Origin of the sequence: Virgibacillus aidingensis (genome assembly GCF_010994035.1) — a bacterium.
In the GTDB taxonomy this organism is placed as follows: domain Bacteria; phylum Bacillota; class Bacilli; order Bacillales; family Amphibacillaceae; genus Virgibacillus_N.
The window spans coordinates 287374-344684 of the sequence record NZ_WIXN01000001.1 but is presented as its reverse complement, the minus strand read 5'-3'; the positions used below and the strand labels follow the sequence as shown (position 1 = coordinate 344684).

The 57311-nt window shown below is 40.7% G+C and carries 64 protein-coding genes and 1 pseudogene (2 of these 65 only partly in view); 15 read left to right on the top strand and 50 right to left on the bottom strand.

The annotated features are described in order from the left end of the window. The 10 genes from GHD25_RS01880 to GHD25_RS01835 form a co-directional block, all read right to left on the bottom strand. Nucleotides 1-579, bottom strand: the 5' portion of a protein-coding gene (locus tag GHD25_RS01880) for a protein phosphatase 2C domain-containing protein (protein WP_164214665.1). The gene continues 6 nt to the left of window position 1, outside the view; only the first 579 of its 585 coding nucleotides appear in the window; it begins with the start codon at nucleotides 577-579; its stop codon lies off the left edge, out of view. A 5-nt stretch (nucleotides 580-584) separates the two neighbouring features. Next, nucleotides 585-1376, bottom strand: a complete 792-nt coding sequence (gene sigB, locus GHD25_RS01875) for an RNA polymerase sigma factor SigB (protein ID WP_164214637.1) — start codon at nucleotides 1374-1376, stop codon at nucleotides 585-587. Further along, nucleotides 1348-1824 carry an anti-sigma B factor RsbW gene (gene rsbW / locus GHD25_RS01870; RefSeq protein WP_164214636.1) on the bottom strand — a complete coding sequence of 159 codons (477 nt, stop codon included), beginning with the start codon at nucleotides 1822-1824 and terminating at the stop codon, nucleotides 1348-1350. The genes sigB and rsbW overlap by 29 nt, the downstream gene beginning before the upstream one ends. A 2-nt stretch (nucleotides 1825-1826) precedes the next feature. Further along, on the bottom strand, nucleotides 1827-2156 hold the full coding sequence (locus GHD25_RS01865; protein ID WP_164214635.1) for an STAS domain-containing protein: 330 nt from the start codon (nucleotides 2154-2156) through the stop codon (nucleotides 1827-1829). Between the two features lie 82 nt (nucleotides 2157-2238). Next, a complete protein-coding gene (locus GHD25_RS01860) occupies nucleotides 2239-3252 on the bottom strand; it encodes a PP2C family protein-serine/threonine phosphatase (protein WP_164214634.1) in 1014 nt (337 codons plus the stop codon). Nucleotides 3253-3390: 138 nt separating this feature from the next. Then, a complete protein-coding gene (locus GHD25_RS01855; protein WP_164214633.1) occupies nucleotides 3391-3792 on the bottom strand; it encodes an anti-sigma regulatory factor in 402 nt (133 codons plus the stop codon). Between the two features lie 2 nt (nucleotides 3793-3794). Continuing rightward, a complete protein-coding gene (locus GHD25_RS01850) occupies nucleotides 3795-4151 on the bottom strand; it encodes an STAS domain-containing protein (protein ID WP_164214632.1) in 357 nt (118 codons plus the stop codon). Nucleotides 4152-4156: 5 nt separating this feature from the next. Then, entirely contained in the window at nucleotides 4157-5050 is an 894-nt protein-coding gene (locus tag GHD25_RS01845) for an RsbT co-antagonist protein RsbRA (RefSeq protein WP_164214631.1), read from the bottom strand. A 556-nt stretch (nucleotides 5051-5606) separates the two neighbouring features. Continuing rightward, a complete protein-coding gene (locus GHD25_RS01840) occupies nucleotides 5607-5966 on the bottom strand; it encodes a type II toxin-antitoxin system PemK/MazF family toxin (RefSeq protein WP_164214630.1) in 360 nt (119 codons plus the stop codon). A 4-nt stretch (nucleotides 5967-5970) separates the two neighbouring features. Continuing rightward, complete coding sequence (locus tag GHD25_RS01835) at nucleotides 5971-6255, bottom strand: CopG family ribbon-helix-helix protein (RefSeq protein WP_164214629.1); 285 nt, start codon at nucleotides 6253-6255, stop codon at nucleotides 5971-5973. Nucleotides 6256-7226: 971 nt separating this feature from the next. On the opposite strand from GHD25_RS01835, the gene GHD25_RS01830 reads away from it, so the two are divergent. Next, nucleotides 7227-7451 (top strand): hypothetical protein, encoded by a 225-nt coding sequence (locus GHD25_RS01830; RefSeq protein ID WP_164214628.1) that lies wholly within the window; start codon nucleotides 7227-7229, stop codon nucleotides 7449-7451. 413 nt (nucleotides 7452-7864) lie between these two features. On the opposite strand, the gene GHD25_RS01825 is transcribed toward GHD25_RS01830, so the two are convergent. The 3 genes from GHD25_RS01825 to acpS all read right to left on the bottom strand — a co-directional run bounded on the left by GHD25_RS01825 (nucleotide 7865) and on the right by acpS (nucleotide 11561). Further along, entirely contained in the window at nucleotides 7865-8770 is a 906-nt protein-coding gene (locus GHD25_RS01825) for a nuclease-related domain-containing protein (RefSeq protein ID WP_164214627.1), read from the bottom strand. 465 nt (nucleotides 8771-9235) lie between these two features. Then, on the bottom strand, nucleotides 9236-10255 hold the full coding sequence (locus GHD25_RS01820) for a LolA family protein (protein ID WP_164214626.1): 1020 nt from the start codon (nucleotides 10253-10255) through the stop codon (nucleotides 9236-9238). 943 nt (nucleotides 10256-11198) lie between these two features. Next, on the bottom strand, nucleotides 11199-11561 hold the full coding sequence (gene acpS, locus GHD25_RS01815; protein WP_164214625.1) for a holo-ACP synthase: 363 nt from the start codon (nucleotides 11559-11561) through the stop codon (nucleotides 11199-11201). Between the two features lie 166 nt (nucleotides 11562-11727). Between acpS and GHD25_RS01810 the strand changes: the two genes are divergently transcribed. Beyond that, complete coding sequence (locus GHD25_RS01810; RefSeq protein ID WP_164214624.1) at nucleotides 11728-12498, top strand: rhomboid family intramembrane serine protease; 771 nt, start codon at nucleotides 11728-11730, stop codon at nucleotides 12496-12498. A 45-nt stretch (nucleotides 12499-12543) separates the two neighbouring features. Here the strand turns inward: GHD25_RS01810 and GHD25_RS01805 are convergent, their stop codons facing one another. From GHD25_RS01805 to GHD25_RS01795, 3 genes are all read right to left on the bottom strand, one after another. Continuing rightward, nucleotides 12544-14019, bottom strand: coding sequence for a PH domain-containing protein (locus tag GHD25_RS01805; protein ID WP_240452174.1), 1476 nt, complete (start codon nucleotides 14017-14019; stop codon nucleotides 12544-12546). Then, entirely contained in the window at nucleotides 14003-14482 is a 480-nt protein-coding gene (locus tag GHD25_RS01800; protein ID WP_164214623.1) for a PH domain-containing protein, read from the bottom strand. Before GHD25_RS01800 ends, GHD25_RS01805 begins: the two co-directional genes overlap by 17 nt. Nucleotides 14483-14890: 408 nt before the next feature. Next, nucleotides 14891-16354, bottom strand: a complete 1464-nt coding sequence (locus GHD25_RS01795; protein WP_164214622.1) for a DEAD/DEAH box helicase — start codon at nucleotides 16352-16354, stop codon at nucleotides 14891-14893. Nucleotides 16355-16810: 456 nt separating this feature from the next. On the opposite strand from GHD25_RS01795, the gene GHD25_RS01790 reads away from it, so the two are divergent. Beyond that, a complete protein-coding gene (locus tag GHD25_RS01790) occupies nucleotides 16811-17716 on the top strand; it encodes a DMT family transporter (protein ID WP_164214621.1) in 906 nt (301 codons plus the stop codon). A gap of 209 nt (nucleotides 17717-17925) precedes the next feature. Continuing rightward, nucleotides 17926-18780, top strand: a complete 855-nt coding sequence (locus tag GHD25_RS01785) for a DegV family protein (protein ID WP_164214620.1) — start codon at nucleotides 17926-17928, stop codon at nucleotides 18778-18780. Between the two features lie 42 nt (nucleotides 18781-18822). Here the strand turns inward: GHD25_RS01785 and GHD25_RS01780 are convergent, their stop codons facing one another. From GHD25_RS01780 to GHD25_RS01755, 6 genes are all read right to left on the bottom strand, one after another. Next, nucleotides 18823-19527 carry an alpha/beta hydrolase gene (locus GHD25_RS01780; RefSeq protein ID WP_164214619.1) on the bottom strand — a complete coding sequence of 235 codons (705 nt, stop codon included), beginning with the start codon at nucleotides 19525-19527 and terminating at the stop codon, nucleotides 18823-18825. Nucleotides 19528-19684: 157 nt separating this feature from the next. Continuing rightward, entirely contained in the window at nucleotides 19685-20080 is a 396-nt protein-coding gene (locus GHD25_RS01775; protein ID WP_164214618.1) for a YppG family protein, read from the bottom strand. 70 nt (nucleotides 20081-20150) lie between these two features. Continuing rightward, nucleotides 20151-20420: a thioredoxin domain-containing protein gene (locus tag GHD25_RS01770; RefSeq protein ID WP_164214617.1), complete on the bottom strand. Its 270-nt coding sequence runs from the start codon at nucleotides 20418-20420 to the stop codon at nucleotides 20151-20153. 293 nt (nucleotides 20421-20713) lie between these two features. Then, nucleotides 20714-22111, bottom strand: coding sequence for a hypothetical protein (locus GHD25_RS01765; protein WP_164214616.1), 1398 nt, complete (start codon nucleotides 22109-22111; stop codon nucleotides 20714-20716). Beyond that, on the bottom strand, nucleotides 22108-22803 hold the full coding sequence (locus GHD25_RS01760) for an ABC transporter ATP-binding protein (RefSeq protein ID WP_164214615.1): 696 nt from the start codon (nucleotides 22801-22803) through the stop codon (nucleotides 22108-22110). The genes GHD25_RS01765 and GHD25_RS01760 overlap by 4 nt, the downstream gene beginning before the upstream one ends. 433 nt (nucleotides 22804-23236) lie before the next feature. Then, nucleotides 23237-23509, bottom strand: coding sequence for a hypothetical protein (locus GHD25_RS01755; RefSeq protein WP_164214614.1), 273 nt, complete (start codon nucleotides 23507-23509; stop codon nucleotides 23237-23239). Nucleotides 23510-23697: 188 nt separating this feature from the next. On the opposite strand from GHD25_RS01755, the gene GHD25_RS01750 reads away from it, so the two are divergent. Beyond that, nucleotides 23698-24243, top strand: a complete 546-nt coding sequence (locus tag GHD25_RS01750) for an NADPH-dependent FMN reductase (RefSeq protein WP_164214613.1) — start codon at nucleotides 23698-23700, stop codon at nucleotides 24241-24243. 60 nt (nucleotides 24244-24303) lie between these two features. On the opposite strand, the gene GHD25_RS01745 is transcribed toward GHD25_RS01750, so the two are convergent. The 5 genes from GHD25_RS01745 to GHD25_RS01725 all read right to left on the bottom strand — a co-directional run bounded on the left by GHD25_RS01745 (nucleotide 24304) and on the right by GHD25_RS01725 (nucleotide 28697). Then, complete coding sequence (locus GHD25_RS01745; RefSeq protein ID WP_164214612.1) at nucleotides 24304-24600, bottom strand: CD3324 family protein; 297 nt, start codon at nucleotides 24598-24600, stop codon at nucleotides 24304-24306. Nucleotides 24601-25048: 448 nt separating this feature from the next. Further along, entirely contained in the window at nucleotides 25049-25672 is a 624-nt protein-coding gene (locus tag GHD25_RS01740; RefSeq protein ID WP_164214611.1) for a PepSY domain-containing protein, read from the bottom strand. Nucleotides 25673-25748: 76 nt separating this feature from the next. After that, nucleotides 25749-26549 carry a PepSY domain-containing protein gene (locus tag GHD25_RS01735; protein WP_164214610.1) on the bottom strand — a complete coding sequence of 267 codons (801 nt, stop codon included), beginning with the start codon at nucleotides 26547-26549 and terminating at the stop codon, nucleotides 25749-25751. Between the two features lie 91 nt (nucleotides 26550-26640). After that, nucleotides 26641-28011 (bottom strand): HAMP domain-containing sensor histidine kinase, encoded by a 1371-nt coding sequence (locus GHD25_RS01730; protein ID WP_164214609.1) that lies wholly within the window; start codon nucleotides 28009-28011, stop codon nucleotides 26641-26643. Then, nucleotides 28008-28697, bottom strand: a complete 690-nt coding sequence (locus tag GHD25_RS01725) for a response regulator transcription factor (RefSeq protein ID WP_462943485.1) — start codon at nucleotides 28695-28697, stop codon at nucleotides 28008-28010. The genes GHD25_RS01730 and GHD25_RS01725 overlap by 4 nt, the downstream gene beginning before the upstream one ends. Before the next feature lie 230 nt (nucleotides 28698-28927). Between GHD25_RS01725 and GHD25_RS01720 the strand changes: the two genes are divergently transcribed. Further along, complete coding sequence (locus tag GHD25_RS01720; RefSeq protein WP_164214607.1) at nucleotides 28928-29572, top strand: VOC family protein; 645 nt, start codon at nucleotides 28928-28930, stop codon at nucleotides 29570-29572. A gap of 351 nt (nucleotides 29573-29923) precedes the next feature. Here the strand turns inward: GHD25_RS01720 and GHD25_RS01715 are convergent, their stop codons facing one another. After that, complete coding sequence (locus GHD25_RS01715; protein ID WP_164214606.1) at nucleotides 29924-30406, bottom strand: barstar family protein; 483 nt, start codon at nucleotides 30404-30406, stop codon at nucleotides 29924-29926. Between the two features lie 38 nt (nucleotides 30407-30444). On the opposite strand from GHD25_RS01715, the pseudogene GHD25_RS01710 reads away from it, so the two are divergent. Then, nucleotides 30445-30737: pseudogene (locus GHD25_RS01710) on the top strand (transposase); the annotation flags it as partial. 379 nt (nucleotides 30738-31116) lie between these two features. Here GHD25_RS01710 and GHD25_RS20115 read toward each other — a convergent pair. Together GHD25_RS20115 and GHD25_RS01705 are read right to left on the bottom strand one after the other, a co-directional pair. Continuing rightward, on the bottom strand, nucleotides 31117-31323 hold the full coding sequence (locus tag GHD25_RS20115) for an FtsX-like permease family protein (RefSeq protein WP_346426762.1): 207 nt from the start codon (nucleotides 31321-31323) through the stop codon (nucleotides 31117-31119). Nucleotides 31324-31325: 2 nt separating this feature from the next. Beyond that, on the bottom strand, nucleotides 31326-31547 hold the full coding sequence (locus tag GHD25_RS01705) for a hypothetical protein (RefSeq protein ID WP_164214605.1): 222 nt from the start codon (nucleotides 31545-31547) through the stop codon (nucleotides 31326-31328). A gap of 135 nt (nucleotides 31548-31682) precedes the next feature. On the opposite strand from GHD25_RS01705, the gene GHD25_RS01700 reads away from it, so the two are divergent. Together GHD25_RS01700 and GHD25_RS01695 are read left to right on the top strand one after the other, a co-directional pair. Continuing rightward, nucleotides 31683-32048, top strand: a complete 366-nt coding sequence (locus GHD25_RS01700) for an ArsR/SmtB family transcription factor (RefSeq protein ID WP_164214604.1) — start codon at nucleotides 31683-31685, stop codon at nucleotides 32046-32048. Next, nucleotides 32041-34194: a heavy metal translocating P-type ATPase gene (locus GHD25_RS01695; protein WP_164214603.1), complete on the top strand. Its 2154-nt coding sequence runs from the start codon at nucleotides 32041-32043 to the stop codon at nucleotides 34192-34194. The genes GHD25_RS01700 and GHD25_RS01695 overlap by 8 nt, the downstream gene beginning before the upstream one ends. A gap of 53 nt (nucleotides 34195-34247) precedes the next feature. Here the strand turns inward: GHD25_RS01695 and GHD25_RS01690 are convergent, their stop codons facing one another. Then, nucleotides 34248-35228, bottom strand: coding sequence for a DMT family transporter (locus GHD25_RS01690; RefSeq protein ID WP_164214602.1), 981 nt, complete (start codon nucleotides 35226-35228; stop codon nucleotides 34248-34250). 130 nt (nucleotides 35229-35358) lie between these two features. Here GHD25_RS01690 and GHD25_RS01685 point away from each other — a divergent pair, with 130 nt between their 5' ends. Further along, complete coding sequence (locus tag GHD25_RS01685) at nucleotides 35359-36237, top strand: LysR family transcriptional regulator (RefSeq protein WP_164214601.1); 879 nt, start codon at nucleotides 35359-35361, stop codon at nucleotides 36235-36237. A gap of 205 nt (nucleotides 36238-36442) precedes the next feature. Here the strand turns inward: GHD25_RS01685 and GHD25_RS01680 are convergent, their stop codons facing one another. The 7 genes from GHD25_RS01680 to GHD25_RS01650 all read right to left on the bottom strand — a co-directional run bounded on the left by GHD25_RS01680 (nucleotide 36443) and on the right by GHD25_RS01650 (nucleotide 41908). Beyond that, the gene (locus tag GHD25_RS01680) at nucleotides 36443-36712 is read right to left on the bottom strand and encodes a barstar family protein (protein WP_164214600.1); all 270 of its coding nucleotides are present in this window, start codon (nucleotides 36710-36712) and stop codon (nucleotides 36443-36445) included. Nucleotide 36713: 1 nt separating this feature from the next. Next, complete coding sequence (locus GHD25_RS01675; protein ID WP_164214599.1) at nucleotides 36714-37190, bottom strand: ribonuclease domain-containing protein; 477 nt, start codon at nucleotides 37188-37190, stop codon at nucleotides 36714-36716. A gap of 165 nt (nucleotides 37191-37355) precedes the next feature. After that, nucleotides 37356-37676 (bottom strand): thioredoxin family protein, encoded by a 321-nt coding sequence (locus tag GHD25_RS01670; protein ID WP_164214663.1) that lies wholly within the window; start codon nucleotides 37674-37676, stop codon nucleotides 37356-37358. Nucleotides 37677-37738: 62 nt separating this feature from the next. Then, the gene (locus GHD25_RS01665; RefSeq protein WP_164214598.1) at nucleotides 37739-38554 is read right to left on the bottom strand and encodes a DUF368 domain-containing protein; all 816 of its coding nucleotides are present in this window, start codon (nucleotides 38552-38554) and stop codon (nucleotides 37739-37741) included. 236 nt (nucleotides 38555-38790) lie between these two features. Beyond that, nucleotides 38791-39942 (bottom strand): acyl-CoA dehydrogenase family protein, encoded by a 1152-nt coding sequence (locus tag GHD25_RS01660; RefSeq protein ID WP_164214597.1) that lies wholly within the window; start codon nucleotides 39940-39942, stop codon nucleotides 38791-38793. Between the two features lie 32 nt (nucleotides 39943-39974). Next, nucleotides 39975-40745: a 3-hydroxyacyl-CoA dehydrogenase gene (locus GHD25_RS01655; protein ID WP_164214596.1), complete on the bottom strand. Its 771-nt coding sequence runs from the start codon at nucleotides 40743-40745 to the stop codon at nucleotides 39975-39977. A gap of 14 nt (nucleotides 40746-40759) precedes the next feature. After that, a complete protein-coding gene (locus GHD25_RS01650) occupies nucleotides 40760-41908 on the bottom strand; it encodes a thiolase family protein (RefSeq protein WP_164214595.1) in 1149 nt (382 codons plus the stop codon). 227 nt (nucleotides 41909-42135) lie between these two features. Here GHD25_RS01650 and GHD25_RS01645 point away from each other — a divergent pair, with 227 nt between their 5' ends. Then, complete coding sequence (locus tag GHD25_RS01645; protein ID WP_164214594.1) at nucleotides 42136-42294, top strand: YfhE family protein; 159 nt, start codon at nucleotides 42136-42138, stop codon at nucleotides 42292-42294. 319 nt (nucleotides 42295-42613) lie between these two features. Then, a complete protein-coding gene (locus GHD25_RS01640; RefSeq protein WP_164214593.1) occupies nucleotides 42614-42793 on the top strand; it encodes a hypothetical protein in 180 nt (59 codons plus the stop codon). Between the two features lie 34 nt (nucleotides 42794-42827). Here the strand turns inward: GHD25_RS01640 and GHD25_RS01635 are convergent, their stop codons facing one another. Further along, nucleotides 42828-43598, bottom strand: a complete 771-nt coding sequence (locus GHD25_RS01635) for a YqcI/YcgG family protein (RefSeq protein WP_164214592.1) — start codon at nucleotides 43596-43598, stop codon at nucleotides 42828-42830. A gap of 132 nt (nucleotides 43599-43730) precedes the next feature. Between GHD25_RS01635 and GHD25_RS01630 the strand changes: the two genes are divergently transcribed. After that, complete coding sequence (locus tag GHD25_RS01630) at nucleotides 43731-44591, top strand: dimethylarginine dimethylaminohydrolase family protein (protein WP_164214591.1); 861 nt, start codon at nucleotides 43731-43733, stop codon at nucleotides 44589-44591. A 40-nt stretch (nucleotides 44592-44631) separates the two neighbouring features. On the opposite strand, the gene GHD25_RS01625 is transcribed toward GHD25_RS01630, so the two are convergent. The 4 genes from GHD25_RS01625 to GHD25_RS01610 form a co-directional block, all read right to left on the bottom strand. Further along, on the bottom strand, nucleotides 44632-44910 hold the full coding sequence (locus GHD25_RS01625) for a YkvA family protein (protein WP_205601310.1): 279 nt from the start codon (nucleotides 44908-44910) through the stop codon (nucleotides 44632-44634). Nucleotides 44911-45143: 233 nt separating this feature from the next. After that, the gene (gene typA / locus GHD25_RS01620) at nucleotides 45144-46973 is read right to left on the bottom strand and encodes a translational GTPase TypA (RefSeq protein ID WP_164214590.1); all 1830 of its coding nucleotides are present in this window, start codon (nucleotides 46971-46973) and stop codon (nucleotides 45144-45146) included. 226 nt (nucleotides 46974-47199) lie between these two features. After that, nucleotides 47200-48552 carry a sensor histidine kinase gene (locus GHD25_RS01615; RefSeq protein WP_164214589.1) on the bottom strand — a complete coding sequence of 451 codons (1353 nt, stop codon included), beginning with the start codon at nucleotides 48550-48552 and terminating at the stop codon, nucleotides 47200-47202. Next, nucleotides 48549-49241: a response regulator transcription factor gene (locus GHD25_RS01610; protein ID WP_164214588.1), complete on the bottom strand. Its 693-nt coding sequence runs from the start codon at nucleotides 49239-49241 to the stop codon at nucleotides 48549-48551. The genes GHD25_RS01615 and GHD25_RS01610 overlap by 4 nt, the downstream gene beginning before the upstream one ends. 279 nt (nucleotides 49242-49520) lie before the next feature. On the opposite strand from GHD25_RS01610, the gene GHD25_RS01605 reads away from it, so the two are divergent. Then, complete coding sequence (locus GHD25_RS01605; protein WP_240452172.1) at nucleotides 49521-50876, top strand: S1C family serine protease; 1356 nt, start codon at nucleotides 49521-49523, stop codon at nucleotides 50874-50876. A gap of 285 nt (nucleotides 50877-51161) precedes the next feature. Here the strand turns inward: GHD25_RS01605 and GHD25_RS01600 are convergent, their stop codons facing one another. Together GHD25_RS01600 and GHD25_RS01595 are read right to left on the bottom strand one after the other, a co-directional pair. Then, nucleotides 51162-51368, bottom strand: a complete 207-nt coding sequence (locus tag GHD25_RS01600) for a zinc ribbon domain-containing protein (protein ID WP_164214587.1) — start codon at nucleotides 51366-51368, stop codon at nucleotides 51162-51164. A 52-nt stretch (nucleotides 51369-51420) separates the two neighbouring features. Beyond that, the gene (locus tag GHD25_RS01595; protein ID WP_164214586.1) at nucleotides 51421-52101 is read right to left on the bottom strand and encodes a TraR/DksA C4-type zinc finger protein; all 681 of its coding nucleotides are present in this window, start codon (nucleotides 52099-52101) and stop codon (nucleotides 51421-51423) included. Between the two features lie 212 nt (nucleotides 52102-52313). On the opposite strand from GHD25_RS01595, the gene GHD25_RS01590 reads away from it, so the two are divergent. After that, nucleotides 52314-53198, top strand: coding sequence for an NAD(P)-dependent oxidoreductase (locus GHD25_RS01590; protein WP_164214585.1), 885 nt, complete (start codon nucleotides 52314-52316; stop codon nucleotides 53196-53198). Between the two features lie 127 nt (nucleotides 53199-53325). Here the strand turns inward: GHD25_RS01590 and GHD25_RS01585 are convergent, their stop codons facing one another. The 5 genes from GHD25_RS01585 to GHD25_RS01565 form a co-directional block, all read right to left on the bottom strand. Beyond that, on the bottom strand, nucleotides 53326-54741 hold the full coding sequence (locus GHD25_RS01585) for a dipeptidase (protein WP_164214584.1): 1416 nt from the start codon (nucleotides 54739-54741) through the stop codon (nucleotides 53326-53328). A 361-nt stretch (nucleotides 54742-55102) separates the two neighbouring features. Beyond that, nucleotides 55103-55417, bottom strand: coding sequence for a hypothetical protein (locus GHD25_RS01580; protein WP_164214583.1), 315 nt, complete (start codon nucleotides 55415-55417; stop codon nucleotides 55103-55105). Then, nucleotides 55414-56103: a class I SAM-dependent methyltransferase gene (locus GHD25_RS01575; protein ID WP_164214582.1), complete on the bottom strand. Its 690-nt coding sequence runs from the start codon at nucleotides 56101-56103 to the stop codon at nucleotides 55414-55416. The genes GHD25_RS01580 and GHD25_RS01575 overlap by 4 nt, the downstream gene beginning before the upstream one ends. A gap of 135 nt (nucleotides 56104-56238) precedes the next feature. Continuing rightward, nucleotides 56239-56436, bottom strand: a complete 198-nt coding sequence (locus tag GHD25_RS01570; protein ID WP_021288643.1) for a cold shock domain-containing protein — start codon at nucleotides 56434-56436, stop codon at nucleotides 56239-56241. A 184-nt stretch (nucleotides 56437-56620) separates the two neighbouring features. Further along, a protein-coding gene (locus GHD25_RS01565; protein WP_164214581.1) for a hypothetical protein crosses the window boundary here: on the bottom strand, nucleotides 56621-57311 show its 3' portion. It continues 425 nt past the right edge of the window; the window shows 691 of its 1116 coding nt (coding positions 426-1116); its start codon lies off the right edge, out of view; it ends in the stop codon at nucleotides 56621-56623.

Genomic DNA, 57311 nt, shown 5'->3' with positions numbered 1-57311 from the left:
GTAGCGCATGGCTATTAAGGTTGTGTCGTCGTCTCTTTCCGGCTTGCTTTTATATTGAAATGTTTTAATAATATTTTCTACATTGTTTCCAAATATATCCAAGTCCGATAAATCTTTATCATTTACCCCATCAGAAAACATGATAAAATTCATGTTTTTTTCAAGCCTTTCCTGAATAACTTTAAACTTACGGGGATAACCTGCCAGATATCCCGAACTTGGTATATTGCGCTTTTTCTTCTTGTTTCTATTTGCTGTCACTATTCCTATATTCCCAATGGATGAAAAGGAATATAGCATGGAATCAAAGTTTATCTTTAATATTCCCAGTACGACTCCTCTTTTTCCAAATAGCTGTTCATTGCAAATTTTAATGATGCTTTCAATAGATTCATTCATATTTTTTCTGATAATATCGATCACAATCTGCGAAGACTCACGGGCATATTCACCACTGCCTAAACCATCCGCAATTGCACAAAGAAATTCATTTTCGGTTTCCAAATAAAAATAGCTGTCTCCGCAGTAGTACTTACCTTTTTTCGGTTTTTGGAAAACAGCAACGTTTATTCTCTTCATGTCAGTCAATCAAATACCTCCGTGCTTTCGGCCTGAATGGCTTCCCTCAACTTGCGCAATGACCGACGTTGTAACCTGGAAACATGCATTTGCGAAATGCCCAATAACTCCCCTGTTTCTTTTTGGCTTTTATTTTCAAAATAGGTGTACTGTAATATAAGCTGTTCTCTTTCCGATAAAATAGGCAGGATTTTCTCCAGCATCATCTGCTGATCAATGTTATTATAGCCTGATTCATCATTTCCAATCAGATCCAGTATGGCCACAGTGCTCCCATCCGAATCCGCTTCTATTTTACGATCAACAGAAAGTGCTTTATAGCTTTTGCCCATTTCCATCGTTTCCAGCACTTCCTCTTCCGTCACATTAAGGTAATCTGCAATTTCTTTAATCGTTGGTGAGGTCTGATTGGCTGTTGTCAGCTCGTCCACTGCCTTTTTAATCTTTGGTCCAAGTTCTTTAATTCTTCTGGGAACATGAACACTCCAGGTTTTGTCACGGATAAATCGTTTTATCTCCCCAATAATGGTTGGAATCGCAAAAGACTCAAAGGATTTACCAAATGATTCATCATATCTGCGTACTGCAGCCAGCAGCCCAATCATGCCCACCTGTACCAAATCCTCATGAATAGAACTATTTTTGGAATACTTCCTTGCTATCGATTCCACAAGATCCTGATAGGTAAGGACAATCTTTTCCTGCAAAGCTTCATCTGAAGGGTTTTTCTGCAAATATTCTATCCACTGGTAAACCTCATCCCGCCCGTTATTGTCTGGTTGAGATTTGGTTGTCATCAAAGCCCACCTCTGTTTCTGCAAGATACTTTGTCATTAATACAATGACGCCGTATTCATTGTTGATTTGAACTTTATCCATTAACGCGTTAATGAGAAAAAGTCCAAACCCGCCCTCGCGCAGATTTTCCACATTCTCCGATTCCTCATATGGGCCTATATCACTTTTAATTTCCTTAATATTAAAGCTTCCGCCATGATCTGCCACCATAACTTCCAGACGGTCCTCATATATACCAAAACCAATGGTCACCTCTCCGCCGTCTTTTTCACGATAGGCATGGGTGACAGCGTTCGTAATTGCTTCGGACACGGCTACTTTTAAATCTTCAATATCTTCATAGGAATAACCCATTCTATTTGCAATCCCGGCAATACTTAGACGGACTACACCAACATATTCAGCTTTTGCCGGTATCTTCATTTCAATAAAATCCAATGCTTCCATGATTAACTTCCACCCCGAATCGCTGAGTTTATATCCAACACTTCATCCAAGCCGGTTATCTTAAACAAACGGGCTACTTTTTCCTGCGGATGTACCAGTTTTAAATGACTGCCATTTTCTTTCGATGCCTTTAAACCGCTGATAAAGACACCAAGTCCTGTACTGTCCATATAATTCACATTTTCCAGGTTGACCTCGACTACATGATCGGGATGCTTTGTCAGCGGCAGAAGTTTTTCTTTTAGGTCGGGTGCTGTATATGCATCAATTTCACCAGAAAGATGAACGATAGATTTTTTATCCTCGGTCAAAATATCAATTGTTAAATCCATTATTTTCCTCCTTATGTAGCATTTTTATGGATAACAGTTTTCTTTTATAGATACAAATTCCTATACCCGAACTTTAATATCGTTAAACTTCTTTTTTCAAAACAGCCAGTGTAAAGTCATCCCTTAATTCAAATCCCTGCAGGCGTTCAAAATACTTATATACTTGATCCACCATTTCCTGGGCAGGGAGGTGAATATGATTCCTCATTATATCCAACAGTTCCTCTGTTTCGATAAAGCGATCCCCTTCTTTTGCCTCGGTAACACCATCCGTAAAAAATATAATCATATCGCCGGCACGCATTTTCTGCTCAAATTCTTTATACTTCGTTTCCGGTGTCACACCAAGAACAAGTCCTTTCGTCTCCATTTCTACAAAGGTTTCCGTTTCCGCATTATAATAATACCCGGGTTCATGTCCTGCAGAGGCATATCTCACTTTCTCCTCCGAAGGGCAATATTGTGCATACAGCATCGTAATAAACATGCCGGGATCCACATTCTGTTCTACTACCCTATTTAAATTGTACAAGACATTACTTGGTGACTTCTGTTCTTCCGGGTAACTTTCCATGGAATATTTTATCATGGACATACAAAGTGCTGCCGGGACTCCTTTTCCTATAACATCTGCAATGGCCAATTCCAAGCGGCCATCTGCTGCTTTAGTAAAATGATGATAATCTCCATTCATATCATTCGCAGGCTCACTTCGGATACCAATATCAATGCCTTCAATTTCCGGAATGGGGCTGCCTAAAAGGGTGTTTTGCATATTGGCTGCCACAGCGATTTCCGATTTAAGCTCAACCTGTTTTTCCCTCAGCATTTGAAACTCCTGGTGAGCCAGGCCATAGGAAATCATCGCTTCAAGCAAAAAATTCAGTGAACGCCTGTAGTCTTCCGATAATTGAGGGTAAATATCTTCCATTGCCTGCATATGTACATTAACAATTTCCTCGGGTAAAATATTTTTCTGGATAAATGATTTACTTACTTGCTCTACTCCATATAGAGAAGTTTCATCCTGAGATTCAATATAACGTTTTAATAAGCCTTTATAACTTTCCACATTTATATTAATAACGTCATCCATCCTTCTATCCCCCAAATGCATGATTGTTATTTATTCTTAGTATGCTTTTTCTGTTCAGTACAGAAGGGAAAGTGTTATACTTTCCCTTCCATTCATATGCACTGATAAATTGGGTGCATATATTTCTTATATTTCTATTTATCTTAAGTATTTTATGGCTTTTACATTCGTCCCTTTGCCCCCGTCTGATTTCATATCAAACTCGTCCATCAGACGTTTCACTCCCGGAAGGCCAGCCCCCAGCCCTCCCGAAGTGGAATACCCATCTTCCATTACTCTACTGACATCGTCAATCCCTGGGCCTGTGTCAATAGCTATGATACAAATGCCTTTTTGGTCTATCCTATTTATTTTCTCGAAACAGACTTTTCCTTCGTCTGCATATAAATAGATATTGCGGGCTAATTCCGATATCGCGGTTGCTATTCGTGCCTGGTCCACTGTGCCGAACCCAATCTCTTTAGCAATGTCCCGGCCTAATTGTCTTGCACCTACGATATCCCATTCTCTTTGGATTGTAACACAGGTTTCAGGTTTCATTTCTATTCACCTAATTCCTGGTGTAATTTATTTAGACCTTGTTCCAGGTCTAAAGCAGTCGGCACATTTTGTAAATGAATCCCAAGATCGATTAATGTCATTGCCACTGCCGGCTGGATACCAGTCAGAACTACCTTCGCCCCCATTAGATCCGCCATTGTCACCACATCGCCAAGTACCTTTGCAATAAAAGAATCAATAATTTCTACGGATGTCAGATCAATTACAACACCGGAAGAACCGCTTTTATGAATCTTATTAAGCAAGTCCTCCTGGAACTGTATGGCTGTATTATCGTCTAGTTCTGTCTGGATGGATATGAGTAAATAGTTATGCAACTTTAATATAGGTATTCGCATTCTCCTCACTCTCCTTGCTTCATAGCATCAATCAGACTTTCTATACCATCGCTGTTTCCATCGTTCGTATTACTTTTTCCGTTTACATCAATTACTTTTCGATTTGTTATTTCCAGCGCACTCGTAAATCCTTTTCTCAATGAACTTTTTGTCGGAAATTTGCCCAGGTCAATGCCGAGATTTACGATAGTCTGGGCAATCTCAGGCCGGATCCCCACCAGAATACAAGTAGCACCAATTAACCGGACCGCTTCTGCAGCCTGTATGATGTGGTGAGCAACCATGGTATCTACCACAGGTACACCGGTTATATCAATTAGTACCACTTCTGCATTATGGGTAATTACACCTTCAAGCAAATTCTCCATTATTAATTTTGCACGCTCTGTATCAATCGTACCGATCAATGGCATTATCGTGATTCTGTCCATTACCGGGATAAGCGGGGCAGATAACTCCTGGAGTGCTACACGCTGCAGGGATACAATGTGTTCCCAGCTTCCGGAGTATTCATTCACAAGCTGCCGGATGAGCGGACCTACCCATCGGTCTACACTTTCCAGAACTTCCGAAAAATAATTGGAATCCACTTGATCAGAATTTTTCAGCAGGTAATCAATGGTTACTTTGCGAAATGCCTGCAGCCCGTCCGTAATGTAACTAAGCGGCCAGCCAAGATTAATAATTTTCTCGGAAAATTCCTCTACTACCTTTGTGGAACCATGATCTTTTACACTAGTAAATATAACATTCACGAATTCCCTGTTTGTACTCTCAAATAAATCATCCGAAATACTTGATGTATAGTTTTCAGTCTTTAAGGACTCTACTTCCTTCAGCCACATTTCAACTATCTGATCACTATTATCCAAAACCAATTGCTTAAACTTTTGGTCCATTTAGTTACCTCCATTATTCGAGCTATCATTCTATAGAATATTGTCACATGTTTATAAGAATTCTGCAATCAATAACGCGGAGCAGAGGGAAAAGCTGATTAAGGGCAATATATATTTTAATTACGTATAGTGTAGCATATTTTTACGATTTTTGTATTTTTTTCACTAGGACTCCAATCGAATCTTTGACTTTTTTAAACAGCAGATTTTAGATTAAGAGATATGCTGGCAGCCAGGGAAGAAATTGCAGCACGCTCATACTGGAAAATTGCCTCCGTATGTGATTAAGAGTTAAATGATAAAGTTACATGTGTAAAAATGTCTCCGGTATGTAATTGAAGTTTAATCAATCAGTTGAGAACACAGATTTATTATATCCCAATAGTTAATCTGCGCGTATGTATCATATAGAACCAGGGTTAACCAATAATTCATCTCCATAAAATAATGCTGGTGGTTTTACATATGAAAAATGGGGTATAAATTACTACATGAAATAAAGGGCTTATATTCCGCCAAACAAAAAATACCCCTGTCCATTTTAAACAAGGGTATATCATTCGCTGTACATGTCCTTTAAACCGAGGCTTATTTCCAGTGCCTGGTTGATCTTGGCCATCATTTCACTATCAAGTTTTGTTATTTTATCCGTTAGGCGCTGCTTATCCAATGTGCGGATTTGTTCCAGCAATATAACTGAATCACGATCAAAACCATAACGTTTTGCATCAATTTCCACATGGGTAGGTAATTTTGCCTTTTGAATCTGGGCAGTAATAGCAGCAACTATAACGGTTGGACTAAACCGGTTTCCAATATCATTTTGCAGTATTAACACCGGACGTACGCCACCCTGCTCTGACCCAACAACAGGGGATAAGTCGGCGAAATATACTTCACCTCGCTGAACGATCAACTTGTTACACCCCGATCACAGTGCGCTCTAAGGTGTTTTCAGCCTCCTCTTCAGCTTGAAAAGCTTCTGAAGCTATTGTCAGATTAATGCGGCCCATTTCTTCATAGCCCTTTTGCATTGTTTCACGAAATTGCTGAATGTGCTCATTTCTCTTTTGCTGCAGGTAATTTTGTGTAGCCTGACATATGAAATCACTTAAGTCACTATTTTCATATTTCATTAACCCATCCACCTCGTTTATAAGGTTTTTTGGCAGTTTCACCAAGATTTCCTGTACACTCTCTGACAAAACCTATGCACCTCCGCCAACTGTTGCACGTTCTTTATGAAATTCATTATAATAATACCATTGAACAAGCCCATTTGCAAAGGGGTATCGTTATTTTTTTATAAAAATCGTTTCTTTTTGTCGATAATCGAATTTATAACCAGACAGATTTATTCCGTCAGCTGCGGAATCCGCTTGGTTTAAGAAGTGTTATTCTGCGCTACCTAAGTGGACCTGCAATAAATTAAATTCTAATTATGATCATAGCATAGATATAGTCCATAAGCCATAGCTAATTTAAATTCACTCCAATTAAATATATGCCTGTTTTTCTGTTTCATGCATAAAATATTACATGATTTTATCTCATGTTAAATTTTTATGACGGCTTTTAAAGTCGGACGATACAACTATTCCTGCAATGACATATTCATTTCCATTAAATTTTTAATTCCCTTGACATAACGGCTATGTGAAGGTTGATATTGATCAACAGTACCAAATACCCGGAAAACTCTCACTCGCAGAATGATCTGGTAAATAGCGGGATCCGAAAAAACTGTCGCGCTTCTCCAACCGGACTTATGTGGCAAAGAACGAGGACGTTTTGGCTGCATTCGTTCACTCATTGGCGGGATCAGGCGATGAACGGGACGGGGGGCGCTGCTTTCCTTCACTCATCGGCAGGATCAGGTGACGAACGGGACGAGGGTCGCTACTTTCGTTCACTCATCAGCAGGATCAAGTGACGAATGAGACGGCGTTCCCTCCTTTCGTTCACTCATTGGCAGGATCAGGTGACGAACGGGACCGAGTTCGCTACTTTCCTTCACTCATCAGCAGGATCAGGTGACGAACGGAACGGAGGTCGCTACTTTCCTTCACTCATCAGCAGGATCAGGTGACGAACGGAACGGAGGTCGCTACTTTCCTTCACTCATTGGCGGGATCAGGTGACGAAAGAGACGGCGTTCCCTCCTTTCGTTCACTCATTGGCGTGTTCAAGCGACGAACAAGACGGGGTTCGCTACTTTCCTTCACTCATCAGCAGGATCAAGCAACGAACGGGACGGGAGTCGCTGCTTACTTTCACTCATTGGCGGGATCAGGTAATGAACGGGACGGAGGTCGCTACTCTCGTTCACTCATCAGCAGGATCAAGTGACGAACAGGATGGGGTTCGCTGCTTTCGTTCACTCATCAGCAGGATCAAGTGACGAACGGGACGGAGGTCGCTGCTTTCGTTCACTCATTGGCGGGATCAAGTGACGAATGAGACGGCGTTCCCTCCTTTCGTTTACTCATTGGCGGGATCAGGTGACGAATGAGATGGGGTTCGCTACTTTCGTTCACTCATTGGCGGGATCAGGTGACGAATGAGACGGCGTTCGCTGCTTTCCTTCACTCATTGGCGGGATCAGGTGACGAATGAGACGGAGTTCGCTCCTTTCGTTCACTCATTGGCAGGATCAGGCAACGAACGGAACGGGAGTCGCTGCTTTCCTTCACTCATCAGCAGGATCAGGTAACAAAAACGGGACGAAAATCCCATTATTCGTGTGTTCATTTAATAAACGCAAGACTTGATCAAAGTAAAACGAACCAAAAATTTCTTAAAACTTATGCATAATCACTCATAATATGTCCATTGGTTTTTTCCAGCTACATTAAAATTATCTGCCAAAATTCTTCGTATTGGATATTTTGTCTCTACTATATGGCACCAATCATAAATGATATTGGTCGTAATCCTATTATTCGGGAATAAAACCTGAAATTCCTTAATGGCTCTTAATACGGCATTTGTAACCGACTCACTATAACCACATACGTGACACCGGCATTTTCTTTTATCAACTTTAACAGCAAAATTTTGGCATTCCGAGCAAGTAATTCCTTTTTGTAATTGATCATAACTGTATGGGGGCAGCTTACTGTATGGTGACTCAATTTGATGTAAAGCCACTAATTGTTCAGCAAGTTTTTTATGTTTTGCTGTTAGTTTCGAAGGCTTTTTATCGAAATTTCCTAAATATCTATTGATCTGTGTTGGTAAAATAAATGGCTTGTCCATAGGAGCTTGATATAAGGTGAATTCAGGATTGATAAATACTACAGAAGCATTAATTTGGGGATTGAAGCCGAGACTGTGAATTAGCTGTCGGAGTAAGGTTTCGAATCTGCTCACTTGGATTAACGGATTAACAATTTCCCGCTTTGGTTTCTTAAATAGCCTGTCAGATTGGTAATAATAATCGCCTTCCAGGTTCTTTACTTCATAAAGGTAAATATTTTCCGGCATCATTATTAGTGAATCAATTTGGAAGGTAGTGTTACTGACTTCGAATAATAGATCATTTAAGATCAAACAATCGCATTGCAGCTTTTCCGTAAATGTATCAAACAGCTTCTCTCCTTCATAGCCTTTTTTCAGGCTGAAATAGTACTGCTTTTCCTTGCTGGTTAAATCTGTTCGCTTGTCCAATAATTCGAGGATCATTAATTCTTTGGGCTTAGTACGAGGTTTATAAAGCATTGGCCACATCCTTATTAAATTAGAATTTAAATCTATTATATCGGAGAATTTGAATAAATAAAACGAAAATGTTCTAAAATTTATTAGTATCAAGTGAAAGTTAATGGAACCTGCTTATGCTTCTACACGGACTAGGCCGGACAAAAGATTAATTCTTCTTAAAGATCTTTATTGAAACTATATTATTAACAAAAATTCTGCGTCTATATCAGAAAAACCGCATTCTCTCTTCTGCGCTATAGCTGTGCCTCGTCCCACCGAAAACATTGGGAATGCGGTACATGGTTCCTCGCCCCACCATAAAAATTGGGAATGCGGTACGTGGTTCCTCGCCCCACCATAAAAATTGGGAATGCGGTACGTGGTTCCTCGTCCCACCATAAAAATTGCTGAAATTTATATTTAGCATAAAAAATAAAAAGCAGACCCCCTCTCCTTTTATGAGTCTGCTTAAACATATTCATGCTACTTCACTTCTTGATTTTCAACGGATTGGGCAATTTGGACCATTTCCTCCTGTGTTAATTGGTCACTCGCCAAAATGAAGTCCATCCCCCCGGAACTCCACTCGATCATATTTTCGGAAATGGCACCAATGGAATGCCCTAGGTTGACAATATCCCCGTTTACTTCTTCCGGAGAGGATAGGGTCGATTGCACATCCAGCTGTTCTTGTATAAGGGTGAAGTTTTTATCTCCGGTATAGGATAAAATCACCCGTTTCCCGTTTTCCAGTTCTACTTCCTTCTGCTCTGTAAGTTCTGCCCCGGCCATGTAGGATGGAAACACCACTGTAAAAGGACTTTCTTCTGTGGCCTGGCCGGAAGTTGGCTCATCTGCTGCTCCGCCTGCCATATTTTTCTCCATAGTGAAGTCGTCATCCTCAAAAGCCGCTTCCTTATCAAAGCTGGAGAAATTAACTTCCACTAAAGCATTCCCGTCATGATCAAGCACCTTTACAGCAACAGGTGTATATGATTTTTTATCGAATTGTATCTCTTGGAATGGCAAATTGTTATTGCTTTGGTAATTTGTTTTTGTCCGGAAAATATAATGGGAATCAGTGGATTCGAACTCAGCCTCCGGGTCCGTGACAACATCATTCACGAGTGATTGGTATAAATACGGCTGGCTGCTGTTTTCCGGCCAGTCCGACTGAAACTTGAAATTCTTCTCCAATGCCGGTGTTAAAACAAATACACCATCTTCATTCTTCAATATGATTTGGCTTTCCTCATGCTCTGCTTCATTCGATAGACTTACCCGGTAGAAATCCGGCTGCTTATGCCAAACATCAATGGAAAATGTTTGGTCTTCCTGACCGGTCTTCATGCTCATCTCCGCTTCTGCTTTATACCCCTCCATTTCTTCCAGGGACTTCTGCAGACTTTCTGCTACATCCTCTTGAGACTGCTCGCCACAAGCGGATAATAACAATACCATGCCTAAAACGAATACGCTCCAAAAAACAAACATTCTCTTCATGGACATATCTCCCTTGTCTTTAGAAAACTTTGCTTATCGCTTAAGGGAATTCATAAAAGCCTACTTTGCTTTCTCAGAAGCCCTTATGCTGTGAAGTGCAAGCTTAATGGCGCGACTTATTTCAGAGGGTGGACAAAACTATTTTAGTAAACATAAAACCGAACATTCTTAATTTTTTTGCTTAAACACAATCCGGAAATAAACTTCGCTTTTACCATTGGCACAAGTGCGAAATCCGATCAAATTTCCTTTCGTCGTTTTCTCGATATCTACTTTGCCGCGGGCGGCTGGTCAGCCTGTGCGTGCTCGTTATGCTGCAAGTTTCTTGGTGATGCAGCACTTTTCGCAAGGAAATATTGCCGCCTCACCTAAGCACCTAAGTCTATGATCCGAATACTTTTACGGTGGGGGCAAGCATTTAGTGCAGCCCCACATCTTTGCGGTGGGGCAAGCATTCAGCGCAGCCCAAGCTGTCTGCGTATATTTCCGGAGCTAATATGGCAGATTGTTCGTCTAATCCATGCTTACTCGGAGTTCTGTTTCACCCTCCTGTGCGTCGCTTCCAAAGCTTTTCTCGTGCACTTATTCAGGTAAGAAAGTTTTATGCTTTCTTGCCTGTCCGATAAACAACAGGGAACAGTGTCAATCAGAAAAGAAAACATACGATATTGGTCTTGCACAGCTGATGCACAAACAATTCACTCGCCCGCATGAAAACCATTTTTCCCCCTTTTTTTAAAGCAGGCAGTTCTATATCCATTTCTAAAGTCCGACCTTACTGTTCTTTTTCACTCCGGCTTGTCCGGATATTTCTTCTGGAATCCCTCAAAATTTCAGGCAACGCAAAAGCTGACCAATATCGTATATACTTTCATGATGACCATATAAACTGTTCCCTTCTGCCTGCACTAAAATATATGAGACAACCATGGCAAATATGCATTTACGAAGGAGATTCGATAACCACTTGTGCTGCAGCATATTCCCTGCTATGTGTGATGGAAACAAAAATGCGATAATCCTCAAAGCCTGCAGCATTTAACGAAGGAGCTCCATTTTTATCTGATAATACTTCAATGTGCTGAAAGCTCAGTTTTCCAATACCGGTTCCCAGCGCTTTTGCAAAAGCTTCCTTGGCCGCAAATCTGCCTGCTGCATACTCCACTCTTCTATTTTCATTTTGCAGCGCATAAAAAAAATTTCTTTCTTTGTCTGTTAAAATCCTTTCGGCAAAACGGTTATTTCTCAGTATATTTTTTCGTATCCGATCCAATTCGATGATATCCAAACCAATCCCACATATCATAATATGTCTTCCTTTCCAGTTCTTCAGGTACTTATTGATATATTTTTTGAAAAAATTTTAGTAAGCTTATTATGGGCATACTCTATTCTCTTTGTTACTAAACTATAATATATATCATTTTACAATGGATGAAATACTTGAAAATAAATTAATTTAGGGTGATACGATGTTTATCCGGAATGAAAGAAGTATAAAAGAGTTCCTGCAATTTTATCCCGTCGTTGGCGTCATCGTTATTATTAATTTAGCAATTTGGCTAATTGACGACCTGCTGCAGCTGCAAATAGGAAATCTTTTGTACCAGCTTGGGGCAGGAAGTAATTATTACATCGCCGAGGGACAGTACTGGCGGTTAGTGACTCCTATTTTCCTCCATGCCGGTTTCATGCATGTGCTTTTTAATTCCTTTGCCCTTGTACTTTTTGGCCCTGCTTTGGAGCAGATGCTCGGAAAGTTCAAATTTATTATGGCCTATCTCGCTACCGGTATCGCCGGAAATGTTGCAACCTTTGTATTCGGGCCGTCGGAATTCTGGTATGTGCATGTTGGTGCTTCCGGCAGTGTTTATGGACTGATGGGCATATATATTTTCATGGTGTTATACCGCAAGCATCTGATTGATCAGGGCAGTTCACACATGATTACGGTTATATTTGTTATTGGTATCATTATGACATTCCTTCGTCCCGGCATAAATATTCATGCCCATATTTTTGGAGCTGTAGCCGGTTTTGCAATTGCCCCTGTTATTTTGTCAGGTGCACAGGCGTATTCTCCATGGCGGAACCGCCGCCGTTATGCGCAGGATGATGGTTCCATCCAATTTGATCCGGACCGCTGGCGAAAAAAAAGGCTGCCTGATAAATTAAAGAAAAATATTATATGGATTATCCTTGGAATCCTCGTACTGCTCGGATTGTTTGGCAGAATGTTTTAGTTGGTTTCCGGACATAATCCGGATAAAGACAATCAGCGGGGCCGTTCACTTCATCCCCCGCTGATTGTCTTTTTTATTCATATTTAATTTTCCCCTGTAAGAATACCAATCAGACAATTCATCCGTATTCGATACTTTCATTTCCTTTAGTTTATAATGCTTTCCAGCCCCAAATTTGCCTATGATGGAGAGCTCCATTGTTGCCAGGTTTTCCCTTCGGTGCATCAGGTGCTGTTTTTTTTCAAATGCCTGGATTCTTCGGTGGTATATTAACATCGTGTTTTTGCCAAACACCCGGTATTTTACCATTAACATATTCCCTTTTAATGCAAAACCGCCATCTTTATACCTCTGCCATCCTAACAAAAAGCTGATGGCAAATAGGATGATCGCTAACCAGATGAACGACGGAAAAAACCAAATGACGGCTGCACCAAGCAAAATAAACGGCAGCATGGAGCGAAACAAATAGTATTTTAAAGCTTTTTTCGGCAAGGGCTCCCATACTTCTGGCAGTTTTGCGTATCCCGGCAAAATCTCCTGCAAAAATGGTGCTATTTCTGTTTTCTTTATCATCGGGAACAGAATGGTGGAGAAATCTTCTCCTTTTTCCTGTGACCCGCCTGCTACCTCTGCAAATACCGCAGCATAGCCGAGCGGCTGTCTTATCATACTTTCCTGTATGCCTACCGCCTGAATACGATTCAACGGGATCGTTATTTGCTTCTTTTCCAATAATCCACGCGTTATAAACAACTCGCTTTTCCTATTGGTGATGGTAAAATTACCATACTTTATCATCGTTCCTGCGATTCCCAAAAGCCATATCATAATTAATATGAAAACAATGAAGGCAGCTATTAATATAAGGCTTAAACTGACCACCCAGTCAATAGCATTGGAATACACTTCATCCGGAATGAATTGCTCTATCTCGGAAAATGCCACCACAAAAAAGGCGAGAATGATACCAATACTGCTGGAAGTCGAGCCTGCCAAAAATAAACGTTTGAAGGAAATCGTAAAGCTCGGATCGTTATTTTCTTCAGCTTCTTCTACTTCCTCCTCCGCTGACTTTTTTCTTTGCTTCAGTTCACTGCGCAGCCGCTCCCCTTCCCCGAGTGTTACAGCACTTAAAGAACCTTCTGCTTCTGTGCCGCTGCCGGCTGTCTCAATCTGAACTTTTACCAGTTTAAATATCCGGTGAATAACTCCTGCAGTCAAATCAATCGACTGGATCCGGTTTTTGGAAATATATCTTTTTCTGCGAATAAAGATACCGTATTCAATACGCAATTCGTTCTCCTCTACCCTGTATGTAAACCGGTACCATGCAAGTGCATGAAAAAGAATCATTAATATGACGATAAAAAATGCCACCATTAAAAAGTAAAGGAAACCCTGCTCCCTGAATGTGATGAAGCCGAGAATAAACAGGAAAATCATTTCCCTCAGCGATTTAATCAGATTGAAAAAAACGGCTGCCGGGTGCAAGCGACGAGGACTAGACATCATCTTCATCCACCCTTGCCAATGCTGAAATTCTGTCTCTTAATTCTGATGCGTCCTCCTCCAGGAGTGCAGGTATTTCATGGGTTGTGGCCGCAGTTGATACAGTCACCGTTGCAAGGGAATACCCCTTTAATATCGGTCCCTGTTTTGTATCCACATGCTGAACCCGGATCATGGGCACCAAAGTCCGGGAAACGATCAAAATACCGTACTGGATATATATTTCCTGTTCAAACACCTCGTAACGCCACCTTCTCCAGCGAAGTTTCGGCAGTATAAATATAAATAATAAAGCACTTAATAGAGTAATCATGATGGCAATCACCGTAAACCAATATGTATAACCATTAAAATAGGAAACCGTTGCAATGATTACTGCAGCAAGCAAAAGAAAGCCGGTAAAAATAGCTCCTGTAATTTTCCACACTTTAATGGCATCTTTGGCAATAGCATTTCTGGGGGGCTGTCTCATTTTACAATCCTCCTGTATGTTCCATTATTAGGGCAGATGCCGATCACGGGTCTTATTGCAAATTTCATATGTACTAATCATTATGAGGATTAGCAATAGGACTTGAGTTCATTCTACCATAAGCCCGTTCACTTTTAATGTTTATAAACGACCGGATAAGCTTAAAAACAAGCGTGAATCATTTAGTTCACTTATAACGACCGGATCTCCCACCACAAGTTTCAAAAGAATAAATGCGCAGGCTCATTATAGAAGTGTAGAAAAACTTCCAAATAGTTTCTGTTGTCTGTTGGAGCCGGATAAGGCTAAACGAACAACCCTAATCCCAGCTTAAAAAATAAAAATTTTGCTAAGCAAAGAAAAAAGCCCCTTATCCCAAAGAGAGCTTTTTCCAGGTCTATCTTTTATTTAGCGTTTGTGATAATTCCCTTTGCGGTTTCTGCCGCCTTGATTCCTGCCGCCCTGTCCTCGGTTTCCTTGTCCCCGTTTTCCATAAAATCTTTTTTTATTGGAACGGCGGTTATTATCCTTGGACCGCTGTGCTTTTTTCACGCTGATTGGTGCCACGGAAGAGATTCTTACCGGTGTATCTCTTCGTTCTTTCGTCATTAGCTTTAATGCAGCTGCAATGACGGAGATGGAATCATGATCCTCAAGCAGTTCATTTGCTGTTTGCTTGTACGGTTTTAAATCAGACTCTTCAATTGTTTTCATTATTTTGTCTACGGTAACCTGCTGCTGTCCCTTGCGTGCATCATGAATGGTAGGCGGCACCAGGCGTTTCATTTTACTTTTCGTCGTTTTTTCAATTAACTGCAGATGCGCCATTTCTCTTGGTGTAATGAAAGAGATGGCTTCTCCCGTCCGCCCCGCTCTTCCGGTCCTGCCAATACGGTGCACATAGCTTTCCGGATCTTGTGGTATATCAAAATTATACACATGGGTCACACCGGAAATATCCAGGCCTCTTGCTGCCACGTCCGTTGCCACCAGTACATCCACCCGGCCATTTTTAAATTTATTTAATACAGACATGCGTTTTCCCTGCGTCAGGTCCCCATGGATTCCTTCAGCACGGTAACCTCTCGCCTGCAGGCCTTCTGTAATTTCATCTACGCGCTTTTTTGTTCTGCTGAACACAATAGCAAGTTCCGGTGAATTTATGTCCAAATGGTTATTTAATGTATCAAACTTGAATTTTTCCGGGATTTCAATGAAAAACTGATCAATATTTTCCACGGTCATTTCTTTTGCTTTAACTTTAATTTCCTTTGGATTATTCATCATGTTTGTCGCAATATCGCGAATCTCTTTTGGCATGGTTGCCGAAAATAATAATGTCTGTCTTTCTTCCGGTATGGCTTTTAAAATTTCACGGATATCATCGATAAATCCCATGTTTAACATTTCATCCGCTTCATCCAATACCGTTATTCCCACCATGTCAATCCGGATAGTTCTCCTGCGCATATGGTCAAGCAATCTTCCCGGAGTCGCAACTACGATTTGCGGACCTTCTTTTAGTGCACGAATTTGCCGGTCCATCTGCTGACCGCCGAAAATGGCCAATGCCCGGATTCCTGTAAATTTACTCAGCCTATTGAGCTCCTCTGCCACCTGAATCGCCAATTCACGGGTTGGCGCCACGACAAGTCCCTGTATTTTTCTTTGCTTTGCATCGATTTTCTCGATCATTGGTATGCCAAATGCTGCTGTTTTTCCCGTACCGGTCTGGGCCTGTCCAATCACATCATGACCTTCCAGTCCATATGGAATTGTTTCCGATTGAATCGGAGTCGCTTCTTCAAATCCCATGTTTTCCAAAGCTTTCATAATTGGATTTGAAATATTTAATTCATTAAATGTTGTCACTTGATACTCTACTCCTTTTTACTGCTATTTCATATTCTCGATGGCAATTTTTGGCGGATGAGGAACTAGCATGGCTCAAAGCCGCAATCTGCCATAATAATGGGTCTACCGCCAAAAAATACAATAAGTTTAATTTCTGCCGGTAAGCTTAGTGATAAGCCAGCTTTTATAATGTTATACATTGGTCTACAATTCGTTTCCCGCCCCTATTTAACCGTAAACCTTTAGTGTTTTTAAGTTAAACTTCATAAACGCATATGTTGAAAATTTTTCATTTGTATGTTGAAAATATATTCATGAAATTATATTCAATGTTGCATCCTTATCACAAGAACCTAAAAATTAAGCCTGTATTATCATATCACATAATCCGCGGTGATACTAACAAGATAAATGATTTTTACGTAAGACCATGATAAACTAAAACACATCATGAATATACAAGGAGGTCCTCCAATGCGGCTCCCTCCATTTAATCCGCATGCAGCAGTAGTTATAGGGGTAATTACAGTGTCTGCTTCCGCCATTTTGGTAAGGCTGGCGGATGAAGCACCTGCAGCCATTATTGCAAATTACCGGTTATTATTTGCTGCACTGCTTATGCTGCCAATTATTTTAATGAAATATCGTCATGAGTTTAAAAAAATATCCAATAAAGACTGGATTCTATCTATATTTGCAGGTATTTTTTTAGCTGCTCATTTTATTCTCTGGTTTGAATCCCTGAATTATACATCTGTTGCCAGCTCGGTTGTACTTGTCAGCTTACAGCCGATATTTGCTTTTTTGGGCACATACTTATTTTTCAAGGAGCGCTTTTCTTCCGGTGCGATTATCAGTATGCTTATTGCCTTATTTGGCAGCATTATTATCAGCTGGGGAGACTTTCAGATCAGCGGGTTAGCACTGTTCGGCGACATACTGGCACTGCTGGGGGCCATCACGGTAACCGCATATTTTCTCATGGGACAATCGGCGAGGAGAAACCTGTCTTTAATGACATATACGTTTCTTGTTTATGGCATAGCTTCTATCGCCTTGATTTTATACAATGTTGTGCTGCAAAACGATTTTACCGGATACCCTGCTGATCACTGTTGGCTATTTCTGGCATTGGCCATTTTCCCGACCTTTTTAGGCCATTCCTTATTTAACTGGGCCCTTAAATGGCTGAGTACCGCTACCATTTCCATGGGAATTGTATTTGAACCTGTTGGGGCAACCATACTTGCATACTTTATTCTCGGAGAAGTGGTTACATGGTCGCAATTGCTCGGTGGAGCCATTGTCATATTCGGCCTGTTCCTGTTTATCATGAGCACTACCAGAAAACCATCTGTTACCATATCAAAAAAAAGCTGAACATGGGACGATAAACTTGTTTGGTTAAAATTGCACCAGCTGCTACTCCTTCTTTTGAACAGCTTCAAAGCTTGACATACAGCAAGATATAAGGCGGGGGGCATTCCCATCAGCCTCTCCATATGATTTAATAAAACAGAGTAAAAATGATACAACCAGCATAAAATTATTGATATAATTTAAATAAAAACAAGAAACCGGGTGATCTTTTGAACATACAATTAATGACTGACAGTGGAGCGGATATACCAAAAGAATTGGCAGAAGCAATGAATCTGCAGATCGTGCCCCTGTATTTGCATTTTAAAGATGGCGAATATAAAAGTGGAGTAGATATCGACCTCCCCGCATTTTATCAAAAAATAAAAGAAACGAATGAACTCCCGCAGTCGGCAGCGCCGAGTCCGCATGATTTTTATGAAGCATATAAAAAGGTGAACAAAGAAAAACCAATTATTATGCTTAGTATATCCAAAGGGCTAAGCAGTACTTATGAAAATGCTGTTGCCGGAAAAAATATACTGCTGGAGGAAGAGCCGGACCGTGTAATTGAAGTATTAAACACGAAAACAGCCTCGTGCGGGGTCGCACTTCTATTGCATGAGGCAAAGAAAAAGATAGCAGAAAACGAAACATTTGATCAAATTGTTGCCCATCTTTCCCGGAAAATAGAGAAAACAACCTCTTTATTCGTATTAAAAACTTTGGAGAATTTAATTATGGGCGGACGTTTGGACAAAGTGAAAGGTGCCCTTGCCAAAACCCTGAATATTAAATTGTTAATGAAGGGAAGCGAAGAAGGAACAATTGAAGTAACGGAAAAAGTGCGCGGGGAAAAAAGATCCATTCGCCGCTTTATCGAACAAATCGGCGAGTATACAAAGAACGCGGAGAATAAAATCATTGCCATGTCCCATTGCAATGACGAAACAAGAGCAAAATCAGTACTCGCCGACATCAAGAAAAAATATCCGTTTAAAGATGCCTATATTACCGAAACAGGTCCGTTAATTTCCACATACTGCGGTAAAGGAGCATTGGTCATTGCATTTTTCAGGGATTAAAATAACAGAGGGATGATCTCTTATGAAACTGGAGAACCATCCCTATTTTGCATCTACAGCAGGTTTATTCAAAAAGTCAAGTACCATGGAGTTCAAGGTGTCTTTATCGTCACCTAAACAAATAAGATGCTTTGACCTTTCAAAGAAAACGACTTCTTTTTCCTCTGAGGTAATTTCTTTGTCCAGATAATATGCTGTTTTATATGGGACCATCCCATCCTGCTGCCCCTGTGCAATTAACACAGGCGTTTTTACTTTTTTCAAGTAACGCCTCGTGAACCTTACCAGCTTCATAAATTCTATGTTTGCTTTAAAGGGAACATGTCCCGTCTTATTTTTATAATGCAAGTACATTTTGTTGCTGTCCAGCTCCCCTTTAATGCGATCGGCCAGTATTTCTCCCATATCCATGCCGATTTGCTTAAAGGACAAATATTTCCCTGCTGTAGCCAGCAGCACAAGCTTCTCTACCTCGTATTTTGCGGCTAAATAGGAAGCAATCATCCCCCCCATGGAAAAGCCTATCAAATAAATGTCGTCACATTTTCGCATTAATTGCTGCAGCTCTTTTTCTGCTGTTTCAATCCAGCTTTCATGGGAAACATCTCTTAAATCAAGGTTCTTCCCATGCCCCGGAAGTGTAGGCACTTCTATTTTCCAATTTGTATTTTCTTTCAAATGGTTTGCCAGCGGAGAAATTTCATAGGGGCTGCCAGTATATCCGTGTATCATTAAACAACCAATCATATCTATTCACCTCTATGCTCTTATCATACATTTGCCCACTCTCCCGAAAAATATTACCCATTCATCGTTATGCATCCTTTTTCATTTACCATAACTGGGTAATTTATCAAAGCACATAAAAGCCGATGTAAATCCTGCACATCAGCTTGATCACCATTTATCTAAACCCTTTCAAAAATGAACTAAATTGTTTAAATATAGGAGAAACCTGGTGATACGTATTGGCCATTTGTCCTACCGTACCTAACATTTTATCAATATCAACCTTTCCATCCTCATTTTGAAAATTACTCATAAATCCGCCTGCCGGTTTCATTGGCTGGTATGGAGGATAATTTCCCTGCGGCGGCTGCTTTTGATACTGCTGTTGCATAAAGTCCTGCCAATTTGGCTGTTTCGGCTTTGCAAAATATTCATATGGCGTTTGGTGAACAGGCGGTTCATTATATGGAGGTTTTTCGTTGAATGGTTGATGAGAAAATGGACCCATTTCCTGATGGTAATGATAAAAAGGCTGCTCCTGGCGGGGATGATGATAAGGACGATGGAACATGCGTACACACCTCTTTTGCACAATATTATCTGATAATAACTTATGCAAAAATTAATTGGAGTGTGTTTGGCTAGAAATAATGTTGCCAATTCCCCTGTCCTTCATCCAAAGCCTGGATTATTTTATTTTTCTGAAGTCCCAGTATTGGACTTTTATCATTTTCAATAAATGTTGCCGGTGTTCCATAAACTCCTTGATTTTGGAGATCCTTCATATAGCTTTTATTTTTCGTCACATTTTTAGTTTCATAATTGATCTCCATTTTATCCAGTTCGGATAACAGCTGATCACATTTCCTGCTGTTATCACTAATATATACAACAACTTCTTTGTCTTCCATATTGTTTACCTCCCTGCCGCCATTAATCCGTTCCATCAACACATACCCGTTTATCAGTTAACTAAAACACAATTTTTCCAAAAACATTACAACTATATTTCAAGTGTTTCATTTTTTTTACAAATGATGGATTTTTTTAAGCAATATAAAAGGAAGCAAAGCTTTCCATAAGCATTTGCTTCCTTTCTTGTTGCAGACATACCGACTTGCCTGCAAATCAGGATAGACCAGAGACATCCCGTATCCCCATAACTAATCATACCGCGAATAAAAACTGCCTGCTATGATGTTCATCACACTTTAAGAAATTTATCGTTCATATTTATTTGTTTTATCGCCAGCATTAAAATAAGCGGAAATATCAATGTCAATAAAGGATATACTCCACTGAAACCGACAAGAACAATACTCGCAAAATGTATTCCTTCCTCAAGCTGAAAAACTTTTGATTTTCTAGCCAGAATGACCATGGACTTATTTATTTTCAGGAAAAAACTATATAAAAACACGCTCATCACAAGCGCAATGTAAAGAACAAACCAATAACCTGCGATAACATAAATCCCTATCATTGCCGGGATAAATAATACCCCCCATCCGAACGCAGCCCAGGTAAAGAAACTTTTCCGAAATCCGGATAGAGCCCATGGCAAAGCCTGCAAAATGTCAGCCTGAAAGCGGTCCATATAAAATGTCGACATGACTGAGCTATAGGCATATATTGCAATAGCAACTCCAATTGGCAGTGCTATTTCATGAACAAATGGCAGTATAATCAACATAAGGAAAAGTGCACCAACTAACCGGAATAATAATTCATAGTTTTTAAACAGATATACCTTCCACATGCGGTGATAAATGGCTTTTTTTGTACGAAAAGGAGCTTTCCGCTTCGGGCTGTTCTGAAAAATGCCGAACCTCTTTTGCCGTCTCATTTTAGTGTTGGATGCAAAGCTGATCAGCTGCATATTCCAAATATGATAATCACTGATTTCCGTCACCCTGGACCAGTCGATGTGTTTAAATATCCCCGGCAGGAGATAAATATGGGAAATAATTATTACCCCTGCTAAAACCAGCCCGGCAATCGGCGATTCGAGTGAAAATCCAACTATGTTTATGCTGAGTACTGCAAGCAGCACGCTGATTTTCACCCATAACCGCTGCTGAAACAACTTCCATTGCGGTACGGTCATGATCACTTCGTAAGTTAAAAATAATGCCATGTATGAAAGTATGAGGTTGATGGAAATCGGTGTTAATATTGCTGCAGCTCCTAAAACAAAACCATATATCACAATTTGTTTTACCAGTTTTTCAAGCAGCGTCATCAGCCAGACTTTGTTCCTTGCGTATGGAAGAAGCGTTAATTGATATTCTGAACTGGAGAATCTTATCCCTGGCTCACGGAATGCCTTAAACACATATCTTATCGGCAAAACAGTCAATAAAATCCAAAAACCCTTTTCCCCGTTGGCTTCAAGCAGGTTAAAATACGGTGTCAGTTCTTCAGTAATATCCCCAAATATAAACAAAGCAGCAAATATATATCCAAGAAACAAAATGACATAAACAGCAGTCGTTAAATCAATAACAAGCGCTAACGCCATTTTGCTGAGCTTTCTTTTTTTACGAAAGCGGTTTTTGCTTAAAAATAAATATGCTTTCCAGACAGAGGGTTTTCGTATCATAACTCCGTTCTCCTCTGAATGGTTTCAAACTCGCTGATTGATCCCTGGTTTTGGATTTTTCCATGCTGAAGCATAATAAATGAATCCGCCAGCCCCCGTACTCTTTCCAGCTGATGCGTTGTAAGTAAAATACTTGTCCCATTCCGGACTTTCTGCTTGATGACTTCCTGCAGGTAATCCATGGCATACACATCCAGTCCAATAAATGGCTCGTCAATTAATAGAATGGGGGTATCCGGAAGCAATGCACAGATAGTTTGTACTTTTTGCCGCATTCCTTTTGACAATGCTTCCGGGTACTCATGTAATTTGTCTTTTAATTCAAAACCGGAGATATAGCGGTTAACCCGTTCTGTTAATGTCCTTTCAGACAGTTCATAGCTCATGCCATATAGCTGAAAGTGCTGCATTGCTGTCAGTTCCGTTAACAGTAGTGGCTCCTCCGGGAGATATGATATCATTTGTTTGAAGGTTAAAAAGGAATCATCCTGGTCATAATTTTCATTTACTGTAATCTTTCCCGAGGCTTTTTCCAACATGCCCAGGATAGTTTTGAACAGGGTAGATTTTCCCGCGCCGTTGTGTCCCACCAGGGCTTTAACGGAGCCCGCTTTCAAATCAAAAGTAATATCTTCCAAAAGTGTTGTATTTGATATTGTTGTTGTAACGTTTTTTAACTCCAATGCTTTCATGCGGCTCCCCCCTTGCCTGTTTCACTAATCCAGATACGTATTTGCTTATCGAAATGTTTCACTTAAAAGGAGATATACCATAAAAACAGCCCTTATAAAGAGACTGTTTTCATGTAACTCCGCATTCACTTTACACTATCTTTACTAAAATATAAGCATCCATCTTCACATATTTACTATCCAGCCTTCCAGCGCCGTAAGATCCGACTTTGAAATAAATCCATTTTCATTTTCCATTCTATCGATCCTGCTTTTTTATAAAAGCATTCATTTTCATAGGTTTCTTTTTTTAATTGTGCTAACCGGTCATGAGCAATACATTTATATATTTCTGTATGAAAATTCACGTTAACCTTCTCCCTTCATATTTGGGAAGGCTTCTGGTTTGGTATACTGACGGATAATTATACTTACTTAAATAACACGGGAATTTTTAGTGATAAGTAAATACGAATTCTTTTTCAACGCCTTTTATTATCATCTTTTTGTCATCACCTTTATGATTATTTGCACTCTCATCCGCCCCTTTCTGCACCAGAATTTTTGCGACATATCTATTAACGCATGTAAAGCGCTTGTCCAACAAGAGAAAGAATAAATATAATAATTTTTTATTACGGAAAACAGGATCAAAATTACAATGCGGCTGATTTTTTGCTAATATCATGTACTTCATATAAAATGGCATTAAAAATTCTATAATCAAGGAAATGCAATCAGCTAAAATCAGCTTTGTCTTAGAATACAAGTCACTATTTCACTCTGTCAGCTGAATGTTTTTAGGATAAAAAGAATGAATTGGTCTTAGCAGAAAATATGGAAATTTAAACGGGAAATGGTTCATTCACTTTTATACAGTATTCCACACAGGATAACGAAAAGAGGTTAATAAGAATGAAACTAGTAGGAATATCGGGAGCACTTGCCGGGGAGAAAACATCTCTTGCAGTAAACGATGTATTGGTTGCTGCTCAGCTTCTTGATGCAGGTATACAGACTGAATTAATTGACTTAAGGGATTATGAGATTGAATTTACTGTTGGTGCCCCGCTTGCGGATTATAATGACGATACGTGGGAAGTTGTTAATAAAATGATGTCAGCTGATTTCCTTGTGTTCGGTACCCCGATTTATCAGGCATCCATTTCAGGTGCATTAAAAAATCTGCTGGATCTCCTGCCGGAAAATGCATTCAAATATAAGGTGACAGGCATCGTAGCAACAGGATGGTCCGACAGGCATTTCCTGGTACCGGAATATCAATTAAAACCAGTCCTTTCTTATTTTAAAGGGCTTATTCCAACAGGGAACGTCTATATTCAAAATGATGCTTTCAATGAAGAAAGTGAAGAGATTACAGATCCCAATGTTGCTGACAGAATTCAAAAACTTGCTGAAGAAATGATTTACCTGCAGAAGGGAATAAATAACCGGCCATAATGAAAAAATGTCAAAGCAAAAGCGCAGTGAACATACTTTCTTTGTTCACCGCGCCTTTTGTTACATATTTTGTTTAGCATCATTTTTTACACAACGCGATTTATAAACGATTTTGCGTATACTGTCCACGGATAAATTATACATGGACTCCAGTTCTTCCAGACTCTTGCCTTCCTTATATAATTCATATATTGTGTCATTGCGTTTTTTAATGACTTGGCGGGATCCATTGACTTCTCCCCAGCCCGCCCGCTTATTTTTTGCTTTTGGAATATACACCAGTTCACCCTGGATATATTTCTGCATTTCTTTCAGCAGACTAGGGGGAAGCACCTCTTTTCCATTTTTGTACTGCACGATTTTTTTCCTCCTCTTCCAAATACAGACAATTTGATATTAGACGTCCTTCTATCATATCCATCACTTCTTGTCTCCTTTCCTTTTAAATTTATATTTCTGAGTAAATAGGCATACACCAGGCTTCCGATCATCTTGCCCGGGTAAGTTTTGTACAAAATAGTATAATTGATTTTCTTTGTTATTGAAAGATGTTAATGTTCCGAATTCTGCAGATAAAAAATAGGACCGCAGTTTTACGGCCCTATTCGTTTCCATTTCCGCTTAAGCGGAAACCACCTCATATTTTGTGATCATTATAATCAGCCTCCTTTCCCAGAGTCTATCGGCCCGACACCTTCATTAACTCATGGAAACCAAGAATAAACAAGGGAAAGTTTGGTTATAATTATTTTTTTCTTGGTTTTTAATGAAAAAAAGATGCCGCCTCAAATTCAGGCGGCAACTCCTAATCATCTATATCAATAGAAATAACAAGTATTTCTCCTGTAAATGCGTCAATTTCAATTTCAGCTTCCTGCTCGCCTCTTTCAATTTCTATCTCATAGATTAAGCGATCATCCTCTTCATCCAATTCCAGGGAAGTCACCGTCCCGTCAAACTCATTTAATGCAATTCTGCGGGCTTCTTCAGAATCAATGGTGGACCTTTCCCTTAATGGCTCCTTGTCATCTTCTTCCTGCTCATCTTGCTTCTCTCCAGTTTCTTCCTGTGTTTGTTTGTCTGCATGTTCTTCACCTGAACTGTCCGTATCACCTGAATCCTCTTCCCGGGAAGCCTCCTGCAATTCTACCTCTTGCATTTCAAGCACTTGCCCCGTATTTCCGTCTATCTTAAGCAAATATCCTTTTCTGTCATATTCCAGTTGGACTTCATATACCGCAGTCTGCATGTTATCTGATTCCAGGGTGACTTGTGTAACCCCTCCCGGGTACTGGGATTTAACAATCTCCCGGATCTCGTCTTGAGACAAATCAGGATCACCATGTACGGCGTCAGACTGATAGATACCCGCCCCTAAAACAGCCGCTCCAATGATAATTGCCGTAATCAAGCCTATTTTTTTCTTCATAGCTCTCCTCCTTGCCCACTTTTAAGATCCGGACATATCATTTCTGAAAATACCGTATGGAAATTGTTGTTGCGGCTCAATCATCTATTTCTATTTCCAGGATTTCTCCAGTGCGTGCATCAATATCCAGTTCTGCTTCTTTTCCTTTATTTTTAATTTCCACTTCATAAATTAAACGGCCATCATCTTTATCCAATTCCAGCTCTTTTAACTTTCCTGAAAACTCATTTAGTGCAATTTCTTTAACCTCAGCTGCATTTAGAATACCATCCAGGTTTTTATCGGCATTTGTATGCTTATTCCCGCCGTATGTTTCTGTTTCTATTTTTAAAATTTCCCCGGTGTAAGCGTCAATATCCAGTTCTGCTTCTTCTCTGTTTTCATTTTGTACTTCCACTTCATATTTTAGGCGGCCGTCATCTTCGTCCAGGTCCAGTTCTATCATCCTTCCCGGAAATTCTTCCAGCACAATCTTTTCAATCTGATCAACCGTTAAAATGTCACTGGATCGCTCTTTGCTATTATTTTTCTCATCGCTTTCGGCAATCTTCACAGTGTTTTGCCCACCATTTGTTTCATTTGAACCAGCAATCATTTCTTTTTCCCTTATTTCGAGGACTTCACCGGTATCCCCATCAAGCTCCATATCATATTCCTTGCTGTCTCCTTCCACTCCGACTTCATATACTGCCCTGTCTGCTTCTTTTTCCAATTCAAGCTCAGTAATTTCACCCGGGTATTGCTGTTCAACAAGCTGTCTGATATCCTCTTCCGATAATTTCACGTCAGCCTCTGAGGCATCCGATTGATATATTCCCAACCCAAGAACAAGCGCACCTGTCAACACTGCTGCAGTCATTCCAATTGTCTTTTTCATTTCTATCTCCTCCTTGTTTGTTTCTAGTTAAATCATAACCGAGGAGAATGAAAAAACCCTGTGAGTAAAATTAGAATTTGATTAGAAAATGTTAATTCTCTTTAGGCAGCGGCAAGATAAGCGAAAATGTTGACCCTTTTCCGATTTCACTTTTGACATCCAATTCCCCATTATGCATGGATGAAATTGCCTTGGCAATAGCTAGGCCAAGCCCCGTCCCCCCAGTCTCCCGGCTTCTCGCTTTATCCATGCGGTAAAAACGGTCAAAGATGCGCTCCTGCTCTTCTTCCGGAATCCCCTGTCCATAATCTGTTACATGAAGCTTCATCCACTCACCATGGGAAGTTAGCGATACATTCACCTGGTCCTCACTGTATTTCAATGCATTATCAACCAAAATATAGATGATTTGCTCCAATTGATCCGGGTTCCCTTCCACGACAATTGGGTCTCCTGTATTCTGAAAAATGATTTCTCTCTTATAAGCTCCCCGAAAAATTTGTACTGTTTCTTCAACTAAGGAAGTCATATCCACATCCTTTGCCACGGCTTCATTTTTATTTTTAGCCAATGCGAGCAGCTGCTCCACCAATTTCTGCATACGATCAGCTTCTGAATCAATGGCTTCAATGGATTCCTCAATCAGCTCCGGATTTTCCTGCCCTCTCCGTTTTAACAGCTGTGAATAGCTTTTTACAATGGATATCGGTGTTTTTAATTCATGGGAAGCATCAGATACAAAGACCTCTTGTTTTTCAAAATTCTCCCTTAAACGGTCAATCATTTCGTTAAAAGTTTTTTCCATTTCATATAATTCATCTTTGGATTTGCTATCCACTTCAATTTTTTGCCATTTTCCCTGTTTTGTGTTCTCCTTCATCGTCCTAATCAGTTCTGTTATCGGATTTAATAAAAACCTGCTTAGTATATTTCCCGCCAAAACGGTCGGAATCAGTATGATAATGGAAGCAGCCAGCAGAACATAAAACAGGGTCGTCATCGTACTGTCGAGCTCAACTAAATGATTGGATACTTCTAATGTTACCACATCACCATTACTCCAGATAATCGGCTTCTTCACAACTGCAACATTGGAACCATCATCCGGGGAAATGATTCTTTGGCTTTCTGATGCGTGAAATCCGCCTTCAAGTGTAGTGTAAGCATTCGGCCTTCTATGCCATTCCAGCGGTTCGCCCTCCTGTGGAAATACTCGTGCCATGCCATTGGTCGGTAAATATGCTTTAATCAAATCGCTGGCTGCATCAGGATTGTTTGCAAGATCTTCTGTCATGATGTCTGAAAGCTCTCCGGCCATCGTGTCCGTCTGCGATTTTACCTGCTCTAACTCACTTTCCGCACTGGTTTGGTAGAATAAATAATATATAGAGGCATTTACGATTAAAATCAAAACGAGCATAAACAGACTGGAAAACAATTGAATTTTTGTGCGCAGCTTCATTTTTTCTGATCCTTTATCGTATAGCCGACACCGCGTACCGTTTGGATAAAGCTGGAGTTATAGTTTTTATCGATTTTTTGCCGCAAATAACGGATGTAAACATCTACAACATTGGTGTCTCCAAAATAATCAAAGCCCCATACTTCTTCAATCAGCTGTTCTCTTGACAGCACGATATTTTTATTCTTCAGCAGATAAACAAGCAAATCAAACTCCCTTGGTGTCAAATCGATCGACGCACCAGCATAAGTTACTTCATGCGCATTCAAGTCGACCTTTAACTCCCCGACAGAAAGTATTTCCACGTTTGTCTGTTTCACTTTTGGCGATCGCAAATGTACCCTGATTCTGGCAAGCAGCTCCTCAATTTGAAACGGCTTTGTAATGTAATCATTTGCGCCAAGGTCCAGTCCGCTTACCTTATCATGGACTTCATCCCTGGCAGTCAATAGGAGGATAGGCGTTGCATCATCCGTTCTTCTGATTCTGCGCAATACCTCAAGTCCGCTTAATTCCGGAATCATGATATCCAGCAAAACCAGATCCCATTCCTTCTCTTCCATCAGCCGGAGTGCATCCTTGCCATTATCAGCAATCGCCGTTTCGTAATTTTCATATTCCAGCTCCAGCTGTAAAACCCTGCTTAACTTCTTTTCATCCTCCACAATTAAAATCCTAGGCCCCACCAAAATTACCACCTGCTTTTCTTGGGACAAGGGGACAGGTACCTCGTCCCATATTCGTAGGGACACGGGGACAGGTTCCTTGTCCCGCATTCGCAAATTTAAATAAATGGGACAGTCAACCTGTCCCCGTGTCCCTTTAACCTGTCCCCGTGTCCCTTTTCTTCCCCTTTAATTATGAAACCATTATACTTAGAAACAAGATAAATGAAAAGATTATGGGAGGTTTTTTCATGTTGGCATTGGATCACCTGATTATTACCGCCAAAGATCCGGAAAAGGCGGCAAAGGATTTTGGAGAAAAGCATGATGTTACAGTGCTGGAAGGAGGTAAGCATGATAACTGGGGGACATACAATTATTTAGCTTATTTTGCAAATGACAGCTATATTGAATGGATCGGCATTTTTGATGAAGACCTTGCAGAAGCCTCTGATAACCCGCTTATCATGCAAACGTACGACGCATTATCAAAAGGGCATGAAGCTTTTATTCAATTTGCAGTACGCACGGAAAAAATGGATGACTTCATTGAGCATTTTCAGCAGACCGATGTAAATTATAAGGGCCCTTTTGCCGGCAGCCGGCAGAGACCGGACGGTTCCCGGCTGGAATGGCGGATGCTGTTTCCAGAAGCCGCCAGAACGACGCTTCCTTTTATTTTGGAATGGGGTAAAACTAAAAATGTGCCACAGGATAAAGCGCTTCTTAACAATAAGAGGATTGAGGAAGTCACACTGAATATGGCAAATAAAGATTTATTTCACAAGATATTTATACTGGAAGCCAGTGATGATATCATCCAACTGGGAAATAGCCGGTTGAAATTTATTGAGGATAATCAGCATCGGCTTGGTTTTTCCTATCAATCGTATTAACAGCAAAAAAATGGCTGAATCCGGCTTTTTTCTGCCTGTTTACTCCGAACTTCGCAAGGCAAGGAAGAACTTGAGAAAATAACATTCAAGTGAAGAATTAACATTTGGACAAGGTATCTTCTTGTCCTCTTTTACTTTCACCTTTATTTGTCCTATAATCGGCTTTTCGATTTTCCATAAACATGATTAACTATCAATCATTGAGCATGGTAATTATTGGTATTTATTGGTTGGGACCCTAATTCGGTTAAGCTGCTTAAAAACTCACAATATTAGCCTCCTGCGGTTTCGTCAAGAAAGCAACAATCTATTAAAAACAGGCTCCAGAAAAGCATCCGTTTGTTAAATAATTTATAAACCTCTATTTTTGTTAAACCATTCTTCTTTATTCCAATCTGCAGTCATTCCTCCTAATGAGGGAAAAGATAATTTACCGTCATTCGATTGTACAAAACCTAATAAAACAGTACGTTCAATCAAAAATCGCCATGAATTTATTTGTATAATATCCAAAATTTCAAATGCGATATCAGGATATTTTTTTGAGAAAGCATCAAAGTTCTTAAATGCTAATACAAAACCTTTATTTTCGGTAGTCATGTCAGATAAACAATCATTAAAAGCATTTAAATTCTCACCATAATAGTCTGGGAATTGAAGAGTTTGAGAAATGTCTTTGTGAAAATTGCCGTTGTCCCATTCATTACAATTAAATGAATATATATCAAATCCTTCTAATTTAATTGCCTGAATACTTTTTTCAAAAATGCTGTTATTCCAAAATAAAGTAATGCTTCCATTCTGCATAAGTTCCTTCCAGAATTCTGTTGACAATTCGCACCTCCAATATTTATTCTTCTTTCAACTAACCTGTCTTTGAATCCGGACGATTCACAAGGGGACAGTCAATCGATTAACCAAAAGAGGATCTACACGACTGAGACATGCCCTAATTATGGTGGTTCGCTCCGCAATCCGTGATGTTCGCAAGCAAAAGACAACAGAAGAAACCATTCCTTGTAACAAGAAATTACGGGAATTTTATTATAAAAAACGAGGTGAAGGAAATCCTTATAAAGTAGCGATAATTGCGTGTGCCAATAAACTATTACATTGGATTTATGCCATTTTGAAAAGCAACTCAACCTTCCAAAATATTGCGTAACTAGTTAACTTAACCAAATACTCCAAAGCCTCCAATTAAAAATTCAGGAGGGTTATTTGGCATGTGCAAAATAAGTATACCACAATTAATTTAAGTTTTTTGAGAGAAATATTGACAACTATTATCTGGTTTACCTTAAGTGCACTTAATCACAAGTCACCACTTTCTATTATATTTTGTACATAACTTAGATAAATTGCTATTCAAGGACTAAACAAAACGATTTCACAAACCAAGAAGATAAGTGAAATCGTCAATAAATTTATGCTATATTATTTTTCAAACCATACCATTATCCCATTCCCTAGGGTTCCATTTCTTAATAGCAATCCATAACTTTCAATTGTTTCAGGAACTGTAAATTCTAAAATCGCGTGTATCATACCATCTTGCGTACCGTGTAACCATCGTTCATCTGCATAATCCAGGAAATGAATGCTACTACCAGACCGACTATGCTTGATTCTATGAATAATAAACGATTCAATTGACTTGGACGCCAACCAATTGACAATAAAACTGCAAATTCTTTTCGTTTCGCTAATAGGTTAACAATTCCAGAAGACCAAACATATACGATTGCCACAGCTATAACACTTGCCACAATTCCCGAAAATCCCAGTTTAGTTTCTTGGAAAATAGAAATGATGAGCCAATATTCACCCAGGGCTGTTGAAGCCAGCCAATATCATTTTCATCATTTAACCCGGGAACATAAGTTAAAGCTAATTGTGGTGACGAACCCAATGTAATTTCTGTAATAAGTCCTGTTCTATTCTCAATATTACTTGCTACTTTTTCTAGTATCACTTGACTCTCTTCACTTCAATCTGTACCTCCTGCCACTTTAATTCGGATTGCTGAAATCGGTCTTTATTTGACATTCAAATGAAGGCTTGAATATAATATACTCAAATGACTATTTGAATGACTGGAGTGTGCATATTGGCCAAAAATATATGTGATGTAACCTGTATCCATGAAGACAGAGTAAAACGCATTAAACAGGAGCTTTCACAGCAACCATTTCCTGAAGTAAGTACTTTATATAAACTGCTTGCAGACAAAAACCGGCTGCAGATCGCTTATGCCCTATTAATAGAAGACGAACTCTGTGTATGTGATATTGCAGCAATCATTGATGCAACAACAGCAACAACTTCACATCATCTCAGGCAGCTTTACAAAGCCGGGATAGCAACATTCCGGAAAAAAGGGAAACTTGTTTATTATTCATTAGCCGATGAACATATACAACAGTTAATCCAACAGGCTTTCCGGCATATGAAGGAGCATCCTGTCCATGTCTGAAGAACAGCAAATATACCGGGTGGAAGGAATATCCTGCACCAATTGCGCAAAAACGTTTGAAAATAACATAAAACATATCGAAGGCGTCAAGGATGCAGAAGTAAACTTTGGTGCATCAAAAGTAGCAGTTACTGGCGTTGCAACCGTGGCAGAAATAGAAAAAGCCGGTTCTTTTGAAGGGATTAAAGTAGTCAATAATCCAAATGAAAAGCAAAAAAAAGAACCATTCTGGATTCGCAATCACCGGCTGATTATAGCTGCTGCACTCATTATAGCCGGATTTTTTACTTCTTTATTTTCCGATACGGCCGATTTAGTCACAACTCTTCTTCTCGCTTTAGCTATTCTCATTGGCGGCCTAACACTTTTCCGTGCCGGTTTAAGAAATCTCACCCGGCTCCGGTTCGACATGAATACATTGATGACTATCGCGGTAATTGGTGCAGCCATTATCGGTGAATGGATGGAAGCCGCTATTGTTGTTATCCTTTTTGCCATCAGTGAAGCTTTGGAATCCTATTCCATGGATAAAGCCCGATCCTCCATTAAACAATTAATGGGAATTGCACCCAAAAATGCAACCATACTGAAAGATGGAAGAGAACAGACTGTTTCCATTGATGACATAAAAATCGGGGATATTATGTTTGTGAAACCCGGTGAAAAACTTGCCATGGACGGGATTATTCTAAAAGGTTTCTCTACCATTAATCAGGCGCCAATTACCGGGGAATCCATTCCTGTCGAAAAACAATTACATGATGAAGTATATGCAGGGACCATTAATCACGACGGCTTCCTGGAAATCAAAGTAACGAAAAAAGCAGCCGATACAACGATTGCAAGAATTGTTCATTTAGTTGAAGATGCCCAGGCGGAACGCGCACCTTCCCAGGCATTTATTGATCGTTTTGCTTCTTATTATACGCCGCTTATTATCGTGATTGCTGCCCTTGTCGCCATGGTACCGCCGCTTTTTGGCGGAGCGTGGCTGGATTGGGTTTACCAGGGGCTGGCTGTCCTCGTTGTCGGCTGTCCTTGTGCACTGGTCGTCTCCACGCCGGTTGCCATTGTGACCGCCATCGGTAATGCAGCAAAAAACGGCGTACTTGTTAAGGGCGGACTTTACCTGGAACAGATTGGATCCCTTAAAACGATTGCTTTTGATAAGACCGGTACATTGACAAAAGGCACGCCTGTAGTGACAGATACTAAATTTTTCACGGAAGATCACGACAAAGCTTTACGCTATTTAGCTGCCATGGAAAATAAATCACAGCACCCGCTGGCGGCATCGATATTAGATTATGCTCTAGAACAAAACGTGGATTTTTCTGATGTGGAAGTAAATGATTTTACAACCATTCCGGGAAGAGGAATTAAAGCGAAAATTGATGGGGTGGAATTTTTAGTCGGATCCCCGAAGTTTCTTTCCGAAACAGTGGAAGGAGACGAAACAATCAAAACCTCTATAGTTCAATATCAGGAAGACGGCAAGACTATCATGCTGCTTGGAACAAGGAAAGAGATTTTGCTCGCCGTTGCTATGAGGGACGAACCCCGGACAGAAAGCAAATATGTAATCCGTAAATTGCATGAATTGGGCATCAAGCACTCCTTCATGCTCACAGGAGATCATCCAAAAACAGCTGAAGCATTAAGTGGTGAACTTGGCGTAACGGACACAAAGGCCGGACTTCTTCCAGAGGATAAATTAAACTTTATTAAAAAGTATGATAAGGAGTATGGCAACATTGCCATGGTTGGCGATGGCATCAATGATACGCCAGCCCTGGCAGCCGCCACTGTCGGCATTGCCATGGGGACAGCCGGAACGGACAGCGCGTTGGAAACAGCCGATGTTGCATTGATGGGTGATGATTTGAAAAAACTCCCCTATACTGTAAAGCTGAGCAGAAAAGCACTATCCATTATAAAACAAAACGTCGCTTTCTCCATAGGAATCAAATTGCTTGCCCTGCTGCTGGTCATCCCCGGATGGCTGACGCTCTGGATTGCCATATTTGCTGACATGGGAGCAACACTGCTCGTTACATTAAACGCATTAAGGTTATTGAAGGTAAATGCCGGAGAAGAAAATAATACGGAATTATCGGCTGCAAAACAAATGAAGCAGGCGATTTAGATAAAAAAGTGAAAAGAAAAAACGATCACTCCCTGATGGGAATGATCGTTTTTTTAATAAGATTCCGATTCCTGCAGTCTTCCTTTGAAGTAGGTTTTTGATTCCGTCTTTCTTTGCTGCACTCTCATAAAAATATTATTTGAAAGCAGGGAAACAATAATAAACACCGTACCGATGTAATCATACATGGTAATGCCCGCACCTTGCACCACTTGTATCGCCAGAGTTGTCACGGGGACGAAATTTAGAAATAACAATCCATTCAGCGGCGTGATCACACTCACCCCGTAATTCCATCCCACCAGGGCAATAACACCCGGGAAGATGACCATAAAAGCAATATGCGGAGCAGTAATGGCCAGGGTTTCTGCTGATGGAAAGGAAATATAACCGGAAACGGTTGTAATAAAAACAACAACTGTTGCCACACCTGTACCAAGCAAACAGCTAAGTGTGGAATAGCGCAAAGCAGACCAGCCGTTATTGCTGAAACGGCTGCCGCCCATGGTATAGATCACCCAACCTACTACCGCAATGAAAATAAGTAAAGATGGAACCAGATTACTTGCTCCGGCAAAGAAAGCCCCGAAGTCCCCTTTCGTTACAACAAGCAGCGCCCCGACGAATCCAACGAGCACACAAAATAAAGTAAATCCATGCGGCCGCCTCCTTACCAGCAGCCACACGATAACAATGGAGATCATTGGCATCAGGGATTCCATGATCGAAGCCACCATCGTCCCCGGGTCACCCAGAAGGTCCTGCCCCCAGAAAATCAGCAGGTTATATACTGTAAATGCCATGGTTCCAAAAAATAAAAGCTCCTTGCCCTTTCCCTCAAAACGGAAAGCTTTTTTCCCTTCTTTCCATAGGAGCCATACTGCCAGAATAATACTTACATAAAAATATCGGAAAAATGTAAAATAGAATGCATCAATATGATGGAAAGCACTGTTTGCTACCGGAAACATGGCTCCCCAGGATACTGCAGAAATAAAACATAAAAATGCACCTAATAATAAATTATTTTTCAATTCCTACCTGTCTCCTCCAACTATGTTCTACATATCTATTAAATCACAAATATAAAATCACTCAAAATGAACATTATTGATGCTTGATATCATTTTTAGTGATACCATAGATGAAGAGAGGGAGAGGTATATGGAATTTAAAGATCTGGAAATTTTTCAAAAGGTTGCGCAGAAAGGGACCATTACTGAAGCTGCCAAAGATTTAAGCTACGTGCAATCCAACATTACCGCAAGAGTCCGGAAGCTGGAGGATGAATTGGATACACCGCTTTTTAACCGGAATAACCGGGGGATGACGTTAACGCCCGAAGGAAAAAAACTGCTGGTCTATTGCGAGAAAATCCTCTCACTGACCAGTGAAATGAAAAAAGTTGTCCAAAGTAAAACAGAACCAGCAGGCAAGCTGGAAATCGGATCTGTGGAAACCGTCATTAAACTGCCGGCTATATTATCTTCCTACAATAAAAAATATAAAAACGTGGATTTAACGCTGATCACAGGAGTTACGGAGGAGCTGCAGGACGATGTATTAAATCACCGGCTGGACGGTGCATTTGTATCGGAAATCAGTGCGCATCCGGAACTCATTTCCCATGAGGTTTTTCAGGAGGAGCTTGTTTTAATTTCCGACAATACAAAAACCTCCATAGAACAATTATTAGAAGAGCCTTTCTTATGCTTTAGCGAAGGCTGCGGCTATCGTGCCAGATTGCAAAGCTGGTATAAAGACCAGCAGACAGCACCGCAAAAAGTGATGGAGTTCGGGACATTGGAGACTATATTGGGAAGCGTCACCATGGGACTTGGTATAACATTCGTTCCTAAATCAGCCGTCTCGCATCTGGAGGAAAAAGGACTTATCCAATGTCATTACTTACCTGAAAAGTACAGCAAAATTAAAACGGTGTTTATCAGAAGAAAGGATGCCTATCTAACCTCAACACTGGAAAAGTTTATCGAAACCTTTGAAACAGGCAATGACGCACCGGCTTATCCGCTTTCCGTTTGATCTATTCAAGAAAAAGATCAGCGTCAACAGTAGACGATCCAATTAAGCAGATGAATTATTAACAGGCCAAATCCAAGTGTTTATTTGGACTTGGCCAGTCAACAACTGTCAAAAGTGATACAAATGGAGGAAACGTGAAGATTCGTGCAATAGATTTTTGAGGGTTTGGCAAGTTTCATACAAACTTAGAACAACCGTGTTCCTTCTACACCAACTTAAATATAATATCCGGATTTTCTTCCGCGGCATCTTCAAACACTTTCAATACAGCTTCGCCATAGTTCCCTAACTCCTCAATCATTTGTTCATAGTGGATGAATTTAATCTCCAAAGGTTCACTGTGTGTGTTAAGGGCATCCCATAGTGCATCGAGATTACTGCCATAGTATCCCAGCAGACTCAATTGTTCTTTTAAATAGGTATGACCGCTTTCTTTGCTCTGCATCTTCGTCCCATCTATCGTAACCTGCCTCATCTTATTCATCTCCATATAATAAGGTGAAAGTATCGTAATGATCAGAAGTGTAAAAGATCAATCCATCATTTGAATAAACCATACGCTCCGGCCCCCGGTAACCGCCCTCATAATTAATATCAGCTTCATAATATTGCCTGCCTTCCCGGTCAGGAAGGCTTCCTTCCCGATTGCCGAATGGATCTCCGCCTATACTCTTTTGATCCGTTACTTCCCAAAGATTGCCCTCTTTTGGTTCCCACCCAAGGTTATAGGCTGCTTCCTTAGTTATATAATTTTCCGGAAGCTTATTAAAAGTACGGATGTAAAGTGCAACTTCCTCCTTGCCTGTATAATAGCCAGATGCATCGATTTCGGCATCTTGTATGTTTTCTGCCGTATGACGATTCTCTTGTTCAACTGCAGGATCCTCAGCAGCACATCCGGTAAACAAGATGGCAGCAAGCAAAAAAGCAAGCATATAAAATAACCTTTTCATGGATATCATCCTTTTGATCAATACGAATGCATTAATCTTTAAAGCCCCTGGCAACCGATACCGATTTAGCCAAGGGCTGTATAGTTTATATTGACATTGACGCAAAACTAAATGAAATGCTGTTGCTCCAGAGAATTTACGGGGTCAGTTCCCTTCCTGACGGGCCTACCCTAACTGCTGATGAAGGAATTCAGTTACCGATTCCGGTGTTTTCGTATAGGCACTGTGCTGATGGGCTTTTTTCTCCCCGTCTTTAAAAATAAGGATACTCGGAATGCCCATGACTTCATATTTTTCCGCAATGCCTTTAACTTCATCACTATTTATTTCATACCATTTATAGTTATTGAATTCTTCCAATATGTCTCCAATAAACATATCCATTCGTTTACAGTCCGGGCACCAGTCTGCATAGAATTTAATAATGACAGGCTCCGGGCTGTCAATAATTTCATAAAATTGCTCCTCTGTTTTGATTGCTTCCATTTCCACATGCTCCTTTCTCATTTCATAGTATAAGATAAAAAGAAGTTTGTCTTATAGTTTGCTTATTCTTTATATTCTACCCTGCCAAGAATATACGCCACTGCAAGACCGGCAGCAAATGTTAATATGCTTGCAATCATGATTGGAAATGTCCCGGCCCAGCCTGGAAATATAACAACTGTTGATCCAATCACTAAACCAATAATTAAAGCAAACGTTGCGGAATGGTGGTTTGTCAAAAAATAATGGATGATTTTGCTCATCACTAATATACCAACTGCAATACCTAAGCCGGTTACAATAATAATATCAAAATACAGGTTGCTGATTGCTTCGATAACCGTAACATAAACGCCTATCACTAAAAGGACAAATGAGCCGCTGATTCCCGGTATAATCATTGCAGCACTTCCGGCAAAACCCGAAAAGAATAGCAATACATATGTAGAAAAGTTCATTTCAGACATTACAGCTGATTCTTCAGCATTAAAAAAAGCCATTGACCCAATGATAACAGCACCTAATAGCAGCAAAAGAAAATGTTTTGCTTTAAAGGTTGTCTTAGCATCAGCCTGATTAAATAAATAAGGCAAAACCCCGATTATTAATCCAAGGAAAAAAAATTGTGTCGGGTCAGGGTAATGTTCAAATAACCATTCAATAATGTTCGCCAATAAAAAAATAGCAATTACCATCCCTAACCCCAACGGGATTAAAAAACCAAGATGCCTTTTCCATTCTTTGCTGGTTATTCCGTTTATTGCTGCAATTAATCGATCATAGATACCTAGCAGGACAGCAATCGTACCACCACTGACTCCCGGGATAACATCACTCGCACCCATGGCTAAACCCCGATATATATTTTTCCACTCCATATACGTAAATCTCCTTAGGTAAAATATGGGGTGTCCACCCCGGTAACACATAATACTTTCGTACACAGGGTTCAGACCCGTGCACAAAGTTATCATATCAAATTATACGATAAAATAATATAAATAATGCCCAATAGTTTGTACGACACCATTGACATTATTTATACTTGCTTCGATAATGATGACAGAAATGGGGGGGGATATCTAAGAAGGAACAGCCTTGGGGGGCTGCTATTCTACAACCCCATATTTTTGGCAATAATGGTTTTCATAATTTCATTGGTTCCGGCGTAGATGGCTGCGACGGGGACATCCCTGTATCTTCTTGCAATTTCATATTCCTCCATGTACCCGTACCCGCCATGCAGCTGCATACACTCATTGGCAATGTGCTTCGACGTGTCTGTCAGCCAGTATTTTGCCATGGATACTTTGGAAACAATGTTCTTTCCGGCAAGATGATCCTCAATCACCGATTCCAGAAAAGCATGTCCCACTTCAACCTGTGTCGCCAGTTCCGCCAGCTTAAACTGCGTATTTTGGAAAGAGGAGACCGGCTTTCCAAATGCTTCCCGGGACTTTACATATTCAACTGTCATGTTTACCATTTCCTCAGAAGCTGCCTGCGCTCCCAGGGCAACCACCAGCCTTTCCTGCTGCAGCTTTTCCATTAAGCAGCGAAATCCCTTCCCTTCCAAACCAATCAGATTTTCTTTAGGGACACGGCAGTCCTCAAAATACAATTCCGCCGTATCCTGTGCATGGAGTCCGACTTTGTCCAGTTTACGCCCTTTGGAAAATCCGGGTGTGCCGTCTTCAATCATTAATAAACTGATGCCGCGATGCTTTGGTTCTGCCTCCGGATCTGTTTTTACAACGGTCAGTACCAGATCTGCATGAATCCCATTTGTAATAAATGTTTTTTGTCCGTTTACAATATAATGATCTCCGTCTTCTATTGCAGCAGTCTTAATATTGGCCAGATCGGAGCCTGTTCCAGGTTCAGTCATGGCAACAGCTGTAATATGATCCCCGGTCACACAGCCGGGAAGCCAGCGTTCCTTTTGTTCATTATTCCCATATGACGCTATGTAAGGCACTACAATATCAGAATGAAGCCCGATTCCTATCAGACTTGTACCGATCCGCTCGAGTTCCTCCAATATAATCACAGAATAACTGAAATCTAGATTTAACCCGCCATATTTCTCTTCCACCTGCGGACAAAGAAAACCCATTTCCCCAAGCTTTTTCCAAAATGCTTTCGGAATCATACGGTCATCTTCCCACTGAGCATAAAATGGTGCTGCTTCCTTCTGTAAAAACTTCCGCAGTGATTTCCGGAATAATTCATGCTCCTCAGTTTCAAAACGATACTTCCTGCTCATTTTCTTCCCCCCCCCTGTTTTCAGCGATTACCTTATTTCGGCTGCATTCGGATTGCCCCATCCAGGCGGATTACTTCTCCATTCAACATTGGATTTGTCACAATGCTTTCTACTAACCTTGCATACTCCTGCGGCATTCCCAACCGGTTTGGAAAAGGGACTGACTTTCCAAGTTCCTCTTTCGCAGGTTCCGGGAGTGCGGCAAACATCGGTGTTTCAAATAAACCGGGGGCAATGGCCATCACTCTAATCCCCTTGCCTGCAAATTCCCGTGCAATCGGCAGTGTCATACTGGCAACACCGCCTTTTGATGCACTGTAGGCTGCTTGGCCGATCTGTCCTTCAAATGCTGCAACGGATGCTGTATTAATAATAACTCCTCTTTCCTGTTGATCATTCGCTTCATTCTCTGCCATATAGGAAGATACCACACGGATCATATTAAAAGTGCCGATCAGATTCACCTGGACAACCTTTTCAAATTGAGATAACTCCATCATGCCTTTCCGGGATAACACTTTTCCCGGTGTGGCAATGCCTGCACAATTAACAAGTAATGTGATGGAACCAAGAAATTCCGCTGCTTTTTTCAGATTGTTTTCCACATTTTCCGGACTTGTTACATCTGTGGGGAAAAAAGCCAGATTTTCATTCCCGAGCTCTATCATTAATTTTGCTGCCCTGTCCTTATTTATATCAATAATAACTGCTTTTCCTCCAGCGGAAACAATACTTCGGACCACTGCCTCTCCAAGTCCGGAAGCTCCCCCTGTTACAACCGCTTTCATTTCTCCCAATTCCATATATATCACCCTTTCTAAATGTGTTCAATTATCGTCGCATTCGCCATTCCCATTCCTTCACAAATGGCAAGAAGACCATACCTTCCACCGCTTCTTTCCAATTCATTGACTAAAGAGACGAGCAGTTTTGTTCCTGTTGCCCCAAGGGGGTGTCCCAGTGCAATTGCCCCGCCATTGACATTTAATTTATCCGGATCGGCATTCAGCTCCTTTTGCCAGGCCAGCGGAACCGGTGCAAAAGCTTCATTTACTTCATAACGGTCCATGTCTTCCATTGTTAAATTGGCTTTTTCCAGTACTTTTTTAGTGGCGGCAATCGGTCCGGTCAGCATCAGTGTAGGGTCTGATCCGACAACACTTCTTGCCACAATACGCGCTTTTGGCACAAGCCCAAGCTGGTTGGCCTTTTCCAGCGACATCAACAGAACGGCACTTGCCCCGTCGCTCATTTGGCTGGCATTACCTGCAGTAATTTTTCCGTCTTCTTTAAATACGGTTTTTAGCTCTCCCAAAGCTTCGAGGGTCGTATCACGGCGCGGACCTTCATCCACGTTCGCCACCGTTTCGATGCCGTCTTCATTTTGAACGGAAACCCGTACTATTTCCTTTTCATAATCTCCGCGTTCAATCGCTTTTAAAGCCCTTTCATGACTTTTCAGGGCATATTCATCCAGTTGCTTTCTGGAAAACTCCCATTTGTCAGCTATTTTCTCTGCAGAAATCCCTTGATTCACAATTTCATATTTATCGGTCAGTTTTTTACTGGGCTTAGTATCCGCCATTTGGGAAAACATCGGCACGCGTGTCATGCTTTCCACCCCGCCGGCAACGACAATATCCATGTCTCCAGAAGCAATGGCTTGGGCAGCAAAATGAACCGCCTGCTGACTTGATCCGCATTGTCGGTCAATCGTTACACCGGGCACATGTTTAGGAAAGCCAGCAATCAATAGGGAGGTTCTTGCAATATTTCCCCCTTGTTCACTGCTTTGGGTCACACATCCTAAAATCACATCCTCTACCAATTCTTTATCCACTTTTGCACGATTCATTAAATTACTTAATACTTCAGCTGCCAGTTCATCCGGCCGGTAATTGGCAAACATGCCTTTTCTTCGTCCGACAGCAGTCCTGCATCCTTCCACTATTACTACTTCCCGCATAACTGTACACCCCTTTTGTTTTGGCTGATAAAAAAGTATCATTACGTCCTTGCTGATTAAATGTAACTATGGAAATCACCCGAAGACTTGGTGACTTTCAAGTTTTTAAAATTTTTCATTAGTTCAGGACAATTATACCTGTATTTTTAAGGAAATAAAAGGGGCAGGTTTTAAAATAGAAAATAAGGGAAAAACTCTAGTAGACTACTGGGACAAAGGAGGATATGATGGCTCGAACTCAATATCAGCCCGCACAGAACAAACAGCTTACAGATGCCCAGGAAGTACATTATGCAAAGGAATTCAAACGTGCTGACAGTGCAGCAGGTTATCGCAGAGAATGGGTTAAAGAAGCAAAGAATAAAAATCCAAAACTTATTAATTAAAAATATAGTAAGCAGTGCTTATGCATGACACCTTATCATTGTGAGGTGTCTTTTTCTGTTTGCGGTGAAACATTCACAATATCTGTTTCGTATATTAATAGAGATAGATGCAAACTTCTTTGCTCCACAATCAAAATTGCTGATATTTATCAAGCACTATGCAGAAAATAATGATAAAATGGAACTAAATTGGATTTATCTATCTTACTGGTGTTTGATGGATTTTCATGTTTGCATAACAAAGCATACAAATTAAATACTCGCAAAAAATAGGGTTATGCATACAATAACATATCATTTATTATTGGGGTGTCTGTACGTGAAACGTTATCTTACTGCTTTCTTCCTCAGCATGAGTGCGATTGTGCTTATCGTTGGATTAAGGATTGACTTCCAATGGAATGGCATCATTTCCTGGGGGCTGTCTTTTATTTTCCTGTTATTCGCAGCCTATTACACAAAATATATTCCAAATGATAAAAAAAGAAATGACACATGAATAAAAAGAGACTGTAAAACAGTCCCCCTCTCTATCAACTATTTGGCTGAAAAGGACATTTCCCTTCGATCAGTTCAGCATCATCTCCAATAAAATATTGCTTCCACTCCCTGTGATCCACATCGCCATAATGACTTATATTTGGATGTTTAGGCAGCTTGTCCCATTTCTCCACTCTTTTTCTCACCTTTTCCCTGGACATGGCACCGCCTTTTGTAGTTCCTTCCAGCTTATGAAAAATGAGGCGCGGCTGAAATCCAATTACCAGACTGTTCCCCAGGTCTCTAGTCTTACGCTGTTTATATGCGGGTGCATTGCCAAAAGCAAAATAAGGCTCTCCGGCAAAAGAAAAATTCCATAAATAATGATCCGGATCTTTCGGATACCCTTCCGGCCAAGGATATTGGTCATGATCATGCAAATATTGCAGCACCCTCCAGAAGTAATCCCTGTAATATTCCAGCGGCTGCTCCGCTTTTTCCGGTTCAACAAACAGGAAGAAACCGTGCCTGATCAACCTTTCCTGCTGATAAAAAAGCGCATTGAATTCTTCCAGCACCTTCAACAATCCGGACCAGTCATCATGGGTGATGTACCCATATCTTAATTCACCGCGCTGCTGGCCTGACATGCCAAAATAGCAAGGGAACTCAGGGTGTGTTACAACTGATTCAAAATTTCTATATTCTTTATTCAGCCATTCCGGCAGCGTTTCCGGATGGTTTTCAAACGTATCTTTAGTCAGTAATTGGCTTGCTGTCTGTCTCACTTTATTCCTCCTTGTGTAACTTCTTCTTAAGACCATATATACCCGGCCCGGCTTTCAGTAAAACGAATGAGAAAAAGGGGCAGCATGTGTTTTTACAAGCAAGAAAGGGTATAAATAAATGTATGTGCATTGGAAAAGGAGGGGAGAGCACAGAAAACTGTGCAAGAAATGACTAACAGTAATATATCAGAAATCAGCAAAGAGAAATGTTTTTGCAAAAATGAATTTGCACCTTTAAAAAAAGTACTTACAGCACCGCCGCTCCATATGCAAATTGATGAAGCGATTAATGAGACACAGAAATTTTATATAAGGGAAAATATTGACCGTGTGGAAGCACGGAGACAGTACAGATATTTTATCCAGGTTCTGCAGGAGAAAGGTGTTAAAGTCATCGAACTGCCGGTTAAAAAAAGCCTCCCGGAGCAAGTTTTCACACGGGACACCGGCTTTGTAATCGGCGGCAAACTTTTTATATCCTCCATGGCAGAAAACATTCGCAAAGGGGAAACAGCTATACTGAAAAAATGGCTCAAGGACCATAATATCTATTACCGGCAGCTCCCTTCCAAAATGGAAGGCGGAGATATCATTGTGGAAGAAGATACACTTTGGATTGGAATGAGTGATAGAACCTCTCATCAAACAATAAAAAGCCTAAAAAAGGAGCTTCCGGATTATACGATAAATACCGTTGAACTGGACAGTAATGTGCTCCATCTTGATTGTGTGTTTAATACGGTTGACCGGGATACAGCGATTGTGTATCCTCCGGCAATCAATCCCGATTCTTACCGTCTGCTGCGCAGTAAGTTTGATCTAATAGAGGTGACAAGCGATGAGCAATTTCACATGGGACCAAATGTTCTCAGCATTGGAAATAAAACTGTCATCAGTTTACCTGAAAACAAACAGCTTAACCGCAAACTGCGGTCATCCGGGTTTCATGTCAGGGAGATCCCCTTTTCGGAGATCATTAAGTCCGGAGGTTCGTTCAGATGCTGCACCCTCCCTTTGGTGAGAAAATAAAGTGCCTGTCTCCGCCAAGAGAGGCACTTTCCATAAGGATTTATTTAAACTGAAAATTATATTTCTCCTTTAGTGAAGACGGAGCAATTTTGACCATCTGCTGAAGAATTAAAATCGCAATGGCAACATCATCCACCAACCCGAATACAACCAGAAAGTCAGGAATCAGATCAAACGGAAAAACAAAATAACCTGTAATGATCACAAGAAAAAGTACCTTTGTTGTTATTTTAATTTCGGATGTTAAAAAGAAATCCTTTAAAAAAGGCACTGATTTATGAATTTTAAACAGAAAGCGAATTCTTCTTAGAAAGCGCATGATTTCATCCATCCTCCGCTAATAGCCATATAGCCATGATTAGATTTGTCTCCGATTACCTGGAATGGGTTCAAAAATTAGTTTATCATCCGTTTCATGCGGATTATTCCGGCAGTCTGTATTATTTATGTTTATTCATTCCCGAGGCACTGGAAGGGATAAACTAAAATGACAAGTTCCTTTACAAATGAAATACCCGCCATCCGAAAACTTCGTCAAGCGGGCAACCATTGTTATCCTAATTTTTCTTTCTTTGCAGCTTTTTCTCTCTCGTTTTTATTCAATATTTTTTTCCGCAGCCGAATGGATTCCGGCGTTACCTCACAATATTCATCATTATTCAAGTACTCGAGCGCTTCTTCCAAGGACATATCGCGCGATTTTCTAAGCGTGGAGGTTTGATCCTTAGTTGCTGAACGGATATTTGTTAAATGCTTCTCTTTTGTGATATTTACGGTCAGATCATTATCCCGGTTATGTTCTCCTACAATCATGCCGGCATATACCTCTGTCCCCGGTTCAACAAAAATAACACCCCGGTCTTCCAATTGCATAATACCATAGGCAGATACTTTACCGTTTTCCAATGCAACCAGGACACCCTGTTTCCGGCCGCCTATATGCCCCTTCACAACTGGCTCGTATGCCTCGAATGTATGATTGATAATTCCATAGCCGCGGGTTTGTGACATGAATTCTGTTGCGTAACCAATTAATCCGCGGGAAGGCACCTTAAATTCTAGGCGAACTTGTCCATTTCCCTGGTTAACCATGTCGAGCATTTCCCCTTTGCGGGCACCAAGCGACTCCATTACCGGACCGGTATAATCTTCCGGAACATCCACCTGGACACGCTCAACCGGCTCATGTTTTACACCGTCAATTTCTTTTATAATGACTTGCGGTTTGCCTAGTTGCAGTTCATATCCTTCTCTTCGCATATTCTCGATTAAAATGGAAAGATGCAGTTCACCGCGTCCCGAAACTGTCCAGACATCCGGCGAATCAGTTGGGTCCACCCGCAGGCTGACATCGGTTTCCAGCTGTTTCATCAGCCGTTCTTCAATTTTCCTGGAGGTGATAAATTTTCCTTCCCTGCCTGCAAACGGACTGTTGTTCACCAAAAAAGTCATCTGCAGGGTAGGTTCGTCAATACGCAGCCAAGGCAGTGCCTCGGGCTGTTCCGGATCACTTATCGTTTCTCCGATATTGAGGTCCTCAATACCGGAAATGGCAACAATATCTCCGGCTTTTGCTTCTTGGATTTCCATACGTTTTAAGCCGCTGAACCCAAACAGTTTTGTGATCCGAAAAGACTTTTGTGCCCCGTCTTTCTTCATCACAACTACCTGCCGGCCGACAGCTATTTCTCCCTGAACGACACGCCCAATTCCGATTCTCCCCACATAATCGTTATAATCGAGAAGGGTAACCTGAAACTGCAGTGGTGCTTCATGGTTATCCGCCGGAGCAGGAATATGGTCCAAAATCGTCTGAAATACCGGATCCATTGTTTTTTCCTGTTCTTCCGGTTCAAAACCTGATGTGCCATTTAACGCAGAAGCATATACAACAGGAAATTCCAGCTGGTCATCATCCGCTCCAAGCTCAATAAATAAATCAAGTACTTCATCGACTACTTCATGAGGCCGGGCATTAGGGCGGTCAATTTTATTGAGCACCACCATCGGTGTCAGTTTTTGCTCCAGTGCTTTCTTCAGCACAAAGCGGGTTTGCGGCATGGTTCCTTCAAAGGCGTCTACCACCAAAGCAACACCATCCACCATTTTCATGATGCGTTCCACTTCCCCGCCAAAATCGGCATGTCCGGGGGTGTCCAATATATTTATCGCTGTATCATTATATTTTATCGCTGTATTTTTTGCCAAAATCGTAATACCGCGCTCTCTTTCAATATCACCGGAATCCATGGCGCGCTCATCTACCTGCTCATTTTCCCGGAAGGTTCCGGAGTATTTAAGCAGCTGATCCACAAGGGTTGTTTTCCCGTGATCTACGTGGGCGATGATTGCGATATTACGGATATCTTCTCTTAATTGCATAAAAAGTACGCTCCTAATCATTACAGAATGAATAAAACCAATCTATTATACCATACATGTTTCCCAATTAAAATTTATATTTAGAGAAATATACGAACAAAAGCATAAGGGGCCGGTTGCAGACATAAAAACATGAGCACGAGCGGGCTGCACTACCTGCTTTCCTGCACGATATATGACAGGGAAATATCCTTCCTTATGATGTCTATTTTTTTACAAGTCAAAATTACTGTTCACTATACTTTTTACGATTAATTCGAATCTCAAACCTTGCACCGCCAAGTTTGGAAGATTTACCAACTGTTATTTTTCCGTTTGACTGTTCAATAATCGCACGTGCAATGGCAAGTCCAAGTCCTGTGTCACCATCTTTTCCTTTCACAAACCGATGGAAAAGCTGAGGCATTAACTCCTCCGAGACACCTTGTCCGTCATCCTCTATCTTGATTTTCACAACTTCCTTTTCCGTGTAAACAGACAGGTTTATCCTGTCGTTCGCATGACGAATTGCATTAAAGGTTAAATTCATAAGCGCTCTCAACATTTTTTCCTCATCTGCAAAAATCCGGATATTCCCTTCTATATTTTGCGTGAGTTTGATTCCTTTTTCATTAACCAGCGGTAATGCCCTGTCAACCACTTTATCTATCAGGTACGATACTTCAATTTCTTCCGGCTGATACACACTTGGTTCACTGTCAAGCTTTGCCAGCAAAATCATCTCATTAATAATTGTCTTCAGCCGTTTTACCTCTGTCACCATTACGTCCAGTCCTTTTTCCTCTTCTTCTTTTTCGAAAACGCCTTCTTTAATCCCCTCTGCATAACCTTGAATAGTCATTAAAGGGGTCTTTAGTTCATGACTCGCATTCTGGAAAAAGGACTGCTGTGAATTCATATAACGCTGAAGTTCTTTTGCCATCTCATAAACGCTTTGTTCTACTTCTTTAATTTCCCCGGTTGCCTGTACCCGCTCCAGGTCGTCGAACTGCCTGTTCTCTATTTTCTTTACTTGCTTTTGAAGCCTGCTGAGTGGTGTCACCAGTTTATTCGTCAGAAAATAGCTGAGCAGCACGGCAGCAGCTGCCCCTATAACAAATACAATGGCTAACCGAAAAATAAAATTTTGCTGAACGGCATGCAGATCATTCATCGGTGTCAATAAGATAAGTTCCAAGCCTGTAGCTTCCGGATAGACGAGAATACGGGAATTGACAAATTTTGCGTTCCCATAATTCCATACCGGCTCTGAACTATCCGCAAAATCATTATTTTGAAAGAATCCATTTACTACTTCCGGCGGCATCGTGGAAAAGAACACGGCATCCTGGTTCCGGTCATATAAAAACAACTGCAAATCCTGATCCTCCAAAAAAGTACTGAATTGCTGAATATCAGTTCTCGGACCATATCGATCATCCAGTACTTCTACAAGGATTTCCCCGCTTTGTCTCAGTTGCCTTTGCTCATCCTGAATTAAAAGATCCAGTAAAAGAGAATAAATAAAATACCCGGTTACGGCCATGACAACGATCAGCAATACGGTAAAGGCAGCATTCAGCTGAGATTGCAGTTTCATTTATTTTCCTCTTCATTACGTAAACGATACCCGTATCCCCATACTGTTTCAAGCGGCACATGCTCCAGTTTTTTTCTGATGCGCTTTATCAGATCATCCACGGCACGGTCACTCCCAAAATAATTATCACCCCATATTTTAACGAGTAACTCTTCCCGGGAAAAAGCCCTGTTGACATTTTCAGCGAACAGCAGCAATAGATCAAACTCTTTGGTGGTTACTTCCTGTTCCTTTCCTTTATAGAAAATCCGCCGTTCCTTTTTATCTATTTCAATCTCTCCAGCCTTCACTGCAGTTCCTGTTACATCGGTTTCCTTCAATCTTAAACTGGAACGCTTAAATAACCTTTTCACCCGGGCAACCAGTTCTCTTGGACTAAATGGCTTTGTTAAATAATCATCCCCGCCCAATTCCAAGCCGAGTATTTTATCAATTTCATCATCTTTTGCTGAAATGATAATGATAGGAACTTCGCTTTCGTTTCGTATTTTTTTACAAAACTCATAGCCGTCCATTCCAGGCAGCATGATATCCAGAATCCACATGTCGATTTCTTCCGTTTTCCAAACACGCCAAGCCGCTTCAGCTGAGCCGGAAATCGTCACCTGAAATCCCTCTTTTTTCAAATATGCGGAAACGATATTTTGAATGTTTGTATCATCTTCTACAACACCGATATGATTATTCATTTATTTTCACCTTTTTCAATCATGTTCTGTCTCTATTTTTACACAGACACCGGCATACAAACAATCTTTAAGTGAAACAAACTGGAACATCAAAATATTTTTACACATTTTTACCACATTTATCCCAAATTCAGTCCAAAATTGCTGTATATAATATGAATTGTACAGATAATAAATACAGAGTTACTTCAAGTTTCCCCTCCCTTTGAAAAAGACCCCCTTTTGCTTGAAGTAAGCTCTCTGTACCCCCTTTTTAAATCTGTTAAAGAGGTGATTTTAATGTCGGAGGATAATAAAAATGAAAATCAGCCATATGAAACTGAAAATAACCAAGAAGAAAAACATAGCATAGATGAACAGGAACAGAAGAGCTCGGTTGAAACAAATTATATGGAAAGTGTAAGAGAGATGGTAAACGAGCCTGCTGATTCCCGGGAAAAAGAGGAAACAGGAAAACATACCCCCAAAAAAGGGGATGCTTCCCCAAAAAGCAAAACATGGCTGCATGTCCTGCTTGGCGGGGTCGCCGGCGGAGCTATTTCAGCCGCAGTCATTCTTTTAATGGTAGTTAATGGGCTGATCCCAGTTCAACAGAACTCAGAAAATATATCGGCCTTAACGGAGCATGACTCAGATCCGGCTGTAGTACAGACAATAGCCAATGAGGATGCAGATCTTTCATCCAGCATTGAAGAAACTTCTCAAGCAGTGGTAGGTGTTTTAAACCTCCAGCAGCAAAGTATTTGGGAACAGAGTGAAGAAGCAGGTGCCGGATCCGGGATTATTTATAAAAAAGAAGATGGTAAAGCGTATGTAGTAACAAATCAGCATGTCGTTGATGGTGCAGAAGAAGTGGAAATCGTATTGCATGATGAAAAACAAATTCCCGCCAAAGTACTTGGAACCGATCCGCTTACTGACTTAGCTGTGCTGGAAGTAGACGGCGAAAATATTGACACGGTAGCAGCTATCGGATCTTCAGATGATCTTGTTATCGGGGAAACAGTGGTTGCAATCGGCAATCCGCTTGGCATGAATTTTGCCAATACACTCACCAAAGGAATTGTCAGCGGACTGGATCGTTCCGTGCAAGTAGATACGACAGGTGATGGCCGTCCGGATTGGGTTACAGAAGTCATTCAGACGGATGCTGCCATCAACCCCGGGAACAGTGGCGGTGCTTTGGTAAATGCAGATGGTGAAGTAATCGGCATTAATTCCATGAAGGTTGCACGCCAGGAAGTGGAAGGCATCGGTTTTGCCATACCTATTGATGCTGCATTACCTGTAATGGAACAACTGGAAATAAACGGAGAAATTGAACGTCCGGTCATCGGCATTTCTACCGCCTCACTAAATCAGGTTCCGCCGCAATATCGACATGAGATCATCTTGCCTGAAGATGTGGAAGGCGGAATGGTTGTTGCAAATGTCATGAATGGTTCACCTGCAGATGAAGCGGGGCTGCAGCAATTTGATGTTATTGTAAAAATAAACGAACAGGATATTACTTCTATTCTGGAGCTGCGCAGATTTCTATATGCTGATGCTTCTGTCGGCGAGACCGCAGAAGTAGAGTTTTACCGGGATGGTAACCTGGAAAAAACAGAATTAACGCTACAAGCAGAAGACTAAGTCACTTTAAAACTTATTAACCATACCACCTCCTAATAAATTTATATAGATGGAACTCCTTGTCCCCAAAGAAATCGATGGGAAATTCACCCCATCGATTTCTTTGTTTTGAGGTTATGTGTTACGTTTTAGAGATTCTCTTCCTTTAGTAATAGCAGTTACACTGAATGGAAAGTATTTGACTTTTACAAGTTTAATAATTCCATATCAATGATGAAAAAGCGGACAATCCATGAACAAATACTATATCATTCTTTGCCATAGGTACCCGCTTCCCCTTCACTTTTAACTGAAAAATAAATCAACAATATTACTCCCTTTTGAGCTTTCTTTATTATAAAATTCGGTGTAACCGCAGTCCTTGCAGAATACAGCCAGAAAATGATTATGCTGCATATCAAACATTTTCGACAGTCCTGTACCGGTCATGGCCACTTCTTTCGTATCCACCTCTACACTCCCGCATTTAAAACAGCCTTTGTTTTCTTTCATCACTCTCACCTCTTACCGATTTATACGTGATGAGGCGCTAAAAAGTTCCACTCTAAGATTCCCAGTAATCATCATCTTCTTCATATTTTTCATGATAGGGCGAGACACCGGTGAATTTGCCGTCCATATCAGCTGATAAAAACTCCTCCACGTCCTCTGCAGCTCCTGTATTTTCGTCATCGTTCGGATACATTTCATCATAGTTGTCACGATCACCAATAAAATCCGATGAAGTCTCGGACGTACCGTAGCGGCTGACCTCCTGCCAGCTGTCCTCTGCATCATATCCCGTCTGCTCTTCTTCTGTAACCTCATTTGGATTTATATTTGGGCTGAATACCTCTTCTTCTGCTGTACGATATTGGGTAAAGGTGTTTTCCTTTGCATGTTCCAGACAGCGGTCAGCAGCAGGCATTGCTTCCAGTCTTTCAGCAGGGATATCTGCCCCGCATATTTTACAGATTCCATAGGTTCCTTCTTCTATCGCATGAAGTGCTTCATTTATTTCCTCCAGCTCCGTTTCAGCATGTTCATTCAGAGCAATATCTTTTTCTCTTTCATATAATTCGGTGCCCATGTCACCAGGATGATTATCATAATTAGATAGCTCACTCACAGATTCTTTTGCAAGTTCAAGCGATGTACCGAAATGCTCCTGCATATGATTGATTAATTCAGTTTGCCTCTTTAGTAATGCAGCTTTACATTGCGCTATTTGCTCGCTTGTGATCATTAAGATCATCCTCCATTTACTTTAATTTGTACCTATACTATGCACGTAACATCAAAAAGACATTCTCTAAATTTCCCTTGCAGTGCGTGTTAATATGTGGAAGTTTTCTATTAGCTGTTCTTGATATGTGGGGCACCCCATTTTTTAATTACTGTAAAAGGACTTTTCATCGTCATGTCGAAATAATATGGTAAGGGAAAAGGAGTGATTGGATGCTTACAAAGGATGCATTAATTGGCTTTATTGGTACTGGGGTAATGGGAAAAAGCATGGCAGCAAATCTGCAGGAAGCAGGTTATTCTATTGCAGTGTATACACGTACAAAAGAAAAAGCGGAGGAGCTGATAAAAAAAGGCGCGTCCTGGAAAAATACAGTAGCAGAACTTGCTGCGGCTTCCGATGTAATTATAACGATGGTGGGATATCCTTATGATGTGGAAAATATTTATTTTGGTAAAAATGGCATTTTGGAAAATGCAAAATCCGGCACGTATCTGGTGGACATGACTACATCTAAACCGGCTTTGGCAAAACGCATTTACAAAGAAGCACAAACAAAAGGGCTATATGCCATGGATGCACCTGTTTCCGGCGGGGATATAGGTGCCAAAAACGGCAAGCTTGCGATTATGATCGGCGGCGACAAAGAACATTTCGATATGCTTTACCCTATTTTTAACATTATGGGGGAAAACATTATTTTGCAGGGTGAAGCAGGTGCCGGCCAGCACACAAAACTCGCAAATCAGATTACCATTGCTTCCAACATGATCGGGGTATGTGAAGCAATTGTATATGCCAAAAAAGCCGGCCTTGATCCGGATCTCGTGCTTGACAGCATAACGACAGGCGCAGCAGGAAGCTGGTCATTATCCAATCTGGCTCCTCGGATGATCAAAGAGGATTATGCCCCGGGATTTTATGTAAAACATTTTATTAAAGATATGACAATTGCCCTGGAAGCCGCTGAGGAAATGGGTTTATCCACACCAGGTTTGGCTTTATCACTGGAGCTTTATAAAGAACTTGCTGAAAAAGGGGAAAATGACAGCGGAACGCAAGCATTGTTCAAGCTGTTTGATGCGAAACTTACTTAAAAAAATTCATAATATGTTTCTTTATTCTGAGCTTTTTTCATATAAAAAGGAGCTGAAAATCAGGATTCCAGCTCCTTTTTATGCTTAGCTATTTCAATTAAACCGATGATCAGCTGCGCTTCAAAAATTAATCGTTTATATAAAAGATTCTTGTTTCTCTTGATACTTTCCCAGCTCTATTGGCAGCTTCAAAAGTCACGACATGGAAACGCTCTTCCAGGTTTTCTGTCAACTGCAATGATAGTACAGAAGTTTCTCTATTATATTCTGGCTCATATTCCATGCCATCTACAATTACCCTAAAACTGTTTTCATCTACAGCCGGTCCCCTTTTAGTTGCAATTTCGGCTGTCAGTTCCGGTGTTCTAGTGTCAATAATTTCTCCCATTTCATAAGACGGCATGATGTCCGGACTTACACCGCGTTTCGATGGGTCATTTTCCGCAAGTTTTTCTGCTTCCTGAATCACGCGCAATATATTTTTACCGAGAATCTTTTCAATTTCAGGTTTAGAATAACCCCGCCTCACTAATTCTTCCGTAATATTAGGCAATTGAGAGGCATCCTGTAAATCGGCAGGCATGGATGCACCGTCAAAGTCTGAACCCAGCCCAACATGATCAATACCGATTAAATTAACAGCATAATCAATATGGTCAACAACATCTTCCACATAACCTTGCGGGTTGTCTGTCAAAAACACAGGGTAGAAGACGATGTTTATAACCCCGCCATTTTCTTTTAATGCTAGTAACTGTTCATCTGTGAGATTACGCTGGTGATCCTTTAATGCATTGACGCCGGAATGCGAGGCAATAACAGGTGCTTCAGTAACCTCCATCACATCCCAGAACGTGTTTCTAGACATATGTGAAACATCAATCACAATCCCCAGTTTATTCATTTCACGAGCGACTTCTGCACCTAAATCTGTCAGTCCGCCTTCTGATGGAGTTCTTTCCGGATCACCGTACACTCTGTTAGCACCTTCACCCAGCGCGTTTGAATAGTTCCAGTTAAACCCGATTGCTTTAATCCCAAGGTCATTATATTGGTGGAGCAAACCAATTGCATTGTGCTCCTCCATGGAATAGGCTCCTTCTATGGCGGGAACAGCCGCGATTTTATTATTCTTGACTGCTTGTCTGATTTCTTTAGTTGATGCAGCAATTTTCAGGTCATTTAGGTTTTGTTCTTCTGTCCAATACAAGGCATTGATCAAGGCTAATGTTCTGCTAATACTGCGAGGATTGTTATCGTAATATCCAGAAGTATAGGCTGCAAATAAAGGAGCGTTTAAACCACCGGCTTGAAGCTTCGGTATATCAACATGCAATGATGTTTCTTCCCCAATATCCAATGCGGGAAGCCATGTATCATCATCAACAACATGCATCATCGTGTCAATATGACCGTCGACTACTGTTGCTTTTGAATGAATTGAATCCGCATCCTGTCCTGGGGTCGGCTGTGCAAGAACCGAAGTGGAGTTAAAACATAAGAAGAAAATCGTAAATAAAAGAAATAGAAACTTGTTTTTCATAAAATTTCCTCCTCTTCCTATTGTTAAGAGTTATTCTACTACCCCTATTCAAAAAAACAATAAGGCAAATGTATCGTTTTCTATTCCGGGAATACAGGGGCAAAAGGAGGTTTTTTATCTAATTAACATCTTTCGACTTAGGTAAAAAAAATCATAAAAAGATTTCACTCTAATGAAACATCACTCATGATACTTGCCAATATTTCATGTGCAGCCTATTATGTTTAAGCAATTTAATTTAATATCATGTGATGACAAGTATATAATAAGCGTAAAGTCTCCAGGCGTGTGCCTATATTTAAATAGTGGTTAAGGAAAGTCTCACTTGCCATGGTGCAGAGAATAGAACCTTGATAGACAATTAATCCTCGTCATTCTCCCTAGCTATCCTTTTGTTTTTTTCCTCGTAAACAACCTGTGCCAGATCATAGTTGCCAAAGAAATCAAGGATTTCCAATAAAAGATCATCTGAAATTTGTTCCGCTTCATCTTTTGGCACGGTAAAATCCAAAGCACTCCTTAATTTATTATTCACAGGCTGGTCGGGGTAAGCCTTTTGATATAATACGATTGGATCGATTCCCCGGTTTACGCACCACTGAACAAAAACGAGAATCATATTTTCTTCATCTTCCTGATATTGAGCTATCACTTTTTCTTCTATTTCTCTGCTCATCCTTTATCCACCTTTCGCAGCATAAACACCCACAGAAATGTTAATGCCTGCCTTAATTCCCGAGGTAAATCTTTATATTGATTTTCCTTTACCCCTTTTTTATAGACACCATACCCATCCACATATTCCAGGCCCATTTCAAATGCCAGCTTTTCAAACTCCCACGGCATCATTGTGTTACAAATGGCGTTCTTCCCTTGCAGCCGCGGGTAACTGTTCATTCTAGGACCTGCAGTCGGGCCTAATAAACCTATACAAAGCAATCCATTTTCTTTTACAACCCGGAATATTTCCTTTAATGCTTTCGCAGGGTCTGCTGTCCACTCCAGTACATTAATCGCCATGATGCCATCAAATTCCCTATCCCCAAAAGGCAAGTCATTAACGTCTCCCTTGATAAAAGTGGCCTGTCCGGGAGTTGCCTGGTCTTTCGCACGTCTGATCATCTCACCGGAAATATCCGTGCCAATCACATGGTAGCCGGCTTTTGCCAACTTCAGAGAACCATATCCATCAGCACAGCCAATATCAAGTATCTTACTTCCTTTTGGCAAATTGTCTTCCAAGAATGGGATCACATCCATTCTGCTGCCCTTTTCCCACATATGACGGCTCCGGCTGCTCCAGGATTCTGCCTGATTATCCCATTTCAGTTCTGCTTCCCCTTCCCAATCAAACGTGCTCATTTACCCTGCCTCCTGCCAAAGATTGTTTCTTACACCAAAACAGTTTGGAAAAGCCCGCGTCTGTCTGCCCATTTATGTGTAAAACATAAAAAAGGTTTACCTCCCTCAAGAGATAAACCTTTTACATATCATTTATTACAGACGAGTTACATTAGCTGCTTGTGGTCCGCGGTTTCCTTCGACAATTTCGAATTCAACATCCTGGCCTTCTTCAAGTGTTTTGAAGCCCTCAGCCTGGATAGCAGAGAAATGTACGAATACATCGTCTCCATCTTCACGCTCGATGAAACCAAAACCTTTTTCTGCATTAAACCATTTTACTTTACCAGTCATGGATATGACCTCCTTATACAAGTATCGTGCAAAGTATAATTGAATCATAAATACTTTTACACCACTTTGATAAAGAGATCGTAAAGTATTTCTCAATTTCCTTTTGCCCTTTTAACTTTACCCTTTTTTCCGAAAAAATGCAAGTGAATTGCATTTTTATTTATCAAAGTAACATTCTTCGGCATTATTCCCCACTCTGAATTCCGTTAAATCTTCGTTTTTGCCTGTATCCATACGTGATATCCCGAACCAGCTCCTCATTTTCCATCCCAGCTCCGATTGCCCCTGCGATCGTAGAAATGGATGCCGCCACCCAGGAAACGCGCATATAATGAACAATACTGGTATCCCCTTCCATCGGGACAGCATCCTTAAAAACTTCGGGCGGAATAAGTACTGCAGCTGCTGTAAAAAAGAATCCCCATAAAAGTATATAATAAGTAACCACCGAAATGAAAATTGTAAAGAAGGTTGCTAAATTATACAGACGGCGCAGCCTTCTGTCATTTCCTGCAGATTTTCCTTCCCATAAATGATGATTAAAGATAATCCATATGATCATGACCATGATCGCTGCAGTCATTAATCCGCCCAGTCTGGCTGTACTCAGAATAACCGAAAGATTCCACAGGGTTGTAAAGATAAGACCAAATGCTCCCGTTGAAAAAGCAACGGCTAAGACCTTTTTAAAGGATCTCATGATACTCATTGGCCTGTTGGATTGGATCATGCCAATAAGCAGCCTTATTTTTCCATATACTTTAGGAATTATCAAATACTGAACCTCTGCCTGCCGGGGATGATCAACTGTTTCCATCCTTTTAACCCAAATAGCTGGAAAGTTTTTTTCCCATTTTTCAGGTGCACATTTTTCC

Excerpts from the sequence above, each read along its gene's own strand:
- sigB (WP_164214637.1), bottom strand. The coding sequence starts at position 1,376 with ATGACAACCAAATCTCAACCAGACAATAACGGGCGGGATGAGGTTTAC.
- rsbW (WP_164214636.1), bottom strand. The coding sequence starts at position 1,824 with ATGGAAGCATTGGATTTTATTGAAATGAAGATACCGGCAAAAGCTGAA.
- GHD25_RS01865 (WP_164214635.1), bottom strand. The coding sequence starts at position 2,156 with ATGGATTTAACAATTGATATTTTGACCGAGGATAAAAAATCTATCGTT.
- GHD25_RS01860 (WP_164214634.1), bottom strand. The coding sequence starts at position 3,252 with ATGGATGACGTTATTAATATAAATGTGGAAAGTTATAAAGGCTTATTA.
- GHD25_RS01855 (WP_164214633.1), bottom strand. The coding sequence starts at position 3,792 with ATGAAACCTGAAACCTGTGTTACAATCCAAAGAGAATGGGATATCGTA.
- GHD25_RS01850 (WP_164214632.1), bottom strand. The coding sequence starts at position 4,151 with ATGCGAATACCTATATTAAAGTTGCATAACTATTTACTCATATCCATC.
- GHD25_RS01845 (WP_164214631.1), bottom strand. The coding sequence starts at position 5,050 with ATGGACCAAAAGTTTAAGCAATTGGTTTTGGATAATAGTGATCAGATA.
- GHD25_RS01825 (WP_164214627.1), bottom strand. The coding sequence starts at position 8,770 with ATGCTTTATAAACCTCGTACTAAGCCCAAAGAATTAATGATCCTCGAA.
- GHD25_RS01820 (WP_164214626.1), bottom strand. The coding sequence starts at position 10,255 with ATGAAGAGAATGTTTGTTTTTTGGAGCGTATTCGTTTTAGGCATGGTA.
- acpS (WP_164214625.1), bottom strand. The coding sequence starts at position 11,561 with ATGATATGTGGGATTGGTTTGGATATCATCGAATTGGATCGGATACGA.
- GHD25_RS01810 (WP_164214624.1), top strand. The coding sequence starts at position 11,728 with ATGTTTATCCGGAATGAAAGAAGTATAAAAGAGTTCCTGCAATTTTAT.
- GHD25_RS01805 (WP_240452174.1), bottom strand. The coding sequence starts at position 14,019 with ATGAAGATGATGTCTAGTCCTCGTCGCTTGCACCCGGCAGCCGTTTTT.
- GHD25_RS01800 (WP_164214623.1), bottom strand. The coding sequence starts at position 14,482 with ATGAGACAGCCCCCCAGAAATGCTATTGCCAAAGATGCCATTAAAGTG.
- GHD25_RS01790 (WP_164214621.1), top strand. The coding sequence starts at position 16,811 with ATGCGGCTCCCTCCATTTAATCCGCATGCAGCAGTAGTTATAGGGGTA.
- GHD25_RS01780 (WP_164214619.1), bottom strand. The coding sequence starts at position 19,527 with ATGATTGGTTGTTTAATGATACACGGATATACTGGCAGCCCCTATGAA.
- GHD25_RS01775 (WP_164214618.1), bottom strand. The coding sequence starts at position 20,080 with ATGTTCCATCGTCCTTATCATCATCCCCGCCAGGAGCAGCCTTTTTAT.
- GHD25_RS01770 (WP_164214617.1), bottom strand. The coding sequence starts at position 20,420 with ATGGAAGACAAAGAAGTTGTTGTATATATTAGTGATAACAGCAGGAAA.
- GHD25_RS01765 (WP_164214616.1), bottom strand. The coding sequence starts at position 22,111 with ATGATACGAAAACCCTCTGTCTGGAAAGCATATTTATTTTTAAGCAAA.
- GHD25_RS01760 (WP_164214615.1), bottom strand. The coding sequence starts at position 22,803 with ATGAAAGCATTGGAGTTAAAAAACGTTACAACAACAATATCAAATACA.
- GHD25_RS01750 (WP_164214613.1), top strand. The coding sequence starts at position 23,698 with ATGAAACTAGTAGGAATATCGGGAGCACTTGCCGGGGAGAAAACATCT.
- GHD25_RS01740 (WP_164214611.1), bottom strand. The coding sequence starts at position 25,672 with ATGAAGAAAAAAATAGGCTTGATTACGGCAATTATCATTGGAGCGGCT.
- GHD25_RS01735 (WP_164214610.1), bottom strand. The coding sequence starts at position 26,549 with ATGAAAAAGACAATTGGAATGACTGCAGCAGTGTTGACAGGTGCGCTT.
- GHD25_RS01730 (WP_164214609.1), bottom strand. The coding sequence starts at position 28,011 with ATGAAGCTGCGCACAAAAATTCAATTGTTTTCCAGTCTGTTTATGCTC.
- GHD25_RS01720 (WP_164214607.1), top strand. The coding sequence starts at position 28,928 with ATGTTGGCATTGGATCACCTGATTATTACCGCCAAAGATCCGGAAAAG.
- GHD25_RS01695 (WP_164214603.1), top strand. The coding sequence starts at position 32,041 with ATGTCTGAAGAACAGCAAATATACCGGGTGGAAGGAATATCCTGCACC.
- GHD25_RS01685 (WP_164214601.1), top strand. The coding sequence starts at position 35,359 with ATGGAATTTAAAGATCTGGAAATTTTTCAAAAGGTTGCGCAGAAAGGG.
- GHD25_RS01680 (WP_164214600.1), bottom strand. The coding sequence starts at position 36,712 with ATGAGGCAGGTTACGATAGATGGGACGAAGATGCAGAGCAAAGAAAGC.
- GHD25_RS01675 (WP_164214599.1), bottom strand. The coding sequence starts at position 37,190 with ATGAAAAGGTTATTTTATATGCTTGCTTTTTTGCTTGCTGCCATCTTG.
- GHD25_RS01670 (WP_164214663.1), bottom strand. The coding sequence starts at position 37,676 with ATGGAAGCAATCAAAACAGAGGAGCAATTTTATGAAATTATTGACAGC.
- GHD25_RS01665 (WP_164214598.1), bottom strand. The coding sequence starts at position 38,554 with ATGGAGTGGAAAAATATATATCGGGGTTTAGCCATGGGTGCGAGTGAT.
- GHD25_RS01660 (WP_164214597.1), bottom strand. The coding sequence starts at position 39,942 with ATGAGCAGGAAGTATCGTTTTGAAACTGAGGAGCATGAATTATTCCGG.
- GHD25_RS01655 (WP_164214596.1), bottom strand. The coding sequence starts at position 40,745 with ATGGAATTGGGAGAAATGAAAGCGGTTGTAACAGGGGGAGCTTCCGGA.
- GHD25_RS01650 (WP_164214595.1), bottom strand. The coding sequence starts at position 41,908 with ATGCGGGAAGTAGTAATAGTGGAAGGATGCAGGACTGCTGTCGGACGA.
- GHD25_RS01645 (WP_164214594.1), top strand. The coding sequence starts at position 42,136 with ATGGCTCGAACTCAATATCAGCCCGCACAGAACAAACAGCTTACAGAT.
- GHD25_RS01635 (WP_164214592.1), bottom strand. The coding sequence starts at position 43,598 with ATGGTCTTAAGAAGAAGTTACACAAGGAGGAATAAAGTGAGACAGACA.
- GHD25_RS01630 (WP_164214591.1), top strand. The coding sequence starts at position 43,731 with ATGACTAACAGTAATATATCAGAAATCAGCAAAGAGAAATGTTTTTGC.
- GHD25_RS01625 (WP_205601310.1), bottom strand. The coding sequence starts at position 44,910 with ATGCGCTTTCTAAGAAGAATTCGCTTTCTGTTTAAAATTCATAAATCA.
- typA (WP_164214590.1), bottom strand. The coding sequence starts at position 46,973 with ATGCAATTAAGAGAAGATATCCGTAATATCGCAATCATCGCCCACGTA.
- GHD25_RS01615 (WP_164214589.1), bottom strand. The coding sequence starts at position 48,552 with ATGAAACTGCAATCTCAGCTGAATGCTGCCTTTACCGTATTGCTGATC.
- GHD25_RS01610 (WP_164214588.1), bottom strand. The coding sequence starts at position 49,241 with ATGAATAATCATATCGGTGTTGTAGAAGATGATACAAACATTCAAAAT.
- GHD25_RS01605 (WP_240452172.1), top strand. The coding sequence starts at position 49,521 with ATGTCGGAGGATAATAAAAATGAAAATCAGCCATATGAAACTGAAAAT.
- GHD25_RS01600 (WP_164214587.1), bottom strand. The coding sequence starts at position 51,368 with ATGAAAGAAAACAAAGGCTGTTTTAAATGCGGGAGTGTAGAGGTGGAT.
- GHD25_RS01595 (WP_164214586.1), bottom strand. The coding sequence starts at position 52,101 with ATGATCACAAGCGAGCAAATAGCGCAATGTAAAGCTGCATTACTAAAG.
- GHD25_RS01590 (WP_164214585.1), top strand. The coding sequence starts at position 52,314 with ATGCTTACAAAGGATGCATTAATTGGCTTTATTGGTACTGGGGTAATG.
- GHD25_RS01585 (WP_164214584.1), bottom strand. The coding sequence starts at position 54,741 with ATGAAAAACAAGTTTCTATTTCTTTTATTTACGATTTTCTTCTTATGT.
- GHD25_RS01580 (WP_164214583.1), bottom strand. The coding sequence starts at position 55,417 with ATGAGCAGAGAAATAGAAGAAAAAGTGATAGCTCAATATCAGGAAGAT.
- GHD25_RS01575 (WP_164214582.1), bottom strand. The coding sequence starts at position 56,103 with ATGAGCACGTTTGATTGGGAAGGGGAAGCAGAACTGAAATGGGATAAT.
- GHD25_RS01570 (WP_021288643.1), bottom strand. The coding sequence starts at position 56,436 with ATGACTGGTAAAGTAAAATGGTTTAATGCAGAAAAAGGTTTTGGTTTC.